At 56.5% G+C, this 56,745-nt stretch carries 55 protein-coding genes, 3 tRNA genes, 2 rRNA genes and 2 pseudogenes (2 of these 62 cut by a window edge); 31 read left to right on the top strand and 31 right to left on the bottom strand.

What is annotated here, in order from left to right; genetic code table 11:
* The 4 genes from MED193_RS16730 to MED193_RS16715 form a co-directional block, all read left to right on the top strand.
* On the top strand, nt 1–539 hold the 3' portion of the coding sequence (locus tag MED193_RS16730; RefSeq protein ID WP_039966299.1) for an ABC transporter permease. It extends 511 nt beyond the left edge of the window; 539 of the gene's 1,050 nt are visible here — the last part of the coding sequence; the start codon falls outside the window, past its left edge; the stop codon is at nt 537–539.
* A 1-nt stretch (nt 540) separates the two neighbouring features.
* Nucleotides 541–1,485 carry an ABC transporter permease gene (locus MED193_RS16725; RefSeq protein ID WP_009810935.1) on the top strand — a complete coding sequence of 315 codons (945 nt, stop codon included), beginning with the start codon at nt 541–543 and terminating at the stop codon, nt 1,483–1,485.
* Nucleotides 1,485–2,771, top strand: coding sequence for an amidohydrolase family protein (locus tag MED193_RS16720; RefSeq protein WP_039966297.1), 1,287 nt, complete (start codon nt 1,485–1,487; stop codon nt 2,769–2,771). Before MED193_RS16725 ends, MED193_RS16720 begins: the two co-directional genes overlap by 1 nt.
* Nucleotides 2,772–2,878: 107 nt before the next feature.
* Nucleotides 2,879–3,451 carry a hypothetical protein gene (locus MED193_RS16715; protein ID WP_009810933.1) on the top strand — a complete coding sequence of 191 codons (573 nt, stop codon included), beginning with the start codon at nt 2,879–2,881 and terminating at the stop codon, nt 3,449–3,451.
* Nucleotides 3,452–3,485: 34 nt separating this feature from the next.
* Here MED193_RS16715 and MED193_RS16710 read toward each other — a convergent pair whose 3' ends face one another.
* From MED193_RS16710 to MED193_RS16670, 9 genes are all read right to left on the bottom strand, one after another.
* Nucleotides 3,486–4,175, bottom strand: coding sequence for an ABC transporter ATP-binding protein (locus MED193_RS16710; protein ID WP_009810932.1), 690 nt, complete (start codon nt 4,173–4,175; stop codon nt 3,486–3,488).
* On the bottom strand, nt 4,172–4,927 hold the full coding sequence (locus MED193_RS16705; protein WP_009810931.1) for an ABC transporter ATP-binding protein: 756 nt from the start codon (nt 4,925–4,927) through the stop codon (nt 4,172–4,174). Before MED193_RS16705 ends, MED193_RS16710 begins: the two co-directional genes overlap by 4 nt.
* Nucleotides 4,920–5,903: a branched-chain amino acid ABC transporter permease gene (locus tag MED193_RS16700; RefSeq protein ID WP_009810930.1), complete on the bottom strand. Its 984-nt coding sequence runs from the start codon at nt 5,901–5,903 to the stop codon at nt 4,920–4,922. The genes MED193_RS16705 and MED193_RS16700 overlap by 8 nt, the downstream gene beginning before the upstream one ends.
* A gap of 1 nt (nt 5,904) precedes the next feature.
* On the bottom strand, nt 5,905–6,825 hold the full coding sequence (locus MED193_RS16695) for a branched-chain amino acid ABC transporter permease (RefSeq protein ID WP_009810929.1): 921 nt from the start codon (nt 6,823–6,825) through the stop codon (nt 5,905–5,907).
* On the bottom strand, nt 6,825–7,112 hold the full coding sequence (locus MED193_RS16690; RefSeq protein ID WP_009810928.1) for a hypothetical protein: 288 nt from the start codon (nt 7,110–7,112) through the stop codon (nt 6,825–6,827). Before MED193_RS16690 ends, MED193_RS16695 begins: the two co-directional genes overlap by 1 nt.
* A 41-nt stretch (nt 7,113–7,153) precedes the next feature.
* Nucleotides 7,154–8,290, bottom strand: a complete 1,137-nt coding sequence (locus tag MED193_RS16685) for an ABC transporter substrate-binding protein (RefSeq protein ID WP_009810927.1) — start codon at nt 8,288–8,290, stop codon at nt 7,154–7,156.
* 733 nt (nt 8,291–9,023) lie between these two features.
* Nucleotides 9,024–9,755, bottom strand: a complete 732-nt coding sequence (locus MED193_RS16680) for a GntR family transcriptional regulator (protein WP_009810926.1) — start codon at nt 9,753–9,755, stop codon at nt 9,024–9,026.
* Entirely contained in the window at nt 9,756–10,910 is a 1,155-nt protein-coding gene (gene argE, locus MED193_RS16675; RefSeq protein ID WP_009810925.1) for an acetylornithine deacetylase, read from the bottom strand.
* Nucleotides 10,911–10,914: 4 nt separating this feature from the next.
* Nucleotides 10,915–12,099: a M24 family metallopeptidase gene (locus MED193_RS16670; protein ID WP_009810924.1), complete on the bottom strand. Its 1,185-nt coding sequence runs from the start codon at nt 12,097–12,099 to the stop codon at nt 10,915–10,917.
* 163 nt (nt 12,100–12,262) lie between these two features.
* Here MED193_RS16670 and MED193_RS16665 point away from each other — a divergent pair, with 163 nt between their 5' ends.
* From MED193_RS16665 to MED193_RS16650, 4 genes are all read left to right on the top strand, one after another.
* On the top strand, nt 12,263–13,639 hold the full coding sequence (locus MED193_RS16665; protein ID WP_009810923.1) for an aspartate aminotransferase family protein: 1,377 nt from the start codon (nt 12,263–12,265) through the stop codon (nt 13,637–13,639).
* Between the two features lie 190 nt (nt 13,640–13,829).
* A tRNA-Ser gene (locus MED193_RS16660) sits at nt 13,830–13,919 on the top strand.
* A 117-nt stretch (nt 13,920–14,036) separates the two neighbouring features.
* The gene (locus MED193_RS16655) at nt 14,037–15,449 is read left to right on the top strand and encodes a tyrosine-type recombinase/integrase (protein WP_198133865.1); all 1,413 of its coding nucleotides are present in this window, start codon (nt 14,037–14,039) and stop codon (nt 15,447–15,449) included.
* Between the two features lie 301 nt (nt 15,450–15,750).
* On the top strand, nt 15,751–16,509 hold the full coding sequence (locus tag MED193_RS16650; RefSeq protein WP_009810921.1) for a ParB N-terminal domain-containing protein: 759 nt from the start codon (nt 15,751–15,753) through the stop codon (nt 16,507–16,509).
* Nucleotides 16,510–16,660: 151 nt separating this feature from the next.
* Here the strand turns inward: MED193_RS16650 and MED193_RS22975 are convergent, their stop codons facing one another.
* The gene (locus tag MED193_RS22975; RefSeq protein WP_157041395.1) at nt 16,661–16,861 is read right to left on the bottom strand and encodes a hypothetical protein; all 201 of its coding nucleotides are present in this window, start codon (nt 16,859–16,861) and stop codon (nt 16,661–16,663) included.
* A 269-nt stretch (nt 16,862–17,130) separates the two neighbouring features.
* Between MED193_RS22975 and MED193_RS16640 the strand changes: the two genes are divergently transcribed.
* From MED193_RS16640 to MED193_RS16625, 4 genes are all read left to right on the top strand, one after another.
* Complete coding sequence (locus MED193_RS16640) at nt 17,131–17,766, top strand: recombinase family protein (protein WP_009810920.1); 636 nt, start codon at nt 17,131–17,133, stop codon at nt 17,764–17,766.
* Nucleotides 17,767–17,796: 30 nt separating this feature from the next.
* Complete coding sequence (locus MED193_RS16635; protein ID WP_009810919.1) at nt 17,797–18,102, top strand: hypothetical protein; 306 nt, start codon at nt 17,797–17,799, stop codon at nt 18,100–18,102.
* A gap of 10 nt (nt 18,103–18,112) precedes the next feature.
* A complete protein-coding gene (locus MED193_RS16630; protein WP_009810918.1) occupies nt 18,113–18,508 on the top strand; it encodes a hypothetical protein in 396 nt (131 codons plus the stop codon).
* Between the two features lie 305 nt (nt 18,509–18,813).
* A complete protein-coding gene (locus tag MED193_RS16625; protein WP_009810917.1) occupies nt 18,814–19,353 on the top strand; it encodes a hypothetical protein in 540 nt (179 codons plus the stop codon).
* Nucleotides 19,354–19,415: 62 nt separating this feature from the next.
* On the opposite strand, the gene MED193_RS16620 is transcribed toward MED193_RS16625, so the two are convergent.
* Entirely contained in the window at nt 19,416–20,081 is a 666-nt protein-coding gene (locus MED193_RS16620; RefSeq protein ID WP_009810916.1) for a recombinase family protein, read from the bottom strand.
* Nucleotides 20,082–20,171: 90 nt separating this feature from the next.
* On the opposite strand from MED193_RS16620, the gene MED193_RS16615 reads away from it, so the two are divergent.
* A complete protein-coding gene (locus tag MED193_RS16615) occupies nt 20,172–20,399 on the top strand; it encodes a hypothetical protein (protein ID WP_157041393.1) in 228 nt (75 codons plus the stop codon).
* A 165-nt stretch (nt 20,400–20,564) separates the two neighbouring features.
* Here MED193_RS16615 and MED193_RS16610 read toward each other — a convergent pair whose 3' ends face one another.
* The 3 genes from MED193_RS16610 to MED193_RS16600 form a co-directional block, all read right to left on the bottom strand.
* A complete protein-coding gene (locus tag MED193_RS16610) occupies nt 20,565–20,801 on the bottom strand; it encodes a hypothetical protein (RefSeq protein WP_009810914.1) in 237 nt (78 codons plus the stop codon).
* Entirely contained in the window at nt 20,794–21,720 is a 927-nt protein-coding gene (locus MED193_RS16605; protein WP_039966290.1) for a hypothetical protein, read from the bottom strand. Before MED193_RS16605 ends, MED193_RS16610 begins: the two co-directional genes overlap by 8 nt.
* Nucleotides 21,721–22,332: 612 nt before the next feature.
* The gene (locus MED193_RS16600; protein ID WP_009810911.1) at nt 22,333–23,718 is read right to left on the bottom strand and encodes a tyrosine-type recombinase/integrase; all 1,386 of its coding nucleotides are present in this window, start codon (nt 23,716–23,718) and stop codon (nt 22,333–22,335) included.
* Between the two features lie 261 nt (nt 23,719–23,979).
* On the opposite strand from MED193_RS16600, the gene MED193_RS16595 reads away from it, so the two are divergent.
* Complete coding sequence (locus MED193_RS16595) at nt 23,980–25,080, top strand: site-specific integrase (protein WP_009810910.1); 1,101 nt, start codon at nt 23,980–23,982, stop codon at nt 25,078–25,080.
* A 44-nt stretch (nt 25,081–25,124) separates the two neighbouring features.
* A protein-coding gene (locus tag MED193_RS16585) for an IS3-like element ISRosp1 family transposase (RefSeq protein ID WP_085978289.1) occupies nt 25,125–26,254 on the top strand; the annotation gives its coding sequence in 2 pieces (ribosomal slippage) (nt 25,125–25,356 and nt 25,356–26,254; 1,131 coding nt in all).
* Between the two features lie 472 nt (nt 26,255–26,726).
* Here the strand turns inward: MED193_RS16585 and MED193_RS16580 are convergent.
* The gene (locus MED193_RS16580; protein WP_009810909.1) at nt 26,727–27,734 is read right to left on the bottom strand and encodes a LacI family DNA-binding transcriptional regulator; all 1,008 of its coding nucleotides are present in this window, start codon (nt 27,732–27,734) and stop codon (nt 26,727–26,729) included.
* Between the two features lie 178 nt (nt 27,735–27,912).
* On the opposite strand from MED193_RS16580, the gene MED193_RS16575 reads away from it, so the two are divergent.
* From MED193_RS16575 to MED193_RS16525, 11 genes are all read left to right on the top strand, one after another.
* Nucleotides 27,913–28,104 (top strand): hypothetical protein, encoded by a 192-nt coding sequence (locus MED193_RS16575; protein ID WP_009810908.1) that lies wholly within the window; start codon nt 27,913–27,915, stop codon nt 28,102–28,104.
* A gap of 21 nt (nt 28,105–28,125) precedes the next feature.
* Nucleotides 28,126–29,274: a TRAP transporter substrate-binding protein gene (locus MED193_RS16570; protein WP_009810907.1), complete on the top strand. Its 1,149-nt coding sequence runs from the start codon at nt 28,126–28,128 to the stop codon at nt 29,272–29,274.
* A 98-nt stretch (nt 29,275–29,372) separates the two neighbouring features.
* Entirely contained in the window at nt 29,373–29,885 is a 513-nt protein-coding gene (locus MED193_RS16565) for a TRAP transporter small permease (protein ID WP_009810906.1), read from the top strand.
* Nucleotides 29,886–29,896: 11 nt separating this feature from the next.
* Nucleotides 29,897–31,225, top strand: a complete 1,329-nt coding sequence (locus MED193_RS16560) for a TRAP transporter large permease (RefSeq protein ID WP_009810905.1) — start codon at nt 29,897–29,899, stop codon at nt 31,223–31,225.
* A gap of 9 nt (nt 31,226–31,234) precedes the next feature.
* Entirely contained in the window at nt 31,235–32,542 is a 1,308-nt protein-coding gene (gene hisD, locus MED193_RS16555; protein ID WP_009810904.1) for a histidinol dehydrogenase, read from the top strand.
* On the top strand, nt 32,535–33,296 hold the full coding sequence (locus MED193_RS16550; RefSeq protein ID WP_009810903.1) for an SDR family NAD(P)-dependent oxidoreductase: 762 nt from the start codon (nt 32,535–32,537) through the stop codon (nt 33,294–33,296). The genes hisD and MED193_RS16550 overlap by 8 nt, the downstream gene beginning before the upstream one ends.
* A complete protein-coding gene (locus MED193_RS16545; RefSeq protein WP_009810902.1) occupies nt 33,293–34,291 on the top strand; it encodes an alcohol dehydrogenase catalytic domain-containing protein in 999 nt (332 codons plus the stop codon). Before MED193_RS16550 ends, MED193_RS16545 begins: the two co-directional genes overlap by 4 nt.
* Nucleotides 34,292–34,294: 3 nt before the next feature.
* The gene (locus MED193_RS16540) at nt 34,295–34,699 is read left to right on the top strand and encodes a universal stress protein (RefSeq protein WP_009810901.1); all 405 of its coding nucleotides are present in this window, start codon (nt 34,295–34,297) and stop codon (nt 34,697–34,699) included.
* A gap of 27 nt (nt 34,700–34,726) precedes the next feature.
* On the top strand, nt 34,727–35,233 hold the full coding sequence (locus MED193_RS16535; RefSeq protein ID WP_009810900.1) for a Sulfopyruvate decarboxylase subunit alpha: 507 nt from the start codon (nt 34,727–34,729) through the stop codon (nt 35,231–35,233).
* On the top strand, nt 35,230–35,784 hold the full coding sequence (gene comE, locus MED193_RS16530; RefSeq protein WP_009810899.1) for a sulfopyruvate decarboxylase subunit beta: 555 nt from the start codon (nt 35,230–35,232) through the stop codon (nt 35,782–35,784). Before MED193_RS16535 ends, comE begins: the two co-directional genes overlap by 4 nt.
* 8 nt (nt 35,785–35,792) lie before the next feature.
* Nucleotides 35,793–36,953, top strand: coding sequence for an alpha-hydroxy acid oxidase (locus MED193_RS16525; protein WP_009810898.1), 1,161 nt, complete (start codon nt 35,793–35,795; stop codon nt 36,951–36,953).
* On the opposite strand, the gene MED193_RS23405 is transcribed toward MED193_RS16525, so the two are convergent.
* The 7 genes and pseudogenes from MED193_RS23405 to MED193_RS16495 form a co-directional block, all read right to left on the bottom strand.
* A complete protein-coding gene (locus MED193_RS23405; RefSeq protein ID WP_368072278.1) occupies nt 36,937–37,113 on the bottom strand; it encodes a DUF6429 family protein in 177 nt (58 codons plus the stop codon). The two genes, MED193_RS16525 and MED193_RS23405, sit on opposite strands and share 17 nt — an antisense overlap.
* A gap of 263 nt (nt 37,114–37,376) precedes the next feature.
* Nucleotides 37,377–37,810 (bottom strand): annotated as a pseudogene (locus MED193_RS22630) (integrase).
* A 114-nt stretch (nt 37,811–37,924) separates the two neighbouring features.
* On the bottom strand, nt 37,925–38,824 hold the full coding sequence (locus MED193_RS16515) for an EamA family transporter (protein ID WP_009810895.1): 900 nt from the start codon (nt 38,822–38,824) through the stop codon (nt 37,925–37,927).
* Nucleotides 38,825–39,002: 178 nt separating this feature from the next.
* Nucleotides 39,003–39,641, bottom strand: coding sequence for a DsbA family protein (locus MED193_RS16510; protein WP_039966288.1), 639 nt, complete (start codon nt 39,639–39,641; stop codon nt 39,003–39,005).
* Nucleotides 39,641–40,264: an NAD(P)H:quinone oxidoreductase gene (gene wrbA, locus MED193_RS16505; RefSeq protein WP_009810893.1), complete on the bottom strand. Its 624-nt coding sequence runs from the start codon at nt 40,262–40,264 to the stop codon at nt 39,641–39,643. The genes MED193_RS16510 and wrbA overlap by 1 nt, the downstream gene beginning before the upstream one ends.
* A gap of 107 nt (nt 40,265–40,371) precedes the next feature.
* Nucleotides 40,372–41,259 (bottom strand): LysR family transcriptional regulator, encoded by an 888-nt coding sequence (locus tag MED193_RS16500; RefSeq protein ID WP_009810892.1) that lies wholly within the window; start codon nt 41,257–41,259, stop codon nt 40,372–40,374.
* 219 nt (nt 41,260–41,478) lie between these two features.
* Nucleotides 41,479–41,748: an anthrone oxygenase family protein gene (locus MED193_RS16495; RefSeq protein ID WP_254655462.1), complete on the bottom strand. Its 270-nt coding sequence runs from the start codon at nt 41,746–41,748 to the stop codon at nt 41,479–41,481.
* 4 nt (nt 41,749–41,752) lie between these two features.
* Here MED193_RS16495 and MED193_RS16490 point away from each other — a divergent pair.
* The 4 genes and pseudogenes from MED193_RS16490 to MED193_RS16475 all read left to right on the top strand — a co-directional run.
* A pseudogene (locus MED193_RS16490) lies at nt 41,753–42,025 on the top strand (7-carboxy-7-deazaguanine synthase QueE); the annotation flags it as partial.
* A gap of 16 nt (nt 42,026–42,041) precedes the next feature.
* Nucleotides 42,042–42,506, top strand: a complete 465-nt coding sequence (queF, locus tag MED193_RS16485) for a preQ(1) synthase (protein WP_009810889.1) — start codon at nt 42,042–42,044, stop codon at nt 42,504–42,506.
* A 352-nt stretch (nt 42,507–42,858) separates the two neighbouring features.
* The gene (mobC, locus tag MED193_RS16480) at nt 42,859–43,239 is read left to right on the top strand and encodes a plasmid mobilization relaxosome protein MobC (protein WP_009810888.1); all 381 of its coding nucleotides are present in this window, start codon (nt 42,859–42,861) and stop codon (nt 43,237–43,239) included.
* Nucleotides 43,236–44,507 carry a relaxase/mobilization nuclease domain-containing protein gene (locus MED193_RS16475; protein ID WP_009810887.1) on the top strand — a complete coding sequence of 424 codons (1,272 nt, stop codon included), beginning with the start codon at nt 43,236–43,238 and terminating at the stop codon, nt 44,505–44,507. The genes mobC and MED193_RS16475 overlap by 4 nt, the downstream gene beginning before the upstream one ends.
* Before the next feature lie 444 nt (nt 44,508–44,951).
* Here MED193_RS16475 and MED193_RS16470 read toward each other — a convergent pair whose 3' ends face one another.
* The 5 genes from MED193_RS16470 to MED193_RS16450 all read right to left on the bottom strand — a co-directional run bounded on the left by MED193_RS16470 (nt 44,952) and on the right by MED193_RS16450 (nt 51,997).
* The gene (locus MED193_RS16470; protein WP_009810886.1) at nt 44,952–46,955 is read right to left on the bottom strand and encodes a caspase family protein; all 2,004 of its coding nucleotides are present in this window, start codon (nt 46,953–46,955) and stop codon (nt 44,952–44,954) included.
* On the bottom strand, nt 46,952–48,151 hold the full coding sequence (locus MED193_RS16465) for a trypsin-like serine protease (RefSeq protein ID WP_009810885.1): 1,200 nt from the start codon (nt 48,149–48,151) through the stop codon (nt 46,952–46,954). The genes MED193_RS16470 and MED193_RS16465 overlap by 4 nt, the downstream gene beginning before the upstream one ends.
* Nucleotides 48,148–49,347 (bottom strand): hypothetical protein, encoded by a 1,200-nt coding sequence (locus tag MED193_RS16460; protein WP_157041391.1) that lies wholly within the window; start codon nt 49,345–49,347, stop codon nt 48,148–48,150. Before MED193_RS16460 ends, MED193_RS16465 begins: the two co-directional genes overlap by 4 nt.
* A gap of 95 nt (nt 49,348–49,442) precedes the next feature.
* Complete coding sequence (locus tag MED193_RS16455; protein ID WP_039966286.1) at nt 49,443–50,774, bottom strand: hypothetical protein; 1,332 nt, start codon at nt 50,772–50,774, stop codon at nt 49,443–49,445.
* A 59-nt stretch (nt 50,775–50,833) separates the two neighbouring features.
* On the bottom strand, nt 50,834–51,997 hold the full coding sequence (locus MED193_RS16450) for a hypothetical protein (RefSeq protein WP_009810882.1): 1,164 nt from the start codon (nt 51,995–51,997) through the stop codon (nt 50,834–50,836).
* 329 nt (nt 51,998–52,326) lie between these two features.
* On the opposite strand from MED193_RS16450, the gene MED193_RS16445 reads away from it, so the two are divergent.
* The gene (locus MED193_RS16445) at nt 52,327–52,776 is read left to right on the top strand and encodes a type IV secretory system conjugative DNA transfer family protein (RefSeq protein WP_009810881.1); all 450 of its coding nucleotides are present in this window, start codon (nt 52,327–52,329) and stop codon (nt 52,774–52,776) included.
* Nucleotides 52,777–52,958: 182 nt separating this feature from the next.
* Here the strand turns inward: MED193_RS16445 and MED193_RS16440 are convergent.
* The 4 genes from MED193_RS16440 to MED193_RS16425 all read right to left on the bottom strand — a co-directional run.
* Nucleotides 52,959–53,035 (bottom strand) — tRNA-Met (locus tag MED193_RS16440).
* 48 nt (nt 53,036–53,083) lie between these two features.
* Nucleotides 53,084–53,198 (bottom strand): 5S ribosomal RNA (rrf, locus tag MED193_RS16435).
* A 274-nt stretch (nt 53,199–53,472) separates the two neighbouring features.
* Nucleotides 53,473–56,300 (bottom strand): 23S ribosomal RNA (locus tag MED193_RS16430).
* Between the two features lie 435 nt (nt 56,301–56,735).
* Nucleotides 56,736–56,745, bottom strand: a tRNA-Ile gene (locus MED193_RS16425); it runs 67 nt beyond the window's last position.

Here is a 56,745-nt window from a genome sequence, read left to right as displayed (position 1 = left end):
TGGGCATGGGATGGCCCAAATCCGCGCGCCTGACATCCGAGGCCCGCCTGCCCCGCATTGTCGAAGGACTGCGCCTACACTGGGGCTTTGCCCTCGCGCTGACCGCCGCCTTGCTGGTCTGGGTGATCAACACCCGCACCACCCTGGGCTACGAGATGCGCGCGGTGGGCCAGAATGCCGAGGCCGCAGGCTTTGCTGGCATTCCCGTCACCCGCGTCATCCTGAAAACCGCGCTGCTCTCTGGCGGCTTGGCCGGGCTTGCCGGCTTCTCCGAGGTCTCCGGGCTCAAAGGCGCACTGACGCTCGATCTGTCGCCCGGCTTTGGCTACACCGGCATCGTTGTCGCCATGTTGGCCCTGCTGCATCCCCTGGGTGTGGTGGTTGCCGCACTGTTTGTCGCTGCCATATTCGTGGGCGCCGATAGCATGAGCCGCGCCGCCGGCGTGCCCAGCTATATTGCAGATATCATGCTGGCCTCGGCCCTATTGTTTATGGTGCTGGCAATCTTGCTGACCAAATTCCGTGTGCGGAGAGACTGAAATGGATCTGTTCGACATTCTGCTCTCTGCCAGTTTCTGGGCTGCTGCTATCCGCATCGCCTCGCCGCTGATCTTTGCCACCCTAGGTGAACTGATCTGCGAGCGCGCCGGGGTGCTGAACCTCGGGATTGAGGGCATCATGGTAGCTGGCGCCTTTGCCGGCTGGATTGCGGTCTGGGCAGGCCTGCCGCTGTGGGGGGGCGTTGCTGTCGCCATGATCACTGGCATGATGCTGGGACTTGTGCATTCCATCCTCAGCGTGCCCTTTGGTCTTTCCCAACATGTGGTAGGCATTGGGCTCACACTGCTGGCCACCTCGCTCACCTTCTACACCTACCGCGTGGTCCTGCCCGAGGTGTCATCCCCGCCCAAGATCACCGCCTTTCAACCCTATGAGATCCCGCTGCTGTCGGACCTGCCAATTGTTGGTCCTGCGCTGTTTTCGCAAACGCCGCTCACCTATGCGGGGTTCATCCTGGCCGGGCTGACTGCGGTAGTGCTTTATCGCACACCACTGGGCCTGGCGGTGCGCGCCGCGGGTGAGAACCCTTCGGCGGTGGCGGCACAGGGTCTTTCTGTTACCGCCATCCGTATGGGAGCCGTGATTGTGGGCTCTGGCTTCATGGCGGTGGGCGGCGCGTTCCTGACTCTCTCGGCCTTTGACAGCTTCTTTTTTGACATGGTGAACGGCCGTGGCTGGATCTGTATTGCTCTGGTGGTCTTTGGAGCCTGGAAACCGGGCAAGGCGGTGCTGGGTGCCATCCTGTTTGCCGCCTTTGACGCGCTCCAGATCCGCCTGCAACAGACCGGCATTGGGGCCGTGGTACCCTATCAGGTCTTTTTGATGCTGCCCTATTTCCTGTCCATTCTGGCCCTGGTGGTAATGTCCCGCCGCGCCGAAATCCCCGCAGCACTGATGGTGCCGTTCAACAAGGGAGAGAGATGATGTTTGATCTGCTGATCAAGGGCGGCACTCTGCCTGATGGAAACCAGCGCGATATTGCCATCGCAGGCGACCGCATTGCCGCTATCGAGCCCAAGATCGCAACGCAGGCCTGCGAGGTAATCGACGCAACAGGCGATCTGGTTTCCCCACCCTTTGTCGATCCGCATTTCCATTTGGATGCGACACTGTCCTATGGGCTGCCCCGGGTGAATGCCTCTGGCACATTGCTGGAGGGCATATCCCTTTGGGGCGAGCTGCGCGATCAGGCCACGGTTGAAGAGATGGTCGAGCGTGCGCTCACCTATTGTGACTGGGCCGCCAGCCTTGGTCTGCTCAGAATCCGCAGCCATGTGGATACCACGCCAGACCACCTCAACACCGTGACCGCCATGCTGGAGGTGCGCGAAAAAGTGAAGGATTACATCGACCTGCAACTGGTCGCCTTTCCGCAAGACGGGCTCTACCGCAGCCCGACCGGACGGGACAACCTACTGCGCGCGCTGGATATGGGCGTTGAGGTGGTGGGTGGCATTCCCCATTTTGAACGCACCATGGCGGATGGGGCGGCCTCGGTCCGGGATCTCTGCGAGATTGCCGCCAGCCGTGGCCTGATGGTCGATATGCATTGTGATGAAAGCGATGATCCGCACTCGCGCCACATCGAGACCCTCGCCTATGAGACCCAACGGCTGGGTTTACAAGGCCGGGTTGCGGGCAGTCACCTGACCTCAATGCATTCGATGGACAATTACTATGTCTCAAAACTACTGCCGCTGATCGCCGAGGCCGAGGTCTCCGCCATCCCCAATCCGCTGATCAATATCGTGCTGCAGGGACGCCATGATACCTATCCCAAACGTCGTGGGCTGACGCGGGTGAAAGAGATGCAGGCGCTGGGTATCCCGGTCGGCTGGGGCCAGGACTGCGTGCGCGATCCCTGGTACTCGCTTGGCACCGGCGACATGCTGGATGTCGCCTTTATGGGGCTTCATGTGGCGCAGATGACCCACCCGGATGAGATGGCGCGCTGTTTCACCATGGTGACCGAGACCAATGCCCAGATCACCGGGGCGCAGGACTATGGCCTGAGGGTCGGCGCACAGGCCTCTTTGGTGGTGCTGGACGCCAGCAATCCCACCGAGGCGGTCCGCCTGCGCCCGGCCCGTCTGGCTGTGGTCTCCAAGGGGCGAATTATCTCTCGCACACCCCGTGGAGACGCGGATCTGTCTTTGCCCAGCCGTTCCGGCAAGGTCAGACGGCGTCATGGCGTTGTCAGCCCGGTTTAACCGCCGCCTTCATTCTCTGCCTTTTCAAAGCTTTTCACTTTACAAGCCGCTCGCAAAAAATCAATCTTTGGTTGTTTATGGACGAAATTTTCAAGCAGAGATATTAAATGAAGAAACTGTTCACTTGCCTGGGCGCTCTTTCCTGCCTAGCAGCGCCGGCTTTCGCGGATCTCAAACAATGCCAGTCCCTCTATTCTGCTGCTCCCCGGCAACTGGGCGGGCTTTCCCTAACTGATAGTAACAACTACGAAAAGGATAGGCGGGGCGCGGGCTATGCACTGCAATTTGGCAAAATTGGAAAGAGCTGGGCAACCCTGTTTTTCTATGACCAGCGGCGCAGGAAGATCCGAGAGCCCCATGTAATCAAGGAAGCAACTCAAGCGGGAACCGACGTCATGCGGCAGCGCCTGCTGTCCTTTGCTCAAATGGAAGATGGGACAAAAATTGACCAAGAACGACCCGTCAACATCAAGGAGACAGGGGATTTTCCCTCAGTGATTCAAGTAGAGTATGAGATCTTCTTTGAACCACAAGGGGCCCTGGTGACAAATGACTTCCTGACCGTGGGTGTGGTCAACAATTGCTATGTAAAGTTGCGTTTCTCAAGCAACGGGAATCGAAAATCTAGCATCCGCAAATTCGACGCGATCAAACAGCAGATGCGAGAGGCCTTCCAGTAAGCGTTTCAACCCCCAGCCTGCTCACCTAGAGCGTTCATACGCCGAGGAATCGATCTGTCATCTCTGGCGTCAGTTCTGCCATCCCGCCAGACCAGACGGTCTCCCCCTTGTTAAGAATAACGGCCTTGTCAGCCACCTGCGCCAGCTCCTTTAGGGTCTTGTCGACCACCAGGATCGCCATGCCGGTCTGCGATTTCAGCTGGCCAATGGCGGCCCAGATTTCCTGCCGCACCACCGGGGCCAGGCCTTCGGTGGCTTCGTCCAGGATCAACAGGCGCGGGTTGGTCATCAGGGCGCGGCCAATCGCCAGCATCTGCTGCTCGCCCCCGGAGAGCGAGGCGGCCTTTTGATCGCGACGCTCGGCCAGACGCGGGAACAATTCAGCCACCTTGGCAAAATCCCATTCCCCCGCACGGGCGGCGGCAGTCAGGTTTTCCTCTACCGTCAGCGGTGCAAAGCAGCGGCGCCCCTCAGGCACCAGACCAATGCCGAGCTGGGCAATCCGATGGGATTTCATCTGCCGCAAATCGCGCCCGGCAAAGTCCAGAACCCCGTCCGAGGCCGCCAACATGCCGCAGATCACCTTGATCGTGGTGCTTTTGCCCATGCCATTGCGGCCCATCAGCGCCAGCACTTCCCCTTCATCAAGGGCAAGATCGACGCCAAACAGCGCCTGCGACGGACCATAGGAGGCGGTAAGCCCCTGAACATTCAAAAGACTCATGCCAGATCCTCTTCGCCAAGATAGGCGCGGCGCACCTCTGGATTGTTGCGGATTTCATCCGCTGAACCGGTGGCGATCACCTCTCCATAGACCAGCACTGAAATACGATCCGCCAGGGCAAACACCGCATCCATGTCATGTTCGACCAATAGGATCGGTGCCTCTTGGCGCAGACTATCGAGAAACGCGGTGAGGTCCTTTGATCCACTGGCGCCAAGTCCCGCCATGGGTTCATCCATTAGAAATAAACGTGGTTTCAGAGTCAGAGCGACGGCCACTTCCAGCTGGCGGCGTTGCCCGTGAGACAAGTCAGAGGTCCGCTGCTGCGCCGCCTCTTGCAGCCCGACCCGTTTCAGGGCCTCCTGCGCGGTGGTGAGAAGCGCCTTGTCCTTCATCACATTGCGAAACAGCCCGTAGGCCTTGCCGCGCGCGCCCAGCGCCCCCAGCACCACATTCTGCAGGACCGAGAATTCCATCGCCAGTGACGAAATCTGAAAGGTCCGTCCCAGGCCCAAACGTGCCCGCGCAACGGTGTCCAGTGCAGTGATATCCCGCCCCAGCGCCTCAATCCGACCGGTATCCGGCTTCAGGCTGCCAGAGATCTGTTTGATCAGGGTCGATTTACCCGCCCCGTTAGGGCCAATCAGCGCGTGAATTTCACCAGGGCGCAGATCCAGCGAAATGTCATTACTCGCCTTCAGTGCGCCAAAGCTTTTGGACAGGTTCTCTACTCTTAGAGCCGGATCAGTCATGCGCCACCTCCCGGCCCAGCAGGGCACCAATCAAGCCGCCACGGGCGAAAAGCACCATGCCAAGCAGCAACAAGCCAAGAAAAATCTGCCAATATTCACTGATCCCACCCAAGAGATGCTCGAGCAGGATATAGACCGCGGCACCAACAACTGGGCCATAGAGCCGCCCCACGCCGCCGAGGATGACAAAAATCATGATCTCGCCGCTAGTGTGCCAGCTCAACATGGTCGGGCTGACAAAACGGTTGAGATCCGCAAACAGCGCCCCCGCCAGCCCTGTGATGGCTCCGGAGATCACAAAGGCTATGAGACGGAGTTTAAACGGCGCTAATCCAACGGTTTCCACGCGCTCCTCTGACTGGCGCGCCGCCGACAAAGCCAAGCCAAAAGCCGATTGTGCCACGCGGGCAGCAAACCATAATGTGAGGCAAAGAATGACAAAGGTAACGGCAAAAAACTGGATTGGGTCCAGCGTATTCACCCCTGGCATTTCGTTGCGCACCCAGATCGACAGCCCGTCTTCGCCGCCATAGGCGGACCAGCTGATAGTGAAATAGTAAAGCATCTGGCCAAAGGCCAAGGTGATCATAATGAAATAGACGCCAGAGGTTCGAAGGCTAAGCGCCCCGATCACCAGAGCAGCGGCAGCACTTGCCAGAACCGCGACTAGCCATATCAATGGCATCTGGTTACTGCCTTCAAACAGGAAGGGCCAGGAAAACAGCGGCTCATAGTTCTGCGCATGAGAGGCCAGAATCCCCATGGCGTAGCCACCGATACCAAAAAAGGCCGCATGCCCCAGGCTCACCAGCCCGCCCAGACCCAAAGCGATATTCAACCCAACCCCGGCCAAAGCCAGAATGGTCACTTTGGTCGCCAGGGTGATGAGAAAGGGCTCATCCATTTTCCAGGCCATAAGCGGCACCAGCAACAGTGCCAACAATATTCCTGCGTTAAAAATTCTTTCGCGCCCCATCTTATGCGCTCCCTCCAAATAGACCGGATGGGCGCACCAAAAGCACAGCTGCCATCAGGATATAGATCAGCATAGAGGCAAGTGACGCCCCAAAGGATGCAGCGCTTGCGGGCTCCATCATGAGTGCGAAGAGCCGCGGCAGAAACACGCCGCCCAGAGTATCCGTTAGCCCCACCAACAGTGCGCCAACCAATGCGCCCTTGATCGAACCAATTCCGCCAATGACGATGACCACAAAGGCCAGGATCAACACCGGCTCGCCCATACCGACCTGAACCGACTGGATCGCGCCCACCAGTGCCCCGGCAAGCCCGGCGAGGGCGGCGCCCAGGGCAAAGACCAGGGTGTAGAGTTTGGAGATATCCACGCCCAGTGCCGCGATCATCTCACGGTCGGCTTCACCAGCGCGGATCTGCACGCCGATGCGGGTGCGGGCGATCAGCCAGAACAGTCCGGCGCCAACCACAAGACCGATGACAATAATCGCCAGACGGTAGAGCGGATACTGGATGCCTCCCGGCAGGGTCACCGGCCCGGACAGATAGCTCGGCACGTCCAGAAACAGCGGAAAGGAGCCAAACAGCCAGCGGGTGCCCTCAGAAAAGATCAGGATCAGCGCAAAGGTCGCAAGTACCTGATCCAGATGATCCCGGTCGTACAGACGCCGAATGACTGTGACCTCGACCAGCGCACCAGCCGCAGCGGCGGCCGCCAGACTGGCCATCAATGCCAGCACAAAGGACCCGGTCCAGCCCGCAACGGCAGCGGCGGCAAAGGCCCCCACCATATAGAGCGCACCATGGGCGAGGTTGATCAGCCCCATGACGCCAAAGACCAGGGTCAGACCAGCAGCCATCAGGAAGAGCATGACCCCAAACTGTAAACCGTTCAGGACCTGCTCAAGAATGAGAATAAGTGACATTAGAGAGTAACGACCTCAGCTTTGCCGCAAGAGTTTCGTTTTGCCCAATCGACAGCGAGTTCGATTGCACCGTTTTCGGTCGCGTGAGTCGCAGTAACGATCATATGGGAGCGACTAAGATCATGAGCGATGATAAGGTCATCCAATTCATCTTCAACATCTGAGCCCCCCTCTCCGCAAAGCGCGATGAGTTCAACTGTTGAGGCAAAGCAGTTGTCTACAAAAGCAGCGAGATCTGCTTCAGTCGACAACGGCAACTTCAATACGATGCAGCGGGAAACACTCATTTCGGATGATCCGGGAGAGCAGAGCCCTCCCGGATGGGACCTTACATATTGCACTCGGACGCATAGGCGTCCGCGTGATCGGACAGACCGGTGGCGATGATCTTATTGGTGAAAACATCACCTTCCTGGATCACTTCGCGCACATAGATATTCTGCACCGGGTGGTGGTTGTCGCCAAACTTGAAGTCACCACGCACGGAGTCAAACTCAGCCGCCTTGAGGGCTGCGCGGAAGGCGTCCTGATCCGAAACATCGGCTTTGTCCAGCGCGCTGAGGATCAGGTTGGCCGTGTCAAAGCCCTGGCTGGCATAGAGCGAGGGCAGACGACCGTATTTGGCCTGGAAATCTGCCACAAAGGCCGCATTAGCCGCATTGTCGATGTCCTTGTTCCACTGCGAGGTGTTCTTGATGCCCAGCGCTGCGGCGCCCACGGCTTGCAAGATACCCTGATCAAAGCTGAAGGCTGGGCCAACTACCGGCAGGTCTACACCACTGTCGGCATATTGCTTGAGGAAGGAGATACCCATGCCACCAGGCAGGAAGAAATAGACCGAATCCGCACCGGAGGCGCGGATCTGCGCGATCTCGGCGGCATAGTCGGTCTGGCCCAGTTTGGTGTAGATTTCACCGGCCAGCTCGCCGCCATACATGCGTTTGTAGCCGGTCAGCGCGTCCTTGCCCGCTGGATAGTTGGGCGCCAGGATGAAGCTGTTCTTCAGCGCAGCGTCATTGGCATAGGCGCCAGCGGCCTCATGCAGGTTATCATTCTGCCAGGCGACGTTGAAATAGTTCTTGTGGCAGCGCTTACCCGCCAGAACCGAAGGCCCCGCATTAGGAGAGAGATAGAACACATTCTGCGCCGTCGCCGCTGGCACGACAGCCATGGCCAGGTTGGACCAGATGATGCCGGTCATGATATCGACTTTTTCCGACTGGATCATGCGGTCGGCAATCTGCACCGCGCTTTCGGGTTTGCGCTGGTCGTCCTCGATCACCACCTCCACGTCATCACGCCCCGCAGCCTCTATCGCCAGCATAAAGCCATCACGTACATCCACGCCTAGCCCCGCGCCACCGCCGGAGAGGGTGGTGATCATGCCAATTTTTGTATCGGCATGTGCTGCAAGCGCCAGCGTAGACACAGCCGTCGCCATCGCAAGTGATTTAAGGATATTCATTTCACATTCTCCCAGTGTTCTTTGTGTGCTTGCCCCGCGTTGATCACAGGTGCCATGACGTTACTATCTCCAGATCAAACGGGAGGCGCCAGTTTTTCTTGCCCGAATATGCATTCCCAAAGCGATCCCCGCGAAACACGAGGCACCCCTTTCTTTGCAAGGCGGGTCTAATGCAAAACTGTAGACGGCATGCGATCATTATTTCAAGATTAAAATATATAACCTTAAAATAACTTCGAGATCAGCTCGCCGACTGGGCCCCAAAACCACCAGTGCACGTCTCACCTAAGGCGCGCACCGAGCACGACACATCCTCAAAAACTCGTTGCTACAAGGAATAAAAAGAATGCCGCTCCACTAGGGAAGAGATCATGTAATATTGTTTTTTATCATTTACTTAGCGTGAGTTACAGCCAGATCTTTAGGCATGAATTGCCCAGAGCATCCACGCCACAGTCAGGACAAAAGACAAGAGGGCAATAGAGCCAAACCGACCCAAGGGCCGATGCGCCAATAAGCTAGGTTGATCTTCTCTCGTAGCATGCAATCAGCCGATATCCATACCAGAGCAGCAAGAAAAACGAGCACAAATGCGCAGTTCAGCCCCCTAAGAGCGCTCCACATGACCACGCAATGTGGGCAAAATGCAGCCATAGCCCGGCGGCTATTTGTATCGATTCCCTACAGGTGCCTGCTTCCGAATTGCCAGTTTGGGCTTTTCATTCTTGCCACCCTAGCAGATCATGCTGGGCGCCAGCCCTTTTCCCAAGCCACTCTTGAGTTGCAGACGCTTCAAGCTCATGGAGATATGCGCCCGCTGGATATGGGCCACAGCCTCGACATCGCCAGCGCGCAGAGCCAGTTGGATGGCTTCCAGTTCGTGCTGAAAAATGCGGAACTCTTCTTCCAAATCCAACTGCGCCTCTTCGGCCGCGCGCAGCCAGAGCCGTTTGGTCTGGAAATAATAGCGTTCAAGCGTCTCGCGCAGGGGTTGGTTAGCGGTCAGGCGCAGCAGCACCTGAAACACATCAATGTCAAACTGAGTAAATGCCCGGGCTGTTCCATGGGCGACGATCACCGCACCGCGCTCCACCAGCTGATCAAACGCGGCGATAAAAGTCGCATCTGGCAGGATCGGATCCAGCCGAGCGGTCAAGGCAATCAGCTCGACCCTCAGGCGGTAGACTTGCTCCAGCTCGGCAAGATCGGCATCGGTGACAACAGTGCCGACCCCATGCACTGATTGCACCAGGCCTTCGTCCTCCAACCGCGCGAGAACCCGGCGAATTGGGGTACGGCTGGTGCCGAACTCCTTCGCGAGGGCAGCCTCAGAGAGGCGGCTGCCTGGCAGGTAGTCCAGAAGGCAAATGCGTTGGCGGATTTCATGATGCATCAAGGCATGACGATCCCGCACCGTCAGCCCTGTGTCTTCCAAAGCCTCTTGCGGTGAGGGCGTATCAGTCACCTACAAATGTCTCCCAAGTCGCTGCAATACAGTCAGACACTGTTCCAATTGATCCAAGGCCAGGTACTCGTCCGCCTTATGCGCCTGAGCAATCGAGCCCGGGCCGCAGACCACCACATTCATGCCAAGAGCCTGGAAAATACCCGCTTCGGTGCCGAAAGCAACCAGATCCGCCCCATTGGCCCCTGTGAGTTCCAACATGATCTGGCGCGCCTCGTTTTCCGCCATGGGTTCCAGCCCGGCAACCTCACCTATGGTTTCCAGTGTAATGCCCGCGTCTGGGTGGATCTGGCGCATTGCAGGCAACAAATCCTCCTCGCAGAGCTGGCGCAGCGCGGTTTTTACAAAATCGGCATCACGGGCTGTGACCGGGCGCATTTCCCAATCCACCTGCGCCTTTGAGGCGATCACATTATGGGCCACACCGCCCTGCAACGCCCCTACATTGACAGTCGTCCAGGGCGGTTCAAACCGCCCCCCTGCAGGGGCCATATCGCGCAGGCGCTGTTTCAGCTGCAACAGTTCCGCCACATAGCGCACCGCATATTCCACCGCGTTGACGCCCAGATCCGGCGCCGACCCATGCCCCTCTAGCCCATGGAAATGGGTGCTGTATTCATAACACCCTTTGTGGCCCTCAATCACCCGCATCTCCGTGGGCTCGCCAATGATGGCCACCCCCGGGGTCAGACCCCGCGCTCGTAGATCCGTCGCCAGGTGTTGGGCGCCAAAACAGCCGATTTCCTCGTCGTAGGTAAAGGCAAAATGCATCGGCCGGGTGCTGACCTGTGCCGCATAGGTCGGTGCCATGGCCAGACAGGCCGCAATGAAACCCTTCATGTCGCAGGTGCCACGGCCATACAGCCGCCCGTCCCGCTCTTCCATCACAAAGGGGTCACTGCTCCAGTCCTGATCCGTCACCGGCACCACGTCGCTATGGCCAGACAGCAAGATGCCGCCGTCCACCTCTGGCCCCAGTGTGGCAAAGAGATTGGCCTTGGCCCCACAGGGCGACGAGGAGAGATCAACCCGAGCGCCGCAGTCCTCCAGCAGCCCCGCCGCATAGGCAATCAAGACCTGATTGCTGTCGCTGGACAGGGTGGGAAAGGCAATGAGATCCCTCAGGATCTCGCAGGTGCGTGCCCGCAATTCCATCGCCCTAGCCTTTGATGAAGAGCTTGCGCTCAACATCGCACAGTGTCTCCGCAGCACCGTCTTCGGTGATCAGAATAGTCTCGGTGGTCTCTAACCCCCAAGTGTCCATCCACAGGGCCGGCATAAAGTGAAAGATCATGCCCGGTTCCAGCATAGTGGTGTCCTCGCTGCGGATTGAGGCACTGCGCTCGCCCCAGTCTGGCGGATAGCTGAGCCCGATAGGATAGCCGCAACGCCCTTCGCGGTGGATACCATGGCCTTTCAAGACATCAATAAAGGCGTTGGCGATATCACAGGTACGATTGCCTGCCCGTGCCGCCTGCAGGCCCGCCTCGATACCCTCCAGTTGCGCCGCTTCGGCCCGCAGTACATTCTCTGGCGGGGTGCCCAGATAGACTGTCCGGCACAGCGGCGCGTGATAGCGGCGATAGCAGCCGGAAAGCTCAAAGAAGGTCGCCTCTCCCTCGCGCATCGGCGCTCCATTCCAGGTGAGATGCGCCGCCGTTGCATCCAGCCCCGAGGGCGTCAGCGGCACAATGGCAGGGTAATCGCCCCAGTCATCGCCAACGCCGGTGATACCCGCGTGATAGATGTCCGCCACCAGATCATTCTTGCGCACCCCCGGTGCAGCCCGTTCAATCGCGGTTGCCATGACCTTTTCCGAGATGCGCGCAGCTTTGCGGACAAAGGCAATCTCATCTTCGGATTTTACCAGCCTCTGCCAATTGACCAGAGCTGTAACATCGTGCATCTGCGCCTGCGGCAGCTCGGCCACCAGTACAGCATGGGCCTTGGCGGAGTAATAGTAATTCTCCATCTCGACTCCAATGTGGGCGCCTTCAAAACCAAGCGCGCAAATATGGCCAGCCAAATCCTGCATCGGGTGGCGCTCGGTCGATTGCACATAGTGGTCGCCGTAGCCGTGGATGTTCTCTGCGGACATCCAGCAGGTCCGCCCTGCCCCGATACTGTCCATATGGCGCCCCCACCAGATCGGCTCACCTTCAAGCCCCAGTAGCACCCCCTGGTGCACGTAGAAGGACCAGCCATCATAGCCGGTCAGCCAAGCCTGGTTTGACGGATCAGTCACAAAAAGCAGCTCAATCCCTGCCTGCTGCATGGCCGCACGGGTCTTTGCGATACGACGGTCGTATTCAGCGCGGCTGAACGGGGCATTTCCTGGGGCCAATAGGGTATCCTTCCTGGGGTATGAAGAGCTGTGATGTATACAACAGCAAAAACATCATGGAGTTTTCCCAAGATTACTGCCAAGTTTCCCCACAAAGGCAAGTGATTCATTTGCCGTTGTACACAATTGCGTAAATTCTACGCTACAACTACGGGAAAAAATAATGCTGAAGAACGATCAATTAGACAGCTGGGACCGCGACAACTTCTTTCACCCCTCCACCCATCTGGCTCAGCATGCCCGTGGTGAAAGCCCTTCGCGAGTGATCAAAACCGCCAGCGGCGTCCACATCGAAGATCGCGACGGCAACCAGCTGCTGGATGCATTTGCCGGACTTTACTGTGTTAACGTCGGCTATGGCCGCCCGGAAATTTCCGAAGCCATTGCCGCCCAGGCTAAAGAGCTGGCCTATTACCACTCCTATGTGGGCCACGGCACTGAGGCCTCAATCACCCTGTCCAAAATGATCCTGGACCGGGCACCGGCCAATATGTCCAAGGTCTATTTTGGCCTCGGCGGCTCCGACGCCAATGAAACCAACGTCAAACTGATCTGGTATTACAACAACATCCTCGGCCGCCCTAAAAAGAAAAAGATCATTTCGCGTTGGCGCGGTTATCACGGCTCAGGGCTGGTCACTGGCTCGCTCACCGGGTTGGAGCTGTTTCACAAGAAGTTCGACCTGCCACTGGCTCAGGTTATCCACACCGAAGCGCCCTATTACTTCCGCCGCGATGACCTGAACCAGAGCGAAGAGCAGTTTGTCGCCCATTGTGTCGCTGAGTTGGAAGCCATGATTGAACGCGAAGGCGCCGACACCATCGCCGCCTTCATTGGCGAGCCGGTGCTGGGCACCGGTGGCATTGTCCCGCCCCCCGCAGGCTATTGGCCCGCCATTCAGGCGGTTCTGAAAAAACACGACATCCTACTCGTCGCCGATGAAGTGGTAACTGGATTTGGGCGGCTTGGCTCCATGTTTGGCTCTGACCACTATGGTCTGGAGGCCGATATCATTACCATCGCCAAGGGCCTAACCTCGGCCTATGCCCCCCTGTCCGGATCCATCGTCTCTGACAAGGTCTGGAAAGTACTGGAGCAGGGCACCGATGAAAACGGCCCCATCGGCCATGGGTGGACCTATTCCGCACATCCCATTGGCGCCGCAGCCGGGGTGGCCAACCTCAAGCTGATTGACGAACTGAACCTGATCGAGAACGCCAGCTCCACCGGCGCCTACCTGCAGCAGACCATGCGCGAAGCCCTGGGCGATCACCCCCATGTTGGTGACATTCGCGGCGAAGGCATGCTCTGCGCAGTGGAATTTGTTCAGGATCGCGACAGCCGCCGCTTTTTTGACGCCGCAGATAAGATCGGCCCGCAGATCTCTGCGACTCTGCTGGCACAGGACAGTGTCATTGCCCGCGCCATGCCCCAGGGAGACATCCTCGGCTTTGCCCCTCCCTTCTGCCTCAGCCGCAGCGAGGCTGACACTGTGGTCGCCGCCACCAAACGCGCGGTAGAGACAGTCCTCCCCGGCTAAAACCGCTCACCAGAACACCATATCCCATTGAAAACACGCCAGCCCGCAAAGCAACGGGCTGGCTCGACAGCCTATTAGCTTGCCCTGCTGCAAGATGAGATATGACTTGACCAAGCCTTCGGCAAAAAAATGGTGCGACCCTCATTTTTGGGCCTTGTCACCTCCGATTACCAGACATATACGGGTCAACGGAGACGTGGCCGAGTGGTCGAAGGCGCTCCCCTGCTAAGGGAGTAGGCCCGGAAGGGTCTCGAGGGTTCGAATCCCTTCGTCTCCGCCATCACATCTAAGCTATTGATTTGTATGGTTGAAAATGGGTGTGGTACACCCTATTGCGTGGTACATGATGGACCACATGAAGCCCTCACTAAGCGCGTCAGGTATTCAAGAGCCTGACATGCAGTATCTCATCAAGCCCCGAGGGCGGGGGTATTCTCTTCGCATGGTCACTCCAGAAGTGCTGATCGGCACAGGAAATCCTTGGACAGGCAGGAAGTTCGGACGAGAAATCAAACTCGGGCTAAACACCAGAAGCCACGCTGAGGCTATTCGCTTGAGGGATGTTCGTATTGGCCAGATAAGGCAGCTTGAAGCTGATGCCCTTGCTGACACTGGGAAGAAGAGCATTGGTCGTATCATCGACTTGTCTCCTGAAAGTGCTTCTGAGTGGCGGCAGATGCGCAATGAAGCCGAAGACCTTGATGCCTTAGATCACGTTCTCACAGACCAGTTGGACAAGGCTGCCGCAGCTGGACTAGTTGAGCAGGTCAACACCTTCGCCAAGATCGTGTTCAGGGGTGCTGTCCCCTTAGATCAAGCATTGGAGATGTACCTAGAGGAAAGAGCTGAAGGCAATCCGTTTGGCTACGACCCTCTCGCCATCACAACAGCGTTGAATGTCCGCTCATCGGTGAAGTACCTGATAGCGTTCTTGGGAGTTGAGCAGCCTACCTTACACGACGTGACCCCTGACAAGGTGTTCCAGTTCAGAACGGAGTACCTGCCGCTTGTGGTCAAGGTGAAGGCAGGGACGATTGCCAAGCACATGACGTTGCTTCGGGGGATGTGGGCATGGGCCATCGCTGACAAGAAACTGCTCAAGACGAAGAGTGGACGACCAATCCGCAACCCGTGGATCATCGAAGAGAAAGGGACACCCAAGAAGAAAGCGACCAAGAAAAAACCGGAGGACGCAAGGACAGCGTTCACGTCCGAGCAGGTCACTAAGCTGTTCTCTGGGTTCCCGCAGTGGGGCAGCAGGCAAGGAGACCTCTTACGGCTGGCGTTGGCGACCGGATGCCGAGTGGATGAGGTCGGCTCACTCATGCTGAAGCACGTCGAAGAAGACGGCTCCGGCTTTGACGTGATGAAGGGGAAGACAGACAACGCACAGCGGTTCATTCCGCTGGTGGATGACGCCCAGCGCCTTATGACACAGCGTATCAACATGGTCAGGGAGATGCAGACGGGAATACACTTCGCGGAGCAACGGCTTTTCCCAGAGTGGCCCCTGAAGCCTTCTACACAGAAGGTCAACTCAGCTTCGCAGTGGTTCACACGCTACAGGCGCAAAGTGCTGGGCGAAGAGACAAACGGCAAGTTGGCGATGCACTCCTTTAGGCATACGTGGAGGACAACTGCTAGGAGGGCCGGGGTGCCGGAAGATCGTATCTACGAGGTAGGAGGCTGGGAGGGGCCAAGAAATGCTTCGCAAGTGTATGACCACGGCTTAACCAAGGAGCTGCTTAAGGATGTCCAGAGAACGGTCTGGGACGCCTTGAAGGAGGCCGGATACCTTGAGGCGTTCTGATAACCCCCACCATTGAAGCTGCCCCATGACACCAAGGGGTTAGGTTCCACCATCAAACTGAGTTCCACCATTGAAGATAACCAGCAGGTGTTCGGAGTGACGGCTCCGGTGTGACGCCTCGCTGGTCTCTTCGGCTGGTCCGTGGCTTCTGCTTCGGGTTCCCGTGGACGAGGCGTGATAGCTTCGGCGGGATCCTGAGGCAGGGCTTTTGCCATCGCTTAGGTGTGCAACTACTGACTGTGCATTCTGCACAGGCTGGGACCAGCGATTTGGACCCACTGAACCGAAGAGAAACCCAGAAATGACTAAAGAAAAACAAGGGGTTAATCGCCCCAAGCGTATGCGCTTGCCCCTCAGTCAGCTGACAACAGAGCCTGACACGTTCCAGTTCCGCGAGTTTGAGACGGTCGAGGACCACGTGCGCAGCCTGACAGATGCGATCAAGGCGGGACATGTGTTGGACCCAATGACGGTCTGGAAGCGAGGTGAAGCTGATCATGTTGTAGTGGACGGACACCACCGCCACGCAGCCTACATCCGAGCTGGACACACAAAAGCTGTCCCTGTCGTTGTCCACGAATGCAGCGAAACCGACGCTGTACTCTTGGCGCTGAACGAGAACACGAAGACCAAGCTGCCCATGACCAAGACGGAGCGCGACAACGCGGCATGGCGTCTGGTCTGTTCCGACCACAAGCTCTCAAGGGCGCAGACCGTCAAAGCAACGGGCGTCAGCGATGGGACCGTCGCCAAGATGCGACGACATCGAACGGTATTGGACGATCAAGAGGCCGAGCTTCCTGATTCTTGGTGGATGGCAATGCGGGCCGTGAAGGGTATCGAGCAAGAGGAATGGGACGAGGACATGCAAGAGCAGGCGATCGAAACAAGGGCGAAGGCACTGGACGACGCGATAGGCAAAGAGCTTGGGCGTATGGGAAGCCGCCAATGGGAAGCAGTTGCCCGCGTCCTTGAGTGGCGACTGTCAAAGCAGGTGCTGGCTTACGTCGTTGACGAGCTGCGTGAAGACGACGAGGACGAAGAAGACCTCCCGTTCTGAACCGCAGCTTGTTTGAACTGCAAAAATCTCAGCTGCTTACCACATACACGGCAGATGGGCTTTCTCCCCCATGGGGTTGCGCCGAGGGTGTGGGGGCAGACGATTAGGGGGGGGGTGGGCCACCCGCAAGGACAGCCCGCCCTCACCGCGCTCAGCGATGCTCCGTGTGTCTCTCCACAGCCACGACATGAGCTGGTGTCAGGTAGACCCGAAGGCTACCAAGGCAGAGAAGATACTCCCTACCATTGGAGCCGTGCAAGACTTCCCATTCGATGCGGCGTGTGGTGACCGTGTCGCGCTGGGCATAGATGCGGCCAAGGAAGGGAATGGGCAGGTAGAGAATGTCTGTCATGTTTGCGTGTCCGAGTTGGTTTTGACGACGCAAGGCTCTGAAACCAATGCCAACTTGCATAGATCACCTTGCCCTGACGAGTAGCAGTAGGGGACGAGAAAGACTCTGCGACAACCTGACTCAGCTCACGGCCCAATCTCCCTTTGTCCGTTAGGGCATAGGTTAACGTACAAATAGGTCCATGTCCGCAGGGGTGTCCGTAAGGGTTGACATGCATCATCGTACACTATTATCAACGTACATAACCCAATCGGACACATGAGGACAACATGAGCAAGACCATCCTGTACGCACGAGTTTCCACCACGGACCAAACGCTAGACCACCAGAGGGCGCAGGCAGAGGCAGCAGGCTTTGTGATCGACGAGGTGGTGGCGGACCACGGGGTCTCAGGCGTTAGCACGACGCTGCAGGAGCGGCCTGAGGGGAAGCGGCTGTACGACAAGCTCCGCCACGATGACACGCTTGTGGTCCGCTGGGTGGACCGACTGGGCCGCAACTACCAAGATGTTACGGACACGATCCGCCACTTCATGCGGCAGGGTGTCGTGGTGAAGACGGTAATCAATGGGCTGACATTCGACGGGGCCACACGGGACCCCATGCAGGAAGCCGTACGCGACGCTCTGATAGCTTTCATGGCCGCGACGGCACAGGCGCAGGCAGAGGCCACGAAGGAGGCTCAGAAGGCGGGTATAGCGGCTGCAAAGCAGGACGACACCAAGTACCGAGGCAAGAAGCCCAGCTATGACCGAGAGACGCTAGGTGTTGTCGTGGACATGCTGGGCAGTGGAGCGGGTGCATCGGAGATAGCTAAGGCAACAGGGCTGACACGCCAAACCGTATTACGCATCCGAAAGGACCCTGCGTCGGCTGAAGAAGCCTTAGCCAGATGGGCATTGTAGCCCGCGCTGCATGGAAGGGCGGAATGGCCCTTGCAATCACTCACCTTTTCCATTTATCTCGCATTTGTGTTTCACGCCAAAGATGAAAAGGAAACGAAAACAATGGCTAGAGTAGTGACGGTCTTGGGTTGGGTGCTTCTCGCAGGAGGGGGCGCATTGGTGCTGCTCGGCCTTGCGGGCATCGCAGTGAAGGAAGGGCTTTGGGCGGCACTTCAGATGCTCAGCCCGTTCAATGTATCCAACTTCATCGTAACGGCTATCACCCTTGCTCCCGGCATAGCTTTGATCACTTGGGGGCAGAAACTCAAGGAAAAGCAACGGACACAAAGCAGCTAGGAGCGGGAACATGTGGAAGTGGATAGGAAGGGTCTTGGTCGTGGCTGTAGTCGCGTTTGTCGGCTACGGAGCATACGACTACTACCGAGCTGACTTGCATACACGACCGGACATGCCGCCGGGAGCCTTCTCGATCTCGTACAAGAACGGCTTGAGGGCCATACTGGTAGGGGTGCCGAACGAGAAAGAGACCCGTCGCTACTTTGGCTACACGGCAGACGTCCCGTTCTACATCGAAGACGCGTGGGCTTTCTGCACACCTCCTGAGGGGAATGAGAAGCAGGAAGCGGAGAAGTTCATCAAGGAACACAGCGGACCCGGTGAGCGGTTCGAAGTCGTATGCCGAGTGGAGGTGGACGACGAAACTGTGATCCGTGGTTTCATCACTTCGGTTCCCCGGCTTTGACGTCTGGTCGTTCGGGTAGATTGCAATGGATGTTTGTGTGGTCCATCTTGAACTTAAGCGCGTTGTGTACCACAAAGTGCATGTAAGTGTCTGAAACTATTGAGGCTGTTCGAAATGAGATCGTCTCCCTTCGTCTCCGCCATCATACCTATTTCTATTATTATCAATGAGTTAGGTGTTGGCATTGACCAACATTGACAAACAACATTGACCAATTAAAATTCAGTTCAAACATCCGATTGCTGAAATACCAAAGGGCCGTCAGTGTAGCGGCGCATTACTTAAGCAACCGTACGGAGGTAGCATTGGTAAAGAACTATCTGATTGGGGGGCTTGTATGTCTTGTCGCCGCCTTAATCATTGGCATTAAACCTATTCAGAAAGGTTTAAACGAGGCAATCAATCAAGGCACTTTGAAAGGTGCAGAGAATTGCGTTGCTTATTCTCGCAGCGACTTGATCTCTCCAGAGGCGATTAAGGCAACCTGTGTATCGACTTTTCAAAAGCGTCTCTATGGACGCGACCATGCTGTAGGCCGTGCAGGGCCGCGTGGTGATCTGCGCTCAATCGGCTGGGGTGGTGAGCTGGAGAACAAAACACCAGACTACGTAACAACTTGGATACGTGTGGTTGTAGGTATTGTCGATGCAGACGGGAACGAAAAGGAGTTCACCGCTGAAACTCAGATTTGGATAGACCCCTTGGGTAAAGCTGAGTTCCACGTGGACCTGCCTGAGCTTGATAGCGACCAGCTCGATGATCTTGAGTTTTGTGACAACGATGACGCGGCCCCACATGACTGCATAAGATGGGGCATTACTGATGTGATGGGGCTTGCAGTCTAGGGGCCAAAAAGAACTGATACACCCCAGCGCGTTCGTCTGCATGAATATCGGTGTCGCGCTGCTTATGCGCGCCGCTCAAGTCGCTCTATGGTCCGCTTGACCTGCGATGCTTGCCATTCACCGCCACGGGCCGTTCGCACCCCCGCTCGGTTCAACTCCGCAGCAATCTCCCTGAGGCTCTTCCCGGCTTCCCGCAGCGGCTGAATTAGGCCAGCCACGTTTTGTGCGCGTTCAGCGGCCTTACGCTGGACCTCTTGGTTCCGCTTCATGGTCTTGTCACGGGCACCGCCCAGCTTCACGCCACGGGCCTTGGCTTCCTTGAGTGCTGCCTTGGTCCTGATCGAGATGAACTCCCGCTCCTGCTCAGCCAATGCGGCGTAGATATGAAGCTGGAACTTGTCCGCCTGTGGCATAGCTGCCACGCGAAGCTGCACCTTCCGGTCATCCAGAAGGGAAGAGATAAAGGACACCTTACGGGACAGGCGGTCGAGCTTGGCAACGAGTAGTTCAGCGCCATGCTTGCGGGCCATGTCGAGGGCCTTGGTCAGCTCTGGCCTACGGTCATCGGAGCCTGATGCCACCTCAGTGAACTCAGCAACCACTTCAAAGGGCTGATCGCTGTAACCTTCGAGAAACAGGCGGATGTCCCTGTCCTGCGCCTCAAGGCCCAGCCCAGACTTGCCCTGCTCATCGGTCGATACCCGGCGATAGATCACATAGCGCTTCATTCTGCCCAGCTCCTTCTGCTTGTGAGAGGAGATAAGGCAGAGTGTTGCAAATGTCAAAGGACGTTGTGAGTGTTACAGAAAGGGGAACCGTTGACCGCCACGCTGCCGCTGGATACGCTGACGATATTTACAGGCGAGGTATTCATGTTCAGGAAGCTGTTACGCCCCTATCCAATCACAGCGATTTCCACCTTTGTACTCCCCGTGCTGATACATCAGTCAACGCCGCCATGGCCCGGCAATCTTATCGCCAGCGTGACGTTCATCGTACTAGCAGTTGCGGCATTGGCTCTTGAGCGGCAGGGAAAGGCGGACTGAGCCCCCCCCTCCCCACCGGGGGAGTTTTTGCGGCCTACTATATGATTTCACCGGCACGAATTTTTGCACAAAAATATTTGGAGGTGCCCGGTCTCCCGGATACCTCCTTCTTGTTGGGGATGACAGGCGGCGCTCTACTTCCGCCCGGTCAACCACTCCTTGATTTCATTGCTTGATGTCATGCCAGAACAAGCTGGTCTGTGTGGCTTCCCGCGTTCGGGCCGCTTTCGCCTCACCTTCGCGGGCACGTTCGGCCTCGGCCTTAGCAGTCGCCTCTTCCAGCTTCTTTTGCTGCGCCCGGTAGGCCGCATGTTTCGCCTGCATTTGAGCCGCTACATCAGCCGCTGAGGGCCAGCCAAAGGTGGTAACTTGGCCCTGCTGGTTTGCCTTGGGGTCAGCCATGGCGCGACACCTTCACAAGCCCGCGCTGAACCGCTTCGGCCCACGGAACAACACCCATGCCGGGAATGTTGATCGAGACCACGCCACCGTCAAAACTTGGCTCTAGGCCAGCGTCTAGCAAAGCCTGAGGGAAGTCCTGGGATTTCCATGCTTCAGTGGCCTCATCGGTGCTCATAGCGGTCCATGCTGCGGCGTCTGCCTTGGCTGCGAGGTCTTGGAAGGCGGCGGTGCTGCCGGTCTTAAGCATCTCACTCGCCGCCGCATTGAAGGCTTGTCGGTTGTCTTGCCACAGCTCTTGCAGCTCAGCCTCATCCATGCCGGTAGCGGCGGTAACTTTGGCGGCGTAGGCATCGCGAACAGCGCTCAATTCCTCTGCACTTTGCCCGCCTTCAAGCATCAGGTAATCCATCGTCTTCTCGGAGAACTGGCCCTCATTCAGGTCAGCTTCGATAGAAGAGATTGTGGAGGGTGATACGCGCGACAGCACGTCATTGGTGAAGCTATCTGCCACGCTCTCAGGGGCCTCCACAGCGCCTTCACGGGCAGCGTGAGGGTTTACCTGCGGGTCAGCGTTATGGCCGCTCTCAGGGGCATTGAGCAGGCCCCGTGAGGGGTCCATGATAAGCCCATCGCGGACAGCCTGAGCGACCTTTACGCGCATACCGCCTATCTCGACCAGATCATTCGGGCGGGGATTGCCGCCGGGGACCGGGAGGCCCGCTTCGGTGCTGAAGGTCAGGCCGGTGGAGGGGTCTGCGATTGGACGCGCGGTGTGCTCTACGCCGCCGCTGCGGGTCATGCCGTGGCCGCTAGTAACCTCAAGAGAACCTCCGCCAACCGTTGCGATGAAGCCCATTGGGCCAGATGCGAGGTTGCTGCCAGAGGGGTTTGCGGGGTCTACGTTGTGTCGATATTCCATGATGTTGTCCATTCTTTCGGGATTTTGGGGGATAGAGCTCTGCGCTCTGGGGGAGCACCTTCAGCCGCCGTTCCGGTCAAACAGAACAACCCGATTTGTCTGAAGGATTAGGGGAACCGGAAAAGACGGAAGGGACTGCGCCTGTCGTCAGCTTCAGGTGCTCCGCCAGAGGGCAGAGAGCGGCACCCGTAGAGGGAACCGCAAGGGGATAGAGCGGGGCCAGTGAAGGCCCCTGCTGGGTCATTTGAGGGTCAGCGTCCCGTTCCACTTGGCCGGGGTGCGCTTAGGGAATAGCGGGATGTATTCCTCCCGCGCCGTGCGCCTGCCAGCATTGAAGCTGCGGTTGCTGTAAGACGGGTCGCCGTCGATCTCGACAACCCTCAGGTCCATTCCGTTGAAACTGTAGGTGGCCACTGCGGGGTTGTTGGGGGCACCGCCAGTTCTGAGCTATAGGTGCACCTTTACACTTAGTAAGGGTGCTCCCCTTGTCCCATGCTCAGAACATGGGTCTTCCCGCGAATAGCTTCCACCACGTAGATTAGTGCAGGTGACCACTGTGGGGGTGCTGGGCGGCATGAATGGCCTCCCCGGTGGTGAACCTGCCGGGGGCCGTTAGGGCAGCGTAACAGCCTCCACACAGGCCCTCTTTTGGCCCTGAGATGCCTGCCGCGCGTAGACGCCAAAGGTCACGTCCTGTTTGTCTGGGCGGTGGCCGATCACGTCAGCGATGGTTTCCTTGGACTGTCCCGCATGGCGCGCCTTGGTGGTGAACCAGCGCCGCGCAGAATGGAAGTTGACAAGTGAACGCCTCACGCCCTCTCGGCTATCAGCAACTCCAACCGCCTCACGCCACCTTTTGAACCTCTTGCCAAAGGTGTCAGAAGGATTGCTTGCACTTGCCAGCTCATCGAACAGCATATCCTGCGGTCCTTTGCCCGCTAGACGCTTCCGAACCATAGCCGCAAGGGCACTGTGAACGGGAACCTTACGCGCAGCGGCGGCGGTCTTGCCATGCTGGATGTCGAAGAATAGCTCTCCGCCTTCCTCCACAACCTCTTGCACCCACAAGGTGACAATCTCAGCTTGGCGCATACCCGATAGCAATGAGGTCAACAGAACGTCCTTCATTACCTGTGCGTCAGCGGCCTTGAAGGGGTATTCTGCGGTGATGAGGGTTTTGACCTCATCGTCAGTGAACGGCCTTTCCTCGGCGCTCTGCGCGCCTCTTTCGACACGCTTTCCCTTCTTCTCTATGGCTTGATCGTTCCAAGGCCAGCCGGAGTTTACAGCTTCCCCTGCGGGTGGTGTGACGTGCCCCCTGCGGGCAAGGTAAATCCAATACTGGCGCAATGCCGAGAGGTGCTTGCCTTGTGTGACGTGGTGTTTCCCGTCCAGAAACTCAGCAGCGTATTGCCCCGCCAAACGCCTATCTACCCTGTCCAGCGTTTTCCCCTTCTCGCGGCACCAACGGGCAAACATCATGATAATCCCACGCCGCTCATTGGTGGTCTTAGGGGCCAGCTCTGCGAGGGTCAGATAGGTCTCAAGGTGGTGCTCGACCTCTACTTTACCCGCCATTGCATCCTCGAAGGCTTTGCGCTGGGCGGGCCGCATGGCTTCTGCTTCGGCTTCTGCTGCGGTGATGATGAGATGGCGCTCATCGGTATCCTCTGAAGCGTCCAGAGCGGCGCGTGTGACGGTGCCCCTATCGGCTGGGGACAGGGCTGCACTCCTTACGCCACTGCTATCCCCCCAGCCATCAAGAGCGAGGGAGAGCCTACGGCTTGTCTTGATTTCATCGAACTGGGCGCTTGTGGCGCGCTCGATTTCATCGCGCCTCCGCTTGGCCTCTGCAATGTCAGAGGTACGCAGATTGATGAGGATAAACTTTGGCCCGCCGGTCACCTTACGGACAGCCTGAGGGATGCCCTGACGGTACCACCAGACGTTTCCCCTGAGGGAGAGTAAGCGCTCCGAGCGGTTGGATTTTACTGCCATATCAGCACCTCATTGACCAACGCCATTGACCAATTGCTAGTCTGGAAGCATATGATATTCAACGATTAAAATGGCTTAGGGGTCGTTGGTGGAGCTTCCCTTCGTCTCCGCCACCATACCTTTTTGCTGGCATTGAACGGGTCGCCTTGCACGGCCTTTTTCATTTATTTCCCTCTACTTACTCGCTTCATTCTTTTTGTTGGATTTCTTTCGATCTCCCCCATATGCTTTCCATGAGTGGTATAAAATGTGGTATGTTGTATGGCGGCACTCACTGGAAAGCTGACGAAGAAGCTGGTTGAGAACCTCGGACCGGGGCGGCATGGTGACGGCAACGGGCTTTATCTTGTGGTAGACCTCTCGGGCGCACGCCGCTGGATCGTTCGGGTTGTCGTCAAAGGACAAAAGAACAAAAAGGGCGGACCTCTGCGGACTGATTTCGGGCTAGGCGGGGCCGATATTATCTCGCTGCACCAAGCCCGTGATCGCGCCTTGGAATATCGGCGGATGGCGAAACAGGGACTAAACCCACGCTTCAATGCCCAGCGCGAAATCCCGACCTTCGAAGAAATTGCGCAACAAGTGCATATTGATCGGATGCCGACCTGGAAAAACGCCAAACATGGGCAGCAATGGATCAACACTCTGCGCGATTATGCCTTCCCCAAGATCGGGCGAATGCCAGTCGATAGCATTGACCAGCCCGAAATTCTCATGTGCCTCTCGCCTATCTGGACAGAAAAACACGAAACGGCACGGCGGCTGGCACAACGGGTCAAGACCGTACTGGACGTAGCAAAGTCAAAAGGCCTTCGATCTGGTGAAAACCCTGTAACAGCAATCAAAGATGCTGGCGTCTTGCCAAAGGTCGTCAAAAAGCCAAAACACCATAAAGCTATGCGCTGGCAAGACATCCCCGCATTCTATTCTGACCTCTCCGAACGCAACGCGATGGCCGCAAAGGCCCTGATGTTCACCTGCCTGACTGGATCACGCACTGGCGAGGTGCTTGGGATGCGTTGGACCGAACTGGATTTTGAAGCACGGCTTTGGACCTGCCCTGCGGCGCGAATGAAAACCGGCGATGACCACCGCGTGCCGCTGACTGATGAAATGCTAGAGATCATCGAACCACTAAAGGCAATGGAATCTGATTTTGTGTTTGAAGGGCAGAAACGACATAGGCCTCTATCCAATATGGCGATGCTGATGCTGTTGCGCCGTATGGACGTCGAAGATGCCACCGTCCACGGGTTCAGATCTACGTTCCGCGACTGGGCCTCAGAAGTAGCCAATGCCTCACGTGAAGTCGCAGAAATGAGCCTTGCGCATAAAGTAGGCTCTGGACCTGTCACGGTTTGATGCCGCTCCTTTGATAGCATTTACTGCAACAAAGGAGATGAACTATGGGACTGAAACGGACAGACGAATTTCGACAAGATGCGGTGCGCATCGCATTAACCAGTGGGCTGACGCGTAAGCAGGTGGCTGACGATCTGGGTGTTGGCATGTCGACGTTGAACAAATGGATCACTGCACACCGAGACACAGACGTGGTTTCCAAAGAGGATTTGAGCCTGGCTCAAGAGAATGATCGACTTCGACGGGAGAACCGGCTCCTGAAGGAGGAGAGGGAGATCTTAAAAAAAGCCACCCAGTTCTTTGCGGGCCTAAAGCAATGAGATTTAGGTTTGTCGAAGAACACAGGGGCAGCTTTCCAGCCGCCCGGTTGTGCGAGGTCGTCGGTGTCAGCGCACGCGGGTTACGCGCATTCCGCAGTCGCCCAGCCAGTCGTAGGCAGCGATCTGATCTGGTCACGCTGGCTCATATCAAAGAGCAGTCGCGGCTTAGTTTGGGGAGCTATGGCCGCCCACGAATGACCGAAGAGTTGAAGGAGATCGGTTTGAACGTGGGCCACCGTCGTGTTGGCAGGTTGATGCGCCAGAACGGGATATCTGTTGTCAGAACACGCAAACACAAGGTCACGACAGACAGTGACCACAAGTTCAATATCGCGCCGAACTTGCTGGATCGAAACTTCTCAGCTGACCTGCCAAATCAAAAGTGGGCGGGGGATATCAGCTATGTCTGGACCCGCGAAGGCTGGCTGTATCTGGCCGTGATCCTCGATCTGCATTCAAGGCGTGTTATCGGCTGGGCCGTGAGCAATCGGATGAAACGCGACTTGGCGATCCGGGCGTTGAATATGGCCATCGCGTTCCGGCAGCCGCCCAAAGGCTGCATCCATCATACGGATCGCGGGTCGCAATATTGTTCCCATGACTACCAGAAAATCCTGCGCCAGAACGGCTTCAAAGTATCGATGAGCGGTAAGGGTAATTGTTACGACAACGCCGCCGTCGAGACGTTCTTCAAGACCATCAAAGCTGAACTGATCTGGCGGCATCCTTGGGAGACCCGTCGGAAGGCTGAAATGGCGATCTTCGAATACATAAACGGGTTCTACAATCCACGCCGCCGTCACTCAGCACTGGGCTGGAAAAGCCCTGTCGCCTTCGAACGAAAGGTGGCTTAAACGAGCACTTGGGGCGGCACTAAAACGCGACAGGTCCAATTCGGACCTAAATATGACTGAGAAGTCCGACTTCCGCACCCTATGCCAAAAAGGGCACAGGTCAAAGCTCCACTTTTTGACACCTACTCCGATTTCGGATCCACAAACCTCTGCGGGTTTTGCAGAGCGTAGTCCAAGACAATGAGCCTTGCTCAGCCTTGATGCCAATCTTCGACACCACTTCACCATCGCGAGCCCACTCTAGGGCACGACAGATTTTTCCCCACTCATGCACCGCGATTGTCACGCGAACCGTTAAGAGCTGTGGGTGACTGCAGCCAGCCCTTCTACGACATTCGTGCTGGGTGCAGCATAGCGCGGCATATGGGTCACCAGGCCGGAGTGCCGACATTCGCTGCTAGTGCAAGCCATAGACATTTCGCCTAGTTAGCGACCTTTCAAGGGCGTTAAGTTCTCTATCCTTGATCTCACCTCAGACACTAGACAGTGAGGCACGAACCACCAATGATGTCTCGATCAAAATACTGTTTTGCTTCTTCGCTGCATTGACTAGATTGATAAGCAATTTGGCAGCCTCCTTGCCCATTCGCCGGTGCGGGACATGAACAGTGGTCAGCGCTGGCGATGAGATTTTCGCGATCTCAATATCGTCAAATCCAGTCACCGAAATATCGTTAGGGACGCTCAATCCGAGCTCCTGTGCTTTGGCGATAGCTCCAACAGCAAGAACATCATTGCCGCACATAACTACTGATGGCCGAACCGTCTGGCGCAAGAGCTGTTCCAGCGCAGCACCTCCTTCGTCTATCCCGTATTCGGCTTCAACGATCGACAACTCCGTTTTAGGAATGCCTGCTTCCATCATGGAGGCATAAATCCCCCTTAGACGCTCACTGGCCCTGTCGTTGCCCTGAGGGCTGGCGGTGATTGTTGAAAGGCGACGATGACCCATGCTGATCACCCTGTCCGCCAAAGCCTTCATTGCTGAGAAATTGTCAAAGCCAACTGTTGGAACCTTGGCATTCGGATCAAAGACCCAGGCGACAACAACTGGGACATTTTGACGTTTGAGAAACTCATAAATCTTTGGGTCTCGATGCAACCCGATCAACAGAATCCCGTCGGCACCGCGAGAAACCAGGGTGCGGATTTGTTCTTCCTCTAGATCAGTGCTATACGAGGAGGACGCGACCAAAAGAGTTACCCCGCTGCGTCCCAGTTCCTCTTGAAATGACTGTAGGCCGCGCGCAAAAATGGCGTTTTCCATCGTTGGAATGATCGCACCAATGGTGTTGGTACGTTTGGCCGCCAGAGCACGCGCGTTAAAATTTGGAGCGTATCCCAATTTGAGAACGGCATCCTCGACCTTTTTACGCGTTCTTTCGACAACCTGGTCTGGTGAGTTCAGACAGCGGGACACTGTGGCTGTCGAGACACCAGCCAGCCCTGCCACATCAGCCAGGGTTGGGGTTCGGCCCATATTATTGTGGTCAGTCGTCATTTTGGCTCAGTATCGCATTTCTGAGATTTTTACACCCCATCTCAAAGCCTAAGTGTCTAGGTTGGTTGCCGTCAATGTAAGGGCTTGCATAATCGCCATGTAAGCGCTTACATTGATTTTGCGAATCGAGCCTTTCGCTGTTTGCCCGGAGAAACCAATGCTCTTGATCCTAACTCTTTGTCTGTTTGCCCTGTTCGGAACAAATGTGGCTTTGGGGTCGCTGGGTATGGGAGGGTTCCTGGGGGATGTGTCCGAAATGCTATTTTTGCTCGCTGCCTCGATCTCATTTGTCGCAGCAATCTTGCAAAGAGAAGCGGCTGAAAAAATTGCCAAAGAGCAACAGCGCTGAACTGTCCATCGGGAGGAAAACATGGACCGGAACAACAAAGAACTTGCCTCGGCGTCACGCCGGAATTTTCTAAAACTGGCCGGGACGGGCAGCTTTACAGCAGCATTGGTCGCTGGGGCAGCTGGTACGCTTTGGTCTACAGAGGCCGTTGCGCAGACGAATAAAGAAGAACGCGAGCGCGAGAAGGCAGCTGATCACATTATGACCTTGGCCACGGCCTATGTGTTAGGAGCATCACGCAGCTATCCGATCATGCAACTGGATCTCAAAGAGAACATTCAAAACGCCACCAATGGAAAGGTTTACGTGAAACTGGCTCCGGGTGGGCAGTTGGGTGCTGGCGGGGCGTTGGTGCAAAAAGTTCAAGGCGGAACCATTCAGGCAGCTCAGCATTCGCTTTCCAATTTTGCACCCTTCGCCTCTACGGTTGATCTAATCAACATGCCTTATCTGTGCGGTTCCAATCAGCGCTTTACCAACCTAGTGAACTCTAACCATTGGAAAACCGAAGTCCACCCCAAGGTCGAAGCCGCTGGGTTTAAGGCGCTGTTCTATGTGAACATTGACCCCCGTGTAGTGGCTGTCCGCAAAGGTGGGGCCGGTGCAGTCTTGTCTCCCGGAGATCTGAGCGGCGTAAAATTCCGGGTCCCCGGATCCAAGATGCTGCAGCAATACTACCGCCTTGTGGGGGCGAACCCAACTCCGGTGGCCTGGGGCGAGACACCCTCGGCGATCAAACAGGGTGTGGCAGATGCGCTCGACCCTTCAGTTGGCGCGCTTTACGTCTTTGGCTTCAAAGACATCCTCAGCCATGTGACCTTCACCCAAGCCGTGCCTGACAGCCAAGTTTATTCTTGCAATCTGGAATGGTTCAACAACCTGCCTGCAGAGGTACAAGAGGGCGTTATGTGGGGCTCTGAAATGACCGCACATCAGAACCTTTCCAAAGTCCCATCCGCGCGGTCCTATGCGATGTCTGAATTGGCTAAATCTGGCGTGGAATTCCATTCTCTTAGTGATGATCAACTGGCGGAATGGCAGGCGGCAGGTGGTTATCAGCGACCTGAATGGGATGAGTTCAAAAAAGAACTCGCAGGATCCATGGATGCGTTTGCAAAGCTGGAAGAGGCCGCCGGTACGCAAGGAAAGTACTTCGTCCACGACGCCTAAATCACTCCCTTGGGGGCCCGCATTGGGCTCCCACTTTTTCCCACAACCGGCGTTGGTGAAGACCCCGACCCTTTGCGCAATAGCCGTCGAGGCCTGTTATGTCATTTCTGAGAAATATTGATGAGAACGCCGAGCGCTGGCTCCTCTTGGTCTTCTACGTGATGCTTGTCGTCACCATGGCAATCGAAGTGCTGCGGCGCGAGGTTTTCTCATATTCTTCGATATGGGGCGAAGAAATCGTCCGGTATTCCTTTATCTATCTAGCCTGGATCGGCGCCGCCGCTGCGGTAAAAGAACGGGCCCATATCCGTATTGACGTCTTGCTGCATTACCTCGGAAATCGTCCCAAGGCGATTGTCTATATCTTTGGTGATCTGGTGATGTTCGCAGTAGCTTTGGTGGCGCTGTACTGGTCCTTCGAAACCGTTTTGGTCTCGGCCAAATTTGGCTCCGTAACGGATGGCCTCCGGATCTCAAAAGTCTGGTTCCTTGCGGCAGTTCCCTTGGGTTTCTCTTTGATGATTTTCCGGCTTTCGCAATCCCTTTTGCGGGACCTCAGATCTCTTCGTAACGGCACTCCCGTCTACGAAGGCGACAAGCTGTTTGATTGAGGGACGACACAATGCTCTGGAACAATCTTCAACAAACGGTCGAACTCGGCTGGGACTTTTATCTGCCTGTTCTGCTTTTCGTCGGGCTGATCGCAATGGCCGTGCCGGTCTGGGCCTCTATCGGAGCCGCGGCAATCTTGATGCTGGTTATGTCAGGGGATTTGCCGCTCAGCCTTGTAGGTGAGAGCCTGTTCACCGGCATCGACGCCTTTGCATTGACTGCCGTTCCTCTGTTTATCCTGACCGGAGACGTGTTGGTACGCACTGGTCTAAGTCGAAAATTCCTGAATGTCGCCGAGGCGCTGACCTGTTGGGCCAAAGGTGGCTTTGGGTCGGCCACAGTTCTCGTATGCGGTATGTTTGCGGCAATCTCTGGCTCTGACGCAGCAGGTGCAGCTGCTGTTGGGAGGATGACGATCGCCCGCCTTGTCGAAAGTGGCTACCCGCGTCCCTATGCCTGCGCCCTGGTGGCAGCAGGGGCCTGCACCGGCATCCTCATCCCGCCCTCCATCGCCTATATAATCATCGGTCTTGTGTTGGGCATTTCTGCATCAACCCTGTTTCTGGCGGCTCTGATCCCAGGTTTGGCCATCCTGGTCTCAATCCTTGTGACCAATATCGTGGTGAACCGGGTCTACGGATATGAAGGGGGCAGCAACATAAGCATAGGCGAGTGGTTCACGAACCTCCGCCGGGCGCTGGCCTCGGACTGGTATGCATTCATTGTGCCCGGCATCATTTTCTACGGCATCTTTTCCGGCCGCCTGACCCCCACGGAAGCAGGCGCAACTGCAGTCGTCGTCACCATCATCATGGGGTTCCTACTCGGCACGTTAAAACTGGCAGACTTCCCGGCAATGCTCGTGAGTTCAGCAAAGGTGAACGGGATCATTTTGCCGATCATTGCATTTTCTGCGCCTTTAGCGGAGGCCCTTGCGATCATGGGGGTGCCACAGGGGTTTGTGACCGCAGTAACTTCGTTGACCGAAGATCCCTATGTGCTGATCTTGCTGATGATCGGCATATTGATAGCCGCTGGCTGTGTGATGGAGACCACACCGAATATCGTGATCCTCGCACCGATCCTTAAGCCTTTGGCCGACAACATCGGTATGAATGAGATTCAATTTTGTATCATGATGATCACTGCACTGGGTGTCGGTTTTATCACACCACCGCTTGGACTTAATCTCTTTGTCGTGTCCGGGATCACTGGTGAATCGATCCTCAAGATTGCCGCGCGCGCAGTCCCCTTTGTCTTCTTTATGCTCTTGGTTGTCCTGTTGATCGCCTATGTGCCCGCGATTTCAACAACCCTGCTTCCCGATATCTACAAATAGGATCCAAAAATGGCTCGTGAATACCTCAAAAGAGCAACCTTGACGTCGAAATCCGATGCGTCGGATGTGCATGACACAGTCGTAAAGATCCTGTCTGACATCGAGACAGGCGGCGATGCCGCTGCATTGGACTATGCGGCCAAGTTCGACAAATACAACGGCAGTGTCTTGCTGTCAGCGGAAGAGATCGAAGCGGCCTGCGCCTTGGTTCCAGACAAGCTGAAGGCTGACATCCAGTTCGCCCACGACAATGTTAAGCGGTTCGCAGAGAAACAGAAATCCACTGTCGCAGATGTGGAATACGAGATCGTTCCGGGGCTTGTCGCAGGTCAAAAGGCAATACCTGTGGATGCTGCCGGGTGTTACGCGCCCGGAGGACGCTACAGCCATGTGGCCAGCGCAATTATGACAGTGACGACTGCTAAAGTCGCAGGCTGCAAGCATATCACGTGCTGTTCTCCACCTCGTCCCGGCATTGGGATTGCACCGGCAATAGTCTATGCCGCGCATATCTGCGGGGCAGACAAGATCATGGCCATGGGCGGCGTACAGGGCGTGGCGGCAATGACCTTTGGTTTGTTTGGTCTGCCCAAGGCCAATATTCTGGTTGGACCCGGCAACCAGTTTGTGGCGGAAGCAAAGCGCATCCTCTTTGGTCGGGTTGGTATCGACATGATCGCTGGACCCACAGATAGCCTCATCTTGGCGGATAAAACTGCTGACCCGCATATCGTTGCCACCGATCTCGTTAGTCAGGCAGAACACGGCTACAACTCACCCGTCTGGTTGGTCACGGATGATCGGGACCTAGCCCAAGACGTTATGTCCCGTGTACCAGAGCTGATTGACGATTTACCCCAGGTGAACCGTGAGAATGCCACGGCAGCCTGGCGCGACTATGCTGAGGTCATCGTCTGTGCGGATCGCGAGGAGATGGCCGCGACGTCAGACGATTACGCTCCCGAACATCTGACGGTTCAGGCTGACGATCTGGATTGGTGGCTAAACCGTCTGACATGCTATGGCTCACTGTTTCTTGGTGAAGAAACGACGGTGTCTTATGGCGACAAGGCAGCAGGGACCAACCATGTATTACCCACCTCTGGTGCGGCCAACTACACTGGGGGCCTGTCTGTCCACAAGTATATGAAAATCGTTACTTGGCAGCGAGCCACGCGCGAAGGCTCCAAACCGGTAGCCGAAGCCACAGCGCGAATTTCCCGGCTGGAAGGCATGGAAGGACATGCCCGTGCTGCCGACGTGCGGTTGGCGAAATACTTCCCAGATGAAACTTTTGATCTGACCGCAAATGGCTGAGCTGCAAAATCTGTTTTCTGTGCGCGGCAAAGTCGCCTGCGTGACCGGAGCCAGTTCGGGGCTAGGTCGTCAAGCAGCTACGGTTCTGGCTCAGGCTGGCGCACGTGTGATCGGCGTGGCCCGCCGATCGGATGCGCTGGCTGATTGGCGGGCAAACGCTGACGGTGACACCGCAGCGATCACATTCGATGTTTCCGACCGTGACAAATTGGCGGACCTGGCGGATGAGCTGATTAAACCCTTCGGTGCCCCGGATATCTTGGTTCATGCAGCCGGGATCAACACCCGACAAGCCGCCGATGACGTCACCCCGGAAGGCTGGGATGCCACTTTGAGTTTAAATCTTACGGCCCCATTTTTTCTGAGCCAACATCTGGTACCGTCGATGATGGACAAGGGCTGGGGTCGGATTATAAACTTCGCGTCACTACAGACCACGCGGGCCTTCCCCGGTGGTATTGCCTATGGGGCCAGCAAAGCAGGGATCGGACAATTGACCCGCGCGATGGCAGAGGCTTGGTCGCCATTTGGCATTACTGCCAACGCAATAGGTCCCGGCTTCTTTCAGACTGAACTGACAGCGGCTGTTTTTAAAGACCCCACACGTGCGGCCGGCAATGCGGCTCAGACCTGTATTGGTCGTAACGGTGAGCTAGAGGATTTGGACGGACCACTTCTCTTCTTGTGTTCTGATGCCTCGGCCTATGTGACTGGTCAGGTTTTGATGGTGGATGGGGGTTTTACAGCAAAATGAAGGCTTTAGTTTATCTAGGTCCCGAAAAGCTGAGGTATCAAGATGTTCAGAAACCTGCGCTTGAGCTGGGAAGCCAGCTGATAAGAATTGCCTATGTGGGGATCTGCGGGTCGGACATGCATGCCTATCTTGGCCATGACAATCGTCGCCCCGCGCCTTTGATCCTTGGCCACGAAGTTTCAGGAGTTATTGAGGGCGGAGCGCGCAATGGTGAGCGGGTAACAGTAAATCCTCTGGTGACTTGCGGTACATGTGATGCCTGCACGGAGGGCCGTGACAACCTTTGCCCAGAGCGGCAAATTATCTCCATGCCGCCGCGCGAAGGTGGATTTGCCGATCTGGTTGCAATACCAAACAGAAACCTGGTGACGGTTCCGGAAGACATTGCGCTTTCAAAAGCGGCTCTAGCCGAGCCCATCGCCTGTGGATGGCATACAGTGAAACTGTCCTTGGCTACCCTCTCTGGCTCCTGCAGCACGGCTCTGGTTTTGGGCGGCGGCGCCATTGGGCTGGGCGCAGCGTTGAGCCTGAAAGCGCAGGGGGTTGATAGCGTCACAATCGTCGAACCAAATCCGCTTCGACGCGCTTACCTGGCTGATGTCTGCGCACAGTCTGTCCTGGCTGTCGCGCCGGATAGTGATCTGTTCGATCTCGTCATAGATGGTGTCGGATATGCCGCAACACGGGCCACCGCATCTTCCTGCGTTCGTCCCGGCGGGGTGATCGGACATATCGGATTGGGAGAGGATGGCGGCGGTTTGGATATTCGCCGGATGACCCTACAGGAAATCACCTTTATCGGTACCTATACCTACACCGCCAAAGATTTTGAACAGACTGCACAGGCCATTTTTGATGGACGCCTTGGGTCTCTGGATTGGACCGAAATCAGACCGCTTGCGGATGGCGCAAACGCCTTTTCGGACATTCGCAGCGATGTTGTTGCTGCACCGAAGGTTCTTTTGCAACCTGAAACCGCGCCGGAAAGGAGCTAACCCGTGTATGACAAGATAATCCTCGCCCTGTCTCTGGAACATGGATTTGCCGAACAGGCAATTGAGACAGCACAACGCCTAGGTGGCAAAAGCGCTGAAATCATTGCCCTGCATGTCTACGAGCCGCTCAGCGGATCTGTCAGCACCTACCTCGACGACGATCTCGTTCAAAAGGCTTACAATGACGCCAAGCGCATGTTGGCGGCACGGGTCAATGGGGTCGCAAACGTAAAGCCTGTGATCCTCAAAGGGCATTCAAGTCGCACCATCACGGCTTATGCCGCTGAGATAGGCGCCGATGCAATCATTGTTGGTTCCCATAAACCTGGCTTGCGAGACTATTTTCTGGGCACCACCGCCGCCCGAATTGTTCGCCAAGCATCATGCGCGGTCATTGTACTGCGTTGATTTTTCACCCCCAAAGGAGACCCCCTTTTGTCTATCAACACAAAACTTGTTGATGATCTGGTCGCAAATGACATCAGTTTCGTCACGACAGTCCCATGTAAGCAATTAGCAGGCGTCATCGACGAGATCGAAGCCCGCCCAGGTGTTCTTCACGTCCCCTCAAACAAAGAAGACGAGGGCATGGGGTTGTGTGCAGGGGCCTGGATGGGAGGAAAGCGACCTGCCATCATCATGCAAAACACCGCCATCGGCGTAACCATCAATACGCTTGCCACCCTGATCCAGTACTACCGGATGCCCCTGCCTATGCTGATCTCATATCGCGGTGAGCTGCGAGAACCCGTCGCCTGCCAGGTTGAAATGGCCGTTCACACCAAGGCGTTGCTCGCCCAGATGAATATCCCAACTTATCATTTTCACAAGCAATCCGATGCGGATGAATTCGACAACATCCTAAAGTACACATTCATGTGCAACAAGCCGGTCGCAATTCTGACCGATGCCAATTTCTGGGGAGGCTACGGCGACCAATGATCCGTTCTGATATTCTGAAAGACATTGCCCCCATTCTGCGCGACCAACTGGTGGTCTGCAACATTGGCCTGCCAAGCCAGGAGCTGCATATGATCGACGATCAGCCAAGCACCTTTTACATGCTCGGCACCATGGGCCTTTCATCCTCAATCGGATTTGGGCTGGCATTGGCTCAAGACAAAAAGGTGATTTCTATCGACGGGGATGGCTCGGTTCTGACCAATTTTGGCACTCTACCGACGATAGCCAATAACGCCCGAGACAACTATATCCTCTTGATCATCGACAATGGCAGCTATGGATCGACTGGCGATCAGCCAACCTATGCGGGGAAAAAGACCTCCCTCGCAGCTGTAGCCCGTGCCTGTGGCTGCGAAAACGTCGTTGAAGTGGCTGCCGAAGATACCGGAAAAGCTCTGCAGGAGGCCATCAAGGGCAACCAGATGACAATCATCGTAGCCAAATGCAAAAGCGGAAATATACCGGTGCCGGTGATCACCATGGATCCAGTGGTGATCCGAGACAGGTTTATGAAAACAGTGCGGGCCTAGGGCACCACATGCTGTTTGACACTGGTATTCACTCATCTGCGGATGCGCGCCGATTGGCGCGCAAACGTCTACCTTGGATGGTATTTGACTATATAGACGGAGCGGCGGGGCAAGAGCATGGTGCAGCTTTGAACCAAAGAGCGCTGCAGGATATCAGGCTTACGCCACGTGTCCTATGCAATGTGGCTCAGCGCGACCTGTCAGTGACCCAATTTGACAGGTTGATGTTGCGCCCTTTTGGCGTCAGCCCAATGGGCATGTGTAACCTCGCCGCTCCTGGGGCTGATCTGATGCTGGCCAAAATCGCCCGAGAATACCGGGTGCCACATGGGGTATCGACAGTGGCGTCTACCGACCTCGAGACCCTCCACAAGGCGTCCGGCGGCACCGCTTGGTTCCAGTTGTATTTCAGTGGCGACGGCAGCGGCACGATGAAGCTTGTAGAACGCGCTAAAATGGCCGGTTATGGGACATTGATCTTAACGCTAGATGTTCCTGAAGTCGGGCGACGTCCACGTGAGTTGCGCCATGGTTTCAAGATGCCGTTTCGCATCGGACCTCGGCAGTTTTTGGATTTCGCAATGCATCCGGGTTGGTCTCTGTCATCGCTTGCAAAGGGCAGCCCCAAATTGGCTAACTTTGATGGCAAGAACTACATCTTTGACCGCACAGAAAGCCGCGCAGCAGCAGATTGGGCATATCTTGATGTCCTACGTCAGGCTTGGCCCGGCCAACTGGTTGTCAAAGGCGTCCTAAACCCAGAGGACGCCTTGCGACTACGCGATGCTGGCGTCGACGCAATTCAGGTTTCCAGCCATGGATGCCGCCAACTGGAAAGCGCACCACCTGCGATCTTTGCCCTGCGAAAAATTCGCGAAACATTAGGTCCAGAGTTTCCACTTTTCTTCGATTCTGGCATTCGCACAGGCGAAGATATCGTCAAAGCCTATGTGATGGGGGCAGATTTTGTTTTCCTCGGCCGAATCTTGTTATTTGCAATCGCAGCAGGCGGCATCGAAGGACTGCGGGCGCTCTGGGATATTCTAAGCCAAGAAGTCAGTCTTGCAATGGCTCAACTGGGTGTCACAACCATCGCAGAATTGAAGAATGCCTATCACTTATGGCCTCCAGAAAACGCCGGCGAACAGCTGATCACACCAGTAACATAGGATCGTGGCCACGAAGAAATTCACGCGAATGTCTCAAACACCAAAACGCGGCTTTGGCCTTCGTGAACCCTTCATCTTTCAAAACCAGCGACTTCGCCCGACCAGAGGAATTCTCGAACAGACCCTTTGAACAGAGGCGGTCAGTGACTGCCCAGTCAATCCCTTTCCTGTCCCGTCAATCATCATGCAACGTTTGGCTCAGAATGGCGAATTCTGGCTACATCCCGTCGCCGTCGCCCTGCTCCATTTGTTCATTTTGGCGGCTTTTTTTGTGATCATACCAATAGAAAAACTCTTTTTAAAAAAATCACTGCAGGAAAGCTGCTGATCTGCATGAATGCCCGGAATGACGGGCCGCACTGCAGCAATACAGATCACCAGTCAATGTCGACATTGGACCGCTTGTGAAGGCGGCCCATGCCTTTAGATTTCGATGGATTCGGCGATAGCCAGTGCCTCCTCAAGCACAACGCCGAGGTATCGGACAGTGCTGTCCATCTTGGTGTGGCCTACCAAGAGCTGAACAGAGCGAAGGTTGCCTGTCGTCTAGTAAATCTGGATAACCTTGGTGCGTCGCATCGAGAGCGTGCCGTAGGTGCTGCCCTCCCAGCCAAAGGTATTCCGGCCCGACCATAAGCAGCTCCCGCATCCACCTTGCCAACGAAGCACGGGTGCCTTCGGAGCTTTCAAAGCGCACAGGTTTCTGGGGCTTGCTTTGCAGAACCGATGCGCGCTCCTTGATTTGACCTGATGCCATGACATCGACGACCTTCAGCTTCATCAAGTCGCAGCCACGCTAGCTTGCTGTCAATGGCAAGATTGAAGAAAGCCAGATCACGGTGGTCTTCGGCCAGCATATCCACGCGCGACACTAACAGCCACCCGGTGAGCAGGCCGGCAAATCGCACATCGCACGCCACGGCCGGGATCATTTGAAGTTGGTGCATGGCAAACTCCTGTGTCGGCGGCCGTCAGGCGACGGCCTTGGTATGTTGTCGGGCCGAGCGGATCTTCTGCAGCGTCTGCGGTTGGTTCGCCCATTGTCCAGCCCAGACCGAACCAAGAACGATCACGGCGCCGAGGAACTGAACCAGCGACAGCGACTGGCCCAGCCAGACCCAGCCAAGAACCACTGCGGTCACCGGGCTCATCATGCCCAGCATGGCAACGGCTCCAGGCTCGATCCGCGCCACGCCCCGGAACCAAAGCGCATAGGTTGCCGCGGCCCCAATGAGACCAAGCCATACCAGCCCGGCGAGGTTGGTTGCCGTCAGGGACGGTAACGGCGGTTCGGTGATCAACGCCAATCGCAAGAGGATCAGGCCACCCGCCGTCAACTGCCAGGCGGTGAAGCTGAGAGCAGACACCGGTGGTTGCCATTTTCGGCTAAGCACGGTGCCTGCTGCCATCGAGGCGGCTCCGCCGACACCGGCGGCGATGCCGATTGGGTCCAGACGCGCCTCGGGACTGACCAGAAGCAATGCAACGCCAAGTACCCCTACCGCTGCGGCGATCACCGCACAGGCCCGGATCGGTGTGCCCAGCCAGCCGCGCGCCATGAAAATCACGATCATCGCCTGCAATGACCCCAAGGTCGCCGCCACGCCGCCCGGCAGCCGGTAGGCAGCCACGAAAAGCAGCACCCAGAACAGCGCGAAGTTGAAGCTACCCAAGAGAAAGGTTCGCCCCAGCCAGGCGCGTGGTGGCAGGCAACGTGTCACTGCCAAAAGCAGCAGTCCGGCGGGCAGTGCGCGCAACGCAGCCAGCGTGATTGGGTAGCCCTCCGGCAGGGCTTCGGTGGTGACCAGGTAAGTGCTGCCCCAGACAGCTGGCGCAAGGGCGGTCAGGAAGATGTCAGTCGAGCGGGACATAGCGATGCTCCTTTTTGGCGGATTACCACAGGGTGTGGATTTTCAGCTGCAGACGCTAGGGACATAGGGGCAGCCCCATATCCCGGCGCAGGTGAGGTTACAGATCGCAGCGCGAAGGGTGCGGCAACCGCAATGGTTTGAACAGTCGGATCAGCAGGGGTTTCATGTCGGTCTCCTTTCAGGCCAGGAGCCGCATTGCGGCATGGATTTGTGCGGCAAGGTCTTCGCGTGGCCCATTGACCAGACGCGCCCCGGTTTCCCGGATGATGAGTGTGGGAACGGACTGAACCTGGAGCAACCGGGCGCGTTGACGGTCGGCCTCAACTGCCTGAACCGTCGCCGGATCATCAAAGATCTCTGCGAAACGCTTGGGTGCCAAGCCAATCTCGCGGGCCGCGTTCCGCACGACCTCGGGGTCGGCAATATTGCGTGCCTCGGTCAAATGCGCGCGCTGAAGCCGGTCAAACATGTCCCAATGGGCGGCCTGTCCGCTGATACGCTCGGCCGCTTTGCAGCCAACGGCAGCGGTCAGCCCATGCGGATAATCGAACGGAGCCGCGCGCATTGCCTCGATGTCGACCAACTCGGGCCGGTCGCTGACCTGTCGGCACACCTCCCAATGACCCAGGATTGTCTCGCGGGCTTGCTCTGGCGTGCCCCAACGCGAGGCCATCTCGGCTCGGCTGGCCTGCAGCACGAAGGTCCGGTGCCGGATGTCGAGGTCGAACTCGTCGGTAAGGTCACGCATCCGCGACGAGATGTTGAAGCACCAGCAGCACACGACGTCGTGGAAGAAATCTATGGTAAGGGACGCCATCACGCGGCCTCCTCTTGCCAATCTACCCCCGACAGGCGCGCGGCGATCCGGGCGACGTGCGCGCCTTGGAAGTGCGCGCCTGCAAGGTCGGTCTCGGACGGTGTGCGCGACCCGTCGGCCCCGGCGATGGTGCCGGCACCATAAGGTGCGCCGCCTACGATTTCCTCGCCCGTCTTCTGACCAGCAAACGTGTAGGGCATGCCTGCGATCAGCATTCCGAAGTGCTGAAGCGGGATCTGGGTCGACAGCAGCGTTGCCTCATGACCACCATGCTGCGAGCCAGTGGAGGCAAAGACGGCCGCGACCTTGCCAACCAGCGCATTCCGCGCCCACAGGCCGCCTGCTTGATCGAGGAACGATTTCATCTGGCCGGCCATCATGCCGAACAGCGTTGGGGTGCCGAAGATAATAGCGTCATAATCTTCTAGATCAGCAGGGGTCGCAGCTGGCGTTTCATCCGCTGCGAATCCGGCCTTCTGCCGGATATCTGCAAGCAGGGTTTCAGGCACGCGCCGCAAATCGACATGGGTGCCGGGCACCGAACGTGCGCCTTCGGCCTCAGCCTCGGCAAGTGCGCGCACATGGCCGTAGCTGGAATAGTAAAGAACAAGAACACGGGTCATGGGATCCTCTCAAAGATATGGGTTTCGTCACCTGAGAAGATCGCGGATGAGGCGGTCCGGAATAACCGGCCCGCTTTCACTTCACTCTTTACGTGGGTTGAAGAATGTCAGGGGCGCAGCGCCTCGCACAGATGATCGAGAAACGCCGTGACCTTCGCATCCATACCGAGACGCGAGGCCGTCACCGCGTAGATTTCCGGTGCAGGCAGTTCCCAATCGGGCAGCACGCGGACCAGCTCACCGCGCGCGACCGCATCCTTTGAAACGAAATCCGGCAAGGTGCCGATGCCCTGGCCGGCGATCAGCAGATCGCGCAGGACAAGGCTGTTGCCGACGCGGATGGGTGGATCAAGATCCACGGTCACTGTTTCTGACGGACTATGAAGGGTCCAGGCGGAGAGATGATCGGCAAGCAAAAAACCGATGACACGGTGATTGACAACGTCCTGCGGCTTTTGCGGAGCACCGACACTTTCCAGGTAAGACGGCGCGGCAAAAACCTGTTGCCGCGTCCTCCCCAGCTTGCGCGCCACAAGCGCGGAATCCGGCATGGCCGCCCGAATCCGAATGGAAACATCAAAGCCGCCCTCCACCATGTCGATCACCCGGTCGTCCAGCGACAGCGTCAGACGTAGGTCGGGATAGGCGTCGAATAACCCGGGCAGGATCGGCGCAATGACGGTCTGACCGAAGGAACTGGAAGCGTTCACCTTGAGATGACCGCGTATTTCCCCGGCGCCGTCACGGATGCGGGTCTCGACCTGGAATACGGCATCAAGAATCCCTGAAGCTTCGTCATAGAAGAGCTGACCGGCATCGGTGAGTGACATCGAACGGGTCGTGCGAGTGAGCAATACCGTGCCCAGGCTCTCCTCCAAAAGCTTGATCTCACGGCTGAGAAGGGCGGGTGACACACGCAGATCCTCCGCCGCACGCGCAAAGCTGCCACGCTCGACAATACGGCGGAAGGCGTTCATGACGGAGAGCTTGTCCATTGTTGCTTTCGATCAGTTTGAGTGAGACGTCGCATTATGCGGGCCATCGAGTCGAGGAATGCCATGAATGCGGCGTTGGTCGGTACCGAGCCCAGAGTAGCACATTCTTCAAGTCGCAGAGAATGACCGCTTTGCGGAACTCGCGATTTTTGATTGCAAAGTGAAAAGTGATTGGTGGGCCATACCGGACGGCGCGGGCCTATCGGCTTTGAGCCCGCATCACGCCGGTTGTGTTTGGATCTGGATCATCCAGAACAGCCCGAAGAGAAGCATTGCGGCTGATACGATACAGGCGACGGCCCGCACAGAATTCCAGAACGTCCACCGGGGAACATAGGTCCGAAGCCAGTACTCACGGGTGCTGTCGGACGACATCTCCATTCCCGCCAAGGCCTCATTCATCGGGACATTGAAGAAGACGGTCACGCCGAAACAGCCGACAAGATAGACCAGCCCAGCCAGCATGATCAGCGTTCCGGCGGGTCGCAAGCTTGGCTCCCGCGCGCGCCAGCAGGTTATGAAAATCGTGATTTTTGACGAGGCTGACTACCAATGGGCACAAGAGGTCCATGCGCGTTACAGCGACCTTCCGCTCTACCTTCAGCCTGGCAACCCGGAGGTCGAGCCAGACATACCGGTTGATCTGCACGCTCTGACTGACCGGCTGGGCTGGCTCACTGCCAAGGCGATGGCCGATGGCTGGTTCGCCCCCCGTATTCTGCCGCGGCTTCATGTCCTGATTTGGGGCAATAAGCGTGGCGTCTGACCAGAAGGAGACTTCCATGTCTGAAGACATCTACAGTAATCTCAAGCAGCTGGGCGGCGAAACCCGCATCCCCACCAGCCCCGAAGAGGCTGAATTGGAGCGGGTGCCCAACCCTCAGGCCGATGTGGCCTATAACGTGCGTTTCACCGCACCCGAGTTCACTTCGCTGTGCCCGATGACCGGTCAGCCAGACTTTGCCCATCTTGTTATCGACTATGTTCCAGGGCCCTGGCTAATCGAGTCAAAATCTCTCAAGCTTTACCTGACCTCCTTTCGTAACCATGGCGCTTTCCATGAGGATTGCACCATCTCCATTGCCCGGCGCCTGGCCGATTTCTTAGATCCGCAATGGCTGCGGATTGGGGGCTACTGGTATCCGCGCGGAGGTATCCCGATCGATGTTTTCTGGCAAACAGGGCCCGTGCCAGAAGGGGTTTGGATCCCAGATCAAGGTGTTCCTCCCTATCGGGGTAGGGGCTGAAAACTACAAAACTGGCCCTGGCTATTGCCGACATTGGAGCACCTCGCGGCGAACTTCCAATGTCGGCCATGTTAACAGAGCCAGTCTGAGTCAGGGTCACAAAGAAACGGTCTCGAAGGGTTATGCTGCAGGCCGTTCCGACCTGGTTGCGGGAGCTCGCTTTAAGCGCGGCTTGCCGGATCCGGAATTTCCTCTGACGCCAGCGCAAGCAGCGCTGGTTGCGGGGGCCCGCCGTAAGCGCTCCTTGTTGCACGCAGCATGGGATTTATCAGCGGTACAGCGGCCAAAGACAGAGATCGATTATGATGCTCTGCTGGGTCTGCCAACGCTGACATTCCCCTAATGGGCAGCAATGGATCAGGCACAGAGCACACAATCAAAACGCATTCCTCCATTGTCCATCCGCCTCACGGCAGAGGAACGCGCGCTGCTGGAACAGCGCGCGGGCTGTCTGTCTTTGGCCGGTTACATCAAGTCTATTGTCTTTACTGACAATGCACCGCGCTACCGATCGCGCCGCCAAACACCGGAGCTGGATGCAAAGTTACTGGCAGAACTGCTTGCCCATCTCGGTGCTTCCCGCATGGCCAGCAATCTCAATCAGATTGCCAAACACCTGAACCAAGGAACTCTGATTGTTGATCCCGATTTGGACAGCGACTTGAAAGCCGCTGCCACTGAAGTTACCTGGATACGCAGCACCTTGCTGCAGGCGCTGGGGGCAAAATCATGATCCTCAAAGCTTCCCAGCGTTCAGGTGCTGCCGCTCTGGCAGACCATCTGACAAATAGCCTCGACAATGATCACATTGAGCTGCTGGAAACACGCGGGTTCATGGCAGAGGATCTGCATGGCGCCTTTGCTGAAGCCTATGCAATTTCCAAAGCAACGCGTTGCCGCCAGTATCTGTTCTCTCTCAGTTTGAACCCGCCCCAGGATCATGTCGCCAGCGAAGAGCAATGTCTGAATGCTGCAGAGCGCATCGAAGACCAGCTTGGCCTTGGCGGCCAGCCCCGGGCCATTGTCATCCATGAGAAAGAGGGAAGACGCCATGCCCATGTTGTCTGGTCCCGAATTAACGGGGAAGAGCTGAAAGCAATCAATCTACCGCACTTTAAAAACAAACTGCGCGACATGTCGCGCGATCTGTTTCTCGATCATGGCTGGGAACTGCCCAAAGGGCTGCAAAGTTATGGCGCAAAGAGCCCGTTGAATTTCACCCTTGCTGAGTGGCAGCAGGCCAAGCGCATCGGCATTGATCCCAGAGAGATCAAACAGCTGTTTCAAGCCGCCTGGGAAAGATCAGACAGTCAGGTCGGTTTCAAAAATGCCTTGGAAGAGCGGGGGTACTTCCTGGCCCAAGGCGACCGGCGCGGCTTTGTCGCCCTGGACGTGGACGGGAATGTCTACTCGATCCCCAAGTGGGCTGGAATGAAAGCCAAAGAGGTGAAGGCCCGTTTTGGTGATCCGGGGTCGCTGCCCTCGGTTCTCGAGACCCGTGCGGAATTGAATCGCAAAATCACCCAGCAGATGCGCGGCTATATTGAGGAGATCAAATCCAACCAAGCTCAGGCCCGCGAACCGCTGAGTTCAGAGCACCGCGTCCTGAAGGCAGAGCACCGCCGCGAACGGCAAAAACTGAAAGAGGGACAGGCCAAACGCTGGCAGGAAGAAACAAAGGCCCGGTCCGCCAAGCTCAACAAAGGATTGCGCGGCCTCTTTGACCGCCTGACGGGAGCCGCCAAACTCACCCGAAGCAAGAATGAGCGCGAGTCCTACAGATGCGCCAAACGGGATCAGGCCCAACGGGACCGGCTGGTGATTGCCCAGATGAAAGAACGCAAGAAACTGCAGAAAAGGATGCAGACGCTCCGCGAGGATCAGAAAAAAGACCGCCACATCATGATGCGCAATGTCATCGCCAGCTTGCGCAGGCTCCGCGATCCGCACCAGTTGCAGAGAGATCGCCAGCGCAGGCGCACACGCGGGCTTTCAAGGTAACAGCGGTTTTCAGCATAATCTCAAGTGATTGCGTACTACGTTCTCACATTACTGATACGGCAGTCTTAGCAAGGCAGACCGATAACCCGTCGATTGGAGACCGCTTGCGGGATAGCTGCCCTTCAAGTGCGGCGCGGCGAATTCACCGTCGGAGCCCAACCTGTGCATTCAGTATTCTCGCTGCGAGCGCGCGCAGCGCGGAAATTGCTGCCAGTGCTCGATAATCAATGCTGCGCGGCGGAAGAGATCGCCGCCATTCGTTTATGGTACCGCGAAGTTTTGGCGAGGAGTTCACAGGTCGTGGCATAGAGCCACCATCAACAAAAGCCAACTAGCTATGCACACTTTGTATTGAGGTCATGAATTTCACAAATCTTGGCGGCACGTTTCAAGGTTTCGACGCTCTCTGAAAAAAGCGCAAATTTCCTTCCCTGTCCGACGTGATTAGTTGTAGATCAGCTCGACAACAAACGCGTCCGGTCCAAATCCCGATTCTGCCAACGTTAGCTCGGACACGCGGTTGCGCAGATTCGTCTGTTCAGGCACTAGAGCTTCCAGCTGTTCTAGAACGCGTTCGGTCCGGATGCGGGTCTCAAAAAATTCATTGGTCGACCCTTGCGACTGTACCGACCAAATTGCGACCGTGGCATCCAAAGGCGCGCTACGCAGCACATCGGCCAGCGCGTCGATCTGATCGGCGCGAGGATCAAAGACGCCATCCTCAAACCTTACCAGATACCGTTCTGCCTCCGCCGGTGGAATTGCTTTAGCATACAGTTCTTCGGCCGCAACAAAGCCTCGGACCAAACCGCCACGATCATTGTAAACTGTGATGCCTAAAAATTCACCGTCACATTGAACATTGACGCAATCTAGACGCGCGGTTCCGCCCCTCGGCAGGCGTTCAAAGATCCGGTCGGCATCCGGGCTGGGCGCGCGAAGAATATCAAGTGTGCCAGGTACTTCGATAGGAACGCCAGCCAAGCGTTCAACGCTGTCGCTGAGATTGCCAAATCGGGTTGTGTCACTCAAGCTCGGCGGGTTTAAAAGCGCGCTGCCTCGAGTGCCAAGATAGGCCTGGGCCGACTGGCCTTGGCCTGCAAAAGCGTAAAGCGAGGTCAGTGCGTGGCGCTCTGGGGCAGTCGAGTTGTTCCAGCCTGGTGAACCAGCATATGAGCTGCCATCAAGCGCGATGCTGCCGGGCATCAGAAAGTCCGCGCGGATCGTAGGGAGGGGAGCGTTTGCGCGTTCCGAAATTAACGGTTCCAGAGTCTCCGACGCGGATACTATTAGGTCATCCGAATCCAAAAGAGCTAGGCTTTCTTCCAGGATTGGGCATTTCTGCAAAAGCCTCTTCAAATCAATGCCTTCTGCGGCCGCGCCCTGGATCAGGACCGTTGCTATGCGGTTAACGCAAGCGCGATTTTGGCCGGGCGAATAGGTACCGCACATTTGCGCATTCTTCAACTCGTCAAACAGCGTCAACTCAGCCATGCTGCAGGTATCTGTGCCCGCTACATCGGTCAGCCGCCGTCCGTTGATCCCCGGCGCGGGAGAACTGTTGGTCACCGGTTCCTGCCCGGGATTGGCTGCTTTGACAAACCAGCCGGTCAGCGCCACGACGTCCGCGAATTGTAGTCCGGGTTTCGACAGGAAGTAGGTAAAGTAACGTGCAAACAGTCCCATGTCGTCGCGATCGGGAGCTACATCGCTGGCCGCGGTCAGCGGCGAGGTTGATAACACCGTCATGTATTGACTGACATTTGCGTTGAAAAAGTTTGGCGATCCAAATGCCCGCCCGACACCGCGTCCGGCGCTGTGGCTATCGGCTGGCAGACTGACAAAGGTGCGGCAAGCGTCAAATACAAAGGTGAAGTCGAACTGTTTAAGCCCAGAAAAGTAGCCCGCTACCGCATCTGTCGCCAAAAGATAGTCATCGCGAGCAGTAAAGCCGGGCTGTGTAATCGGAAGGATCAGGTAGTCGCGTGCGTCCTCACCACGCAGACCATGTCCGGCAAAATAGACTTTGACGAATGGCCTCTCATCGTATCCGCTGGCACGCACATAGTCTTCGCGTTCGCCAACATGAAGCGCGAGCGTCAATAGCTCCCGGTTAAGCTTGGCAAGGCTAGGGTTGAAGACAAAACGCGTCTGGACCCCAGATGCGGACATCACTTTTCCGATCTCGCGCGCGTCATTCACAGCATTCTGCAAGTCGTTGTAGTAAATCTGTGCGATCCCGGTGTCATAGAGGTCGACACCTACAACCAATGATAGTCGGTCCCCCGTATACTGGGCAGCGCTGCATTGGTCGTTAATGGCATAATCGCAGCAGTTTTCCAGGTCACCGCAGAGGCCAGTGTCTTGAGCATGGCCCACAGGCGCAGCCGCTGCCCAAACCAAGGTCGCCATCAGAACGGTATACAGCTTTGCTTGGACTTGCGTCATTGCGAAAGCCTCCCTTTGGCATCATCAATCCAATTTCGCACGCTTTGCGTGTAGACTTTGGGGTAAATCGCACCTTCGCCGCAGTGCCCATTCTGATCCGCCGCGCGAGAGGTGATGGCAAAGATGCGCGGGTTGTCGGTTGCAGAGCGGGGTAAGTAGACTGGCCCTCCGCTATCCCCGTGGCAGGCATCGGTCACGTCGCCAGGAGTCCGGGCAGTGGCGTCCATCATTTCGACATCAATATCCAAGGCGCAGCCGCGGGGGTCGTTACCTGCTGTGCAGGATTTTGCCTTTTTGCAGGACAAAACCCGGGGGATCAGGCCCCAAGTTTTTGGGTTGGCGCGCTGTGGGCTCCACGGGGCCCCCACCCCGGAAGTAGAGGACTGCGGCCGAGTCGCGCCAAAGCCTACGAGGAGAGAACCGCGCGTCCCCCCTACAGCGACATGGGCCGCGGCCTCAGCGGCATCGGCAATCTTGGCAGGGATAACGTAATCGGGCGTGTCCGTCACCGTGTAACGCAATAGCGCGAGGTCTGGTGAGCAGATCGATCCACTGTCCCGTTTGTCGCAGAAATCGTCATCCATCATCTCGCCCTTCAGGACGAACGCATCATCAGTAGATTGGGTGATCACGGGATTGGCAAAGACCGCCCGAACGACACGGTCTTGGTCTAGCCGAAAATCGCAGTAACAATGCGCCGCGGTCAGGATCCAGCCCGCTTCGATCACTACGCCGCTGCAGCCTGTGTTGTTGTTCCCAGAAACCAATGCTACCGCACTGGTAAACTGGCCCGCCTTGGCTGTCTGCCCGCCAATGACGCGCAGGCCTGCGCGGATGCGTTCGACAATCTGGTTTAGTGAGTCTTGTAATTCCGTGTCGTCGCTGACCCGTTCGATGGCAGCATCGCTGGCATGGATGGTCGATGGATCCAGTGACAGGACGCTTGCGCTGCGCGCTTCGGCACCGGCTTGGCCCATCAGGCGCATAAGCCCGGTCTCTAACGTCGCGTAGTAGACGCTCGGGTCATAGTCCGGCGTGCCCGCGCCTGAGGCCTCTTCTGCGCGCGCAATCAGCGCCTCTAGCATCGCCTGCTCTTCAGCGCTGGCTCGATCCGAGATCGCAAAGTCTTGGGCCGCTGTGGATATGGGCAGGGCAAGAGCCAAGCACAGGAAAAGGTTGAGCGCTGTGCGAGTCATAGTGAATCAGCTTCCCTGACAGCTTCCGCGATACACGACTCATCTTCCGGAGCGCATTTTTTGGCCTCTAACAAGCAGCTTGTAACGCGTGATTGATAGTCTTCGTCATCGCCTTCATTTTGAATGCCCTCTTCGCATGCTTTTGTTAGGCGCGCCTCCAGCGCCTCGACCGCTTGCTCTTCGACGATCTCCTTCTCGGTCGCGTCAAGCGACTCAAGCGCTTCGCGGTAATTGCGCGTTTCCTCCAAAAGCTGCGCGTTTGCGGCGATGAGGCCTTGACGGTTCGCGGCCTCATTGGCTTCAAGCTTTAGGATTTGGACCGGGATCGAGAAGATTGTGTTGAACACCTCTATCGTCAGGTCGACGACCGCGTTCACCTCTGATGTTTTTTCCAGCGCTGCATCGACCAGCACGCCGTCTTCGAACACAAGCTCGCTTTCGCGTGTGACAAAGGCGCCGCGGTCGATCCGGGCGATCAGCGTTGGTGCCGCATTAGGTAGTCGAATGGGCGCAACGGAATGAAGCTTCCACGACCCTAGACCGCTGGGGTCCTGGCTGCGCAGAACGACTAGGTCATGGGTTAGGTTCGGCTTATAGAGCACACCGTCGATCGGGTCGGTGGTCAAGGATCGCAGATTCGTTCCATCCAAGTCAGTGTCGGAAAGCCCACCTTTGCCCAGTTTGCCGTCCGCGCCGGCTCTAAAGCTTCCCGCCATGGCTTGACCAGCTGAGCCGGGCTGCGGGCAAAGGGCATTTGACCACCGAGGCACGTAAGGGTCGTTTGAGGCATCAAGGTAGACGCAATAGCCATAAGGACGCAGCGCCGCGTTGGCAAAAACCATTGCCTCTAGGTCGAAGGGATCGACCTCCAATTGCCGGACGCTTGGCTTTCCTTCAAGGTTCAGCGAGAACTCCCGGTCTGCAGCCTGTGCCAAACCTTCGCGCACGCGCGCGGCGATGCCGACTGTCTGGTCGATAGTTTTGGAATAGACCCGCTGCAAAAGGCCGTCTTTGATGTCCAGCGCGATTTGGTCCGAGGCTGTTCCCGAGCCCCGATAGGCCAAGCAGTAGACATCGCCATCATCACCCATGGCTGCGCCAAGCTCATAACTGAAAGCAAATTGAGTGCTTGTCTCTTCAGTAACAGCAAAGACTAGGTTCCGCTGCGGCATCTGATAGCCGCCGTCGCCGTCCAAGCAGACCCCACCGGCGCCAATGCTGCCCACGGTCTGCAAAGGACCCGAACAGCCGACCAAGAATAACAGTGCAATACTGTAAAGGAGCCACCGCATCATTGGCTTTCCGCCGGAGCTGCTGCGAAATCACTTGCGGCAAAAAGACTGGCGCAAAGGTCCTGCAGCCTGTCGCCCTTCTGCAGTCCGGTCGTTGGTGCGACCAAATCGCTGGTGTCGATCTGCAGCGGGGACAAATCGCTGATAGGTCCGGCCAGCGGCGCATCTACGTTGCGCTCGCGGACTTGATTCAGCAGAGCCTGTTGCTCCGTTGTCGCGCGTTCCGCCTCAAGCGCGATCTGCGCTTCTTGAAGTTTAATGACCGTGGTTTCGATCTTGGCCAGCTCCGCGCGGGCGCTTGCGACATTAGTGGCTTGCCGAATGGCGGTAATCGGGGAGCGTACAATTCCGCTGACCAGTTCAATCGGGATTTCAATAGCGCCCAAAACCTCGGAACCCTTAGCCATACACACATCGGTCAACGCGCCGTTGTCAAACACCAACGCCGTCTGACGGGCAGCAAAGGTCGCGCGGTCCACGCCCACCGACAGAACAGGCGCGCGGTTTTCCATTGCCACTGTACGCACAGCAACGGGCGCCCACTGTCCTAGTCCGTATGGGTCCGGATTAGCCAGTACATAGACCGAATAGGGCTGACGCGGACGGTAGAACACGCCTTGGGACTTGTTTGCAGGCGGTTCGGGCGCCGCGATACGGGCGCGCGGCGGATAGGCTGCGCGCGTTGTGCCCTGCGGGTCTTTGCAATAGCGCGCAAGCCCCGCGGGCGACGTATCAGCGACGGTGTAATTGCCGAAGGCAACACAATAGCCGAAATCGCGCAGGGCCATGTTGATTTGTGCCATTTTCACAGGGTTAAACGGGTCAATCTCGAATGACTTTGGTTTGTCTGGCACCCCGGCCGCGCGCAGGGAAAATGTGCCCAAGCTTTTTGAAACCCGGTTGGTGTGGATCGCAACTCCCGTGCGGATAAATTTGCGCGCAATTAGCGCGGACTGGTCTATGGCTCGGCTTGAGATCAGCTGCAGCATGCTGGTGTCTTGGCCCACCGCGTCTGGGATTTCGTCATTCGCCAACGCCTCACGCCTAGTTCGAAGCGGGGTGTCAATGAACGCAGCTTGGTCATCCACCCGCTTGGAGCGGCGCACCACGACCTTGTCATTGGCGGTGCCAGAAGCGAGGTGATTCAGGCAGTAGATCCGGCTAGAATCCGCGCGCGGTGCGGCCTCGAGCTCATCCAGAAAGGTCTTGACCGAGCCCTCGGCATCGCTTGCACTGACGGTGATTTTCAGTCGCGAGGTCGCAAGCTGGTAAGATCCCAGATGCGACGCGCAGCTGCCTGCTTGCCCAACACCCACTGCGTTTGATTCCATGACTGTCTGGCACGCGGCAAGCACCCCGCACACCCCTAGCGCGAAAATCAGCCCGCGCATCATTCGAGAACACTCGGACGGTTAGGCGCGCAGGCAATTGTGCCCAGCGGGCCTGGGTAAATCCTTTGGGTCGGCGCACGATCGTCAGAAAGGGTGCCAGGATAGGCCATCAGAGCCAGCCATTCCGCGCGTGTTGCAGCCTCGCAGCCATAGGACGCCCGCAGTGTCAGGGCACCTTCCGGCGCAGTCGGAGCTGGGTTATAGCCACACAATTTATCGGCGTCGCTGAATTCGGCCTCAAGTACGCAGGAATTCTTACCTGTGCATTTCGAACGCACCTGAGCTGTAGCATTACAGGTCCGGCCGATGTCAACTCCGGGACGGAAATCGCCAAAACGGGCAGACACGATCACCAGCCGCGGATCGGCGGTCCCAAGGACCTTGTCAATCTTTACAGCCAGCGAGCGCAGTTTGTCTCCTTTCGCGGTGACGAGGTTTTCATTGGCTTCATCGTTCAACTCGGTCAGCGTACCCTCCAGCGCATCGATTTGCGCGCCAGCAGCCTCGGCCGGTTTGCGGTAAATTAGCGGCGGTAGAGCCATTGCTAGTGTTTCAAAAGCCGTTGAAACTGACGACTGTAACAAAGCGCTTTTTTGGCTTTCGATCAAATCCGCCAGATGTTTGGCGCGTGCGACTGCGGCGGCATTCGGCAACTTTGCCTCCAACGCCAGCGCCTCTTCCAAAATCTTGACAAGCGCCTCTTGGACGCCAGTGGCTGTTGGCGGGACGGTTTTGTCTGGGTCAAGCGATTCAATCCGCGTCCGCAACACCGCAAGTGTTCCAACCGGGTCCGGTGCGTCGTAGATTGCCAGAGCACTGCGTAGATCGGCGATTGCGTCTATTACATTTGAATCAGTGCGCGCATAGCGTAAAAGTTCAACCAGCGTCAGAACCGATGCTGCGTCTGCGCGCAGCGCTTCGGGTGCGCTGCGTTCCTCCATCTCAGCAATCTGAGCTTTCAGCGCTGTAAGCTCTTTTGTTATCTGGTCGGGTTTGGCCTGTGAACTGGCAAGCGTCGTAGTTGCAGCGCTAAGCGCCGCCTTCGTTTCTTCAATGGACGTTTGCGCAAGCACCGCATCGCTGGTCAAAAATGCCACCGCTACAGACGCGAATGAAAGGAAACTATTAGCCAAAAGCTTGGCACGAAAAATGTCTAAGCACATTAGGTACCTCCTTGGATTGATATACGCACAATATATTGCGACTCGACACAAGGTAAAAAGACTAAATGTCGGGCGGTCACGTCAAAATGTGACCCTGTCGCAACAACCTCAGGCTGTGAAATAATTTTGGATTATAGCGCAAAAGGCGAAATTTGCGAGCCACTATTCTTTCGTGTTCCGTCTAATGAACAAAACGCAAAGTTCTTTCGCTACAAGGATATGCCATTGCGAGCGGGGGAGCTGTCTGCATGAGCTAGGGTTGTACGGGCAAATGGCAGCAAATTTCCGCGTCTGAGTACACCCATCACGCTGCAGCGCACGTTTGCTCTTTGTCCAAGGGCGACCGCCATTGCCTGACCGTTGCCCCCACTCGTTCGGGCAAAGGCACCACCCAGATCATCCCGAACCTGCTGACCTACAAGGGCTCCACCGTAATCATCGACCCGAAAGGAGAGAACGCCAAGATCACTGCAGCCGCCCGCATGGCGATGGGACAGGACGTGCAAATCGTCGATCCCTGGAACATCGCCAATGTCGAGGGGTTTGATGCAGCCTGCTTCAATCCACTGGATTGGCTCAAACCCGGTGACGTGGATATCACCGAACGGGAAGAACGCGGCAAAGAGACAAGCCGAACCCACCCCTTTGCCGAGACTCGGCTGTTCATGCTGCTGGCCTACCTGACAGACCATGAACAACTCAGAGACACGTGCAGAAGCCTCACAGCATCTGCGCGCCATGATCGACCAAGTAGTCCTCACCCCCAACGAGACGGGTGAAGAATTGACGGTTGATCTGATTGGCGATCTGGCAGGCATTCTGTCGGTTGCAACTTCATCGGAAAGCGTCCGCATTGCAGCGGAGCTTTCTAAACTTCAACCAGTGCATCAAGAGCTTAGCGGTAGAACGACAAAAGCCCCCGAAGGGGCTTTGTCGGTGGGCTCTACTTTACAAGTAGAGCTGGTTGCGGGAGTAGGATTTGAACCTACGACCTTCAGGTTATGAGCCTGACGAGCTACCGGGCTGCTCCATCCCGCGTCAGTGTCGGAAGTTTATATCGTTTAGAGATTTTTTGGATTTTACTAGGTTTGGCAGTGACCTACTCTCCCACGACTTAAGCCGCAGTACCATTGGCGCAAAGGCACTTAACTTCCGGGTTCGGGATGGGACCGGGTGTTTTGCTCTCGCTATCGCCACCAAACCAAGAAAAATCCAAGAACCTGCGGTTCTTGGATTTTTTTGGTTGGCGGTCGGCAGGGTATTTGCATCGCAAATGCCCGAGAGACCGCACCCCAGTTATGTCACGAGGACATTTCCAAGATCGCAGGGAAACAATCAACACTGACGACTTTACGCAAGTAAAGTCTGTCACGCAGCAGGCAGTGTATTTGCCGGGCAAATGCACGTTGCTGCACCTTTGTTATGTCACAAGTTCATGTGGTGCTTATTTGGTTCTTGGCTGTCTATTACTAGATCAGATCAAGCCAATCGGGCGATTAGTACCAGTCAACTGAACGTGTTACCACGCTTACATCTCTGGCCTATTGACGAGGTGGTCTACCTCGGCCCTCAGGGATACCTTGTTTTGAGGGGGGCTTCCCGCTTAGATGCCTTCAGCGGTTATCCTGTCCGAACATAGCTACCCAGCACTGCCGTTGGCACGACAACTGGTCCACCAGTGGTTCGTTCACCCCGGTCCTCTCGTACTAGGGGCAACTCCTCTCAAGTATCCTACACCCACGGCAGATAGGGACCGAACTGTCTCACGACGTTCTAAACCCAGCTCACGTACCTCTTTAAACGGCGAACAGCCGTACCCTTGGGACCTGCTCCAGCCCCAGGATGAGATGAGCCGACATCGAGGTGCCAAACACTGCCGTCGATATGGACTCTTGGGCAGTATCAGCCTGTTATCCCCGGCGTACCTTTTATCCGTTGAGCGATGGCCCTTCCACTCGGGACCACCGGATCACTATGGCCGACTTTCGTCTCTGCTCGACTTGTCAGTCTCGCAGTCAGGCTGGCTTTTGCCATTGCACTCAACGAGCGATTTCCGACCGCTCTGAGCCAACCTTCGCGCGCCTCCGTTACGCTTTAGGAGGCGACCGCCCCAGTCAAACTACCCGCCACGCAGGGTCCCGGATCCGGATAACGGACCGCGGTTAGACATCAAGAGTGCGAAGGGTGGTATCTCAAGGGAGGCTCCACCGAGACTAGCGTCTCGGTTTCGATGCCTACCACCTATCCTGCACGTCACAATCCTGATGCCAGTGCGAAGCTGTAGTAAAGGTGCACGGGGTCTTTCCGTCTAACCGCGGGAAGCCTGCATCTTGACAGGCAATTCAATTTCGCTGAGTCGATGTTGGAGACAGCGGGGAAGTCGTTACGCCATTCGTGCAGGTCGGAACTTACCCGACAAGGAATTTCGCTACCTTAGGACCGTTATAGTTACGGCCGCCGTTTACCTGGGCTTCAATTCAGAGCTCTCACCCCTCCTTTTAACCTTCAGGCACCGGGCAGGCGTCAGACCCTATACGTCGTCTTGCGACTTCGCAGAGCCCTGTGTTTTTAATAAACAGTCGCCACCCCCTGGTTTGTGCCCCCAGCTTCCAGTTGCCTAGAAACCGGGCCTCCTTCTCGCGAACTTACGGAGGTATTTTGCCGAGTTCCTTCAACATCGTTCTCTCAAGCGCCTTGGTATTCTCTACCAGTCCACCTGTGTCGGTTTAGGGTACGATCTTATAGAGGGGCTATTTCCAGGAACCTCTCAGCAGCCCATTCAATCCAATAAGGATGAACTACCTTCGAGATCCGTCACCACCTCATGGCCCAGGAATATTAACCTGGTTCCCATCGACTACGCCTTTCGGCCTCGCCTTAGGGGTCGGCTTACCCTGCTCAGATTAGCTTTAAGCAGGAACCCTTGGACTTTCGGCGAGAGTGTCTCTCACACTCTTTGTCGCTACTCATGTCATCATTCTCGCTAGTGATCTCTCCACGGGATCGCTCACGCGCCCGCTTCATCGAAAGCTCCGTGTCTCCAATCCTACCGAAGTAGGTAAGGAGACATGGAACTATGTCACACTACGCTCTGCTACCATGCACTATGTGCATCCTCAGCTTCGGCTCATGGCTTGAGCCCCGTTACATCTTCGCCGCAGGACGTCTTAATTAGACCAGTGAGCTGTTACGCTATCTTTAAAAGATGGCTGCTTCTAAGCCAACTTCCTGGTTGTTTTGGACATCCCACCTGCTTTCCCACTTAGCCATGAATTAGGGGCCTTAGCTGGAGGTCAGGGTTGTTTCCCTCTCCACTACGGACGTTAGCATCCGCAGTGTGTCTGCCGTATAGTACTCCCGGGTATTCGGAGTTTGGTTAGGATCAGTAAGACGGTGAGTCCCCATTACCCATCCAGTGCTCTACCCCCCGGGGTATTCGTACGACGCTCTACCTAAATAGATTTCGCAGAGAACCAGCTATCTCCGAGTTTGATTGGCCTTTCACCCCTAGGCACAGCTCATCCCGATCTTTTTCAACAGATGTGGGTTCGGTCCTCCAGTGCATGTTACTGCACCTTCAACCTGGCCATGCCTAGATCACTCGGTTTCGGGTCTGATCCCACGAACTCATGCGCCCTATTAAGACTCGCTTTCGCTGCGCCTACACCTAACGGTTTAAGCTTGCTCGTGAGACCAAGTCGATGACCCATTATACAAAAGGTACGCTGTCAGGCCGCAAGGGCCCTCCAACTGATTGTAGGCGTTCGGTTTCAGGTACTGTTTCACTCCCCTCGTCGGGGTGCTTTTCACCTTTCCCTCACGGTACTGGTTCACTATCGGTCAGTAAGGAGTACTTAGCCTTCGAAGGTGGTCCTCCGATCTTCAGACAGAATTTCACGTGTTCCGCCCTACTTAATACGTCCTATCATGTTTCGAATACGGGACTATCACCCCCTATGGTCCTGCTTCCCAACAGGTTCTTCTCACACTCAAGGCTCGGCTGGTCCCCGTTCGCTCGCCGCTACTAGGGGAGTATCAATTGATTTCCTTTCCTCCGGGTACTTAGATGTTTCAGTTCCCCGGGTTTGCTCTTAAAACCCTATGTATTCAGGTCTTAAGTACCTGGTTAAGAACATTATTGACTACCGAAGTAACAATAATGAACTTTCAGGTGGGTTGCCCCATTCAGAAATTCATGGATCAAAGCTTATTCTCAGCTCCCCATGACTTATCGCAGAGTATCACGTCTTTCATCGCCTCTTACTGCCAAGGCATTCACCAAACGCCCTTCTCGCGCTTGATCTGATCCAGAAACAGATAGCCAAAACTATCAGGATCCAGCCGCTGGTAAGTAGCTGGACCACAATCTCTGAACCAAAAAGCATACTTTCCCGCGCTTCCTTCGATACGGTCTGTGATGTCGGTCGCAGACCCGAAGAAAGCACAATTGGCTCTAAAACCTTGCGGAATTAGAACCGGGTTAGTGTACTTGACTTGGACAACTCTGTCGTTTCAGAGCGGCAGACCCTGGGACGTCCGAGGAAACAGACGTATTCCAAAGCTCGCTTTGCAAAATCCGAAGATCTCACGCAGCACCATTCTGAGATCATCCCCACACTCGGGGCGATCAACAGTGTTGTTGATTGTTTCTCTCTTTACGATATCAATTCATCCAGTTGGATGAGCAAACACTTCGAAAGTGCTTGCTGATCAAACTGACAGAACCATCCCAAAGGAATGGTGGGTCG

Origin of the sequence: Roseobacter sp. MED193 (assembly GCF_000152965.1) — a bacterium.
In the GTDB taxonomy this organism is placed as follows: Bacteria; Pseudomonadota; Alphaproteobacteria; order Rhodobacterales; family Rhodobacteraceae; genus Pseudophaeobacter.
The sequence above is the reverse complement of the archived record's forward strand: the minus strand, read 5'-3'. Positions and strand labels throughout refer to the sequence as shown.

Excerpts from the sequence above, each read along its gene's own strand:
- MED193_RS16725 (WP_009810935.1), top strand. The coding sequence starts at position 541 with ATGGATCTGTTCGACATTCTGCTCTCTGCCAGTTTCTGGGCTGCTGCT.
- MED193_RS16720 (WP_039966297.1), top strand. The coding sequence starts at position 1,485 with ATGTTTGATCTGCTGATCAAGGGCGGCACTCTGCCTGATGGAAACCAG.
- MED193_RS16715 (WP_009810933.1), top strand. The coding sequence starts at position 2,879 with ATGAAGAAACTGTTCACTTGCCTGGGCGCTCTTTCCTGCCTAGCAGCG.
- MED193_RS16710 (WP_009810932.1), bottom strand. The coding sequence starts at position 4,175 with ATGAGTCTTTTGAATGTTCAGGGGCTTACCGCCTCCTATGGTCCGTCG.
- MED193_RS16705 (WP_009810931.1), bottom strand. The coding sequence starts at position 4,927 with ATGACTGATCCGGCTCTAAGAGTAGAGAACCTGTCCAAAAGCTTTGGC.
- MED193_RS16700 (WP_009810930.1), bottom strand. The coding sequence starts at position 5,903 with ATGGGGCGCGAAAGAATTTTTAACGCAGGAATATTGTTGGCACTGTTG.
- MED193_RS16695 (WP_009810929.1), bottom strand. The coding sequence starts at position 6,825 with ATGTCACTTATTCTCATTCTTGAGCAGGTCCTGAACGGTTTACAGTTT.
- MED193_RS16690 (WP_009810928.1), bottom strand. The coding sequence starts at position 7,112 with ATGAGTGTTTCCCGCTGCATCGTATTGAAGTTGCCGTTGTCGACTGAA.
- MED193_RS16685 (WP_009810927.1), bottom strand. The coding sequence starts at position 8,290 with ATGAATATCCTTAAATCACTTGCGATGGCGACGGCTGTGTCTACGCTG.
- argE (WP_009810925.1), bottom strand. The coding sequence starts at position 10,910 with ATGGAATTGCGGGCACGCACCTGCGAGATCCTGAGGGATCTCATTGCC.
- MED193_RS16665 (WP_009810923.1), top strand. The coding sequence starts at position 12,263 with ATGCTGAAGAACGATCAATTAGACAGCTGGGACCGCGACAACTTCTTT.
- MED193_RS16655 (WP_198133865.1), top strand. The coding sequence starts at position 14,037 with ATGCAGTATCTCATCAAGCCCCGAGGGCGGGGGTATTCTCTTCGCATG.
- MED193_RS16650 (WP_009810921.1), top strand. The coding sequence starts at position 15,751 with ATGACTAAAGAAAAACAAGGGGTTAATCGCCCCAAGCGTATGCGCTTG.
- MED193_RS22975 (WP_157041395.1), bottom strand. The coding sequence starts at position 16,861 with ATGACAGACATTCTCTACCTGCCCATTCCCTTCCTTGGCCGCATCTAT.
- MED193_RS16640 (WP_009810920.1), top strand. The coding sequence starts at position 17,131 with ATGAGCAAGACCATCCTGTACGCACGAGTTTCCACCACGGACCAAACG.
- MED193_RS16630 (WP_009810918.1), top strand. The coding sequence starts at position 18,113 with ATGTGGAAGTGGATAGGAAGGGTCTTGGTCGTGGCTGTAGTCGCGTTT.
- MED193_RS16620 (WP_009810916.1), bottom strand. The coding sequence starts at position 20,081 with ATGAAGCGCTATGTGATCTATCGCCGGGTATCGACCGATGAGCAGGGC.
- MED193_RS16610 (WP_009810914.1), bottom strand. The coding sequence starts at position 20,801 with ATGGCTGACCCCAAGGCAAACCAGCAGGGCCAAGTTACCACCTTTGGC.
- MED193_RS16605 (WP_039966290.1), bottom strand. The coding sequence starts at position 21,720 with ATGGAATATCGACACAACGTAGACCCCGCAAACCCCTCTGGCAGCAAC.
- MED193_RS16600 (WP_009810911.1), bottom strand. The coding sequence starts at position 23,718 with ATGGCAGTAAAATCCAACCGCTCGGAGCGCTTACTCTCCCTCAGGGGA.
- MED193_RS16595 (WP_009810910.1), top strand. The coding sequence starts at position 23,980 with ATGGCGGCACTCACTGGAAAGCTGACGAAGAAGCTGGTTGAGAACCTC.
- MED193_RS16580 (WP_009810909.1), bottom strand. The coding sequence starts at position 27,734 with ATGGGCCGAACCCCAACCCTGGCTGATGTGGCAGGGCTGGCTGGTGTC.
- MED193_RS16575 (WP_009810908.1), top strand. The coding sequence starts at position 27,913 with ATGCTCTTGATCCTAACTCTTTGTCTGTTTGCCCTGTTCGGAACAAAT.
- MED193_RS16570 (WP_009810907.1), top strand. The coding sequence starts at position 28,126 with ATGGACCGGAACAACAAAGAACTTGCCTCGGCGTCACGCCGGAATTTT.
- MED193_RS16565 (WP_009810906.1), top strand. The coding sequence starts at position 29,373 with ATGTCATTTCTGAGAAATATTGATGAGAACGCCGAGCGCTGGCTCCTC.
- MED193_RS16560 (WP_009810905.1), top strand. The coding sequence starts at position 29,897 with ATGCTCTGGAACAATCTTCAACAAACGGTCGAACTCGGCTGGGACTTT.
- hisD (WP_009810904.1), top strand. The coding sequence starts at position 31,235 with ATGGCTCGTGAATACCTCAAAAGAGCAACCTTGACGTCGAAATCCGAT.
- MED193_RS16550 (WP_009810903.1), top strand. The coding sequence starts at position 32,535 with ATGGCTGAGCTGCAAAATCTGTTTTCTGTGCGCGGCAAAGTCGCCTGC.
- MED193_RS16545 (WP_009810902.1), top strand. The coding sequence starts at position 33,293 with ATGAAGGCTTTAGTTTATCTAGGTCCCGAAAAGCTGAGGTATCAAGAT.
- comE (WP_009810899.1), top strand. The coding sequence starts at position 35,230 with ATGATCCGTTCTGATATTCTGAAAGACATTGCCCCCATTCTGCGCGAC.
- MED193_RS16525 (WP_009810898.1), top strand. The coding sequence starts at position 35,793 with ATGCTGTTTGACACTGGTATTCACTCATCTGCGGATGCGCGCCGATTG.
- MED193_RS16515 (WP_009810895.1), bottom strand. The coding sequence starts at position 38,824 with ATGTCCCGCTCGACTGACATCTTCCTGACCGCCCTTGCGCCAGCTGTC.
- MED193_RS16510 (WP_039966288.1), bottom strand. The coding sequence starts at position 39,641 with ATGGCGTCCCTTACCATAGATTTCTTCCACGACGTCGTGTGCTGCTGG.
- wrbA (WP_009810893.1), bottom strand. The coding sequence starts at position 40,264 with ATGACCCGTGTTCTTGTTCTTTACTATTCCAGCTACGGCCATGTGCGC.
- MED193_RS16500 (WP_009810892.1), bottom strand. The coding sequence starts at position 41,259 with ATGGACAAGCTCTCCGTCATGAACGCCTTCCGCCGTATTGTCGAGCGT.
- queF (WP_009810889.1), top strand. The coding sequence starts at position 42,042 with ATGTCTGAAGACATCTACAGTAATCTCAAGCAGCTGGGCGGCGAAACC.
- mobC (WP_009810888.1), top strand. The coding sequence starts at position 42,859 with ATGGATCAGGCACAGAGCACACAATCAAAACGCATTCCTCCATTGTCC.
- MED193_RS16475 (WP_009810887.1), top strand. The coding sequence starts at position 43,236 with ATGATCCTCAAAGCTTCCCAGCGTTCAGGTGCTGCCGCTCTGGCAGAC.
- MED193_RS16470 (WP_009810886.1), bottom strand. The coding sequence starts at position 46,955 with ATGACGCAAGTCCAAGCAAAGCTGTATACCGTTCTGATGGCGACCTTG.
- MED193_RS16465 (WP_009810885.1), bottom strand. The coding sequence starts at position 48,151 with ATGACTCGCACAGCGCTCAACCTTTTCCTGTGCTTGGCTCTTGCCCTG.
- MED193_RS16455 (WP_039966286.1), bottom strand. The coding sequence starts at position 50,774 with ATGGAATCAAACGCAGTGGGTGTTGGGCAAGCAGGCAGCTGCGCGTCG.
- MED193_RS16450 (WP_009810882.1), bottom strand. The coding sequence starts at position 51,997 with ATGTGCTTAGACATTTTTCGTGCCAAGCTTTTGGCTAATAGTTTCCTT.